The organism is Staphylococcus sp. AtDRG32 (genome assembly GCF_004365845.1).
Lineage (GTDB): Bacteria > Bacillota > Bacilli > Staphylococcales > Staphylococcaceae > Staphylococcus > Staphylococcus hominis.
This window is the reverse complement of record NZ_SODE01000002.1, coordinates 57,672-115,342: the sequence shown is the minus strand read 5'-3', so window position 1 is coordinate 115,342 and position 57,671 is coordinate 57,672. Positions and strand designations below refer to the sequence as shown.

Annotated in this window: 53 protein-coding genes, 1 pseudogene and 1 riboswitch (2 of these 55 cut by a window edge); of the genes and pseudogenes, 16 read left to right on the top strand and 38 right to left on the bottom strand. The window is 31.4% G+C overall.

Annotation, left to right across the window (positions count from 1 at the left end; all coding sequences use genetic code 11):
• The 4 genes from BDW25_RS04635 to BDW25_RS10880 form a co-directional block, all read right to left on the bottom strand.
• On the bottom strand, window positions 1-788 hold the 5' portion of the coding sequence (locus BDW25_RS04635; protein ID WP_002488276.1) for a sensor histidine kinase. Its footprint begins 109 nt before the window's first position; 788 of the gene's 897 nt are visible here — the first part of the coding sequence; its start codon is at window positions 786-788; the stop codon falls past the left edge of the window.
• 5 nt (window positions 789-793) lie between these two features.
• The gene (locus BDW25_RS04630) at window positions 794-1,459 is read right to left on the bottom strand and encodes a response regulator transcription factor (protein WP_002488207.1); all 666 of its coding nucleotides are present in this window, start codon (window positions 1,457-1,459) and stop codon (window positions 794-796) included.
• 12 nt (window positions 1,460-1,471) lie between these two features.
• Window positions 1,472-1,639 (bottom strand): hypothetical protein, encoded by a 168-nt coding sequence (locus tag BDW25_RS10885; RefSeq protein ID WP_002488268.1) that lies wholly within the window; start codon window positions 1,637-1,639, stop codon window positions 1,472-1,474.
• A gap of 167 nt (window positions 1,640-1,806) precedes the next feature.
• Complete coding sequence (locus BDW25_RS10880; RefSeq protein ID WP_002449232.1) at window positions 1,807-1,980, bottom strand: hypothetical protein; 174 nt, start codon at window positions 1,978-1,980, stop codon at window positions 1,807-1,809.
• Window positions 1,981-2,051: 71 nt separating this feature from the next.
• A riboswitch (SAM riboswitch) is annotated at window positions 2,052-2,153 on the bottom strand.
• 208 nt (window positions 2,154-2,361) lie between these two features.
• Here BDW25_RS10880 and BDW25_RS04625 point away from each other — a divergent pair.
• On the top strand, window positions 2,362-3,837 hold the full coding sequence (locus tag BDW25_RS04625; protein WP_133944954.1) for an alkaline phosphatase: 1,476 nt from the start codon (window positions 2,362-2,364) through the stop codon (window positions 3,835-3,837).
• A gap of 108 nt (window positions 3,838-3,945) precedes the next feature.
• Here BDW25_RS04625 and BDW25_RS04620 read toward each other — a convergent pair whose 3' ends face one another.
• The 18 genes from BDW25_RS04620 to BDW25_RS04530 form a co-directional block, all read right to left on the bottom strand.
• Window positions 3,946-4,890 (bottom strand): LCP family protein, encoded by a 945-nt coding sequence (locus tag BDW25_RS04620; protein WP_133944952.1) that lies wholly within the window; start codon window positions 4,888-4,890, stop codon window positions 3,946-3,948.
• Window positions 4,891-4,905: 15 nt separating this feature from the next.
• Window positions 4,906-6,036, bottom strand: coding sequence for a DegT/DnrJ/EryC1/StrS family aminotransferase (locus tag BDW25_RS04615; RefSeq protein ID WP_279587327.1), 1,131 nt, complete (start codon window positions 6,034-6,036; stop codon window positions 4,906-4,908).
• A gap of 6 nt (window positions 6,037-6,042) precedes the next feature.
• Window positions 6,043-6,663: an acetyltransferase gene (locus BDW25_RS04610; protein ID WP_133944950.1), complete on the bottom strand. Its 621-nt coding sequence runs from the start codon at window positions 6,661-6,663 to the stop codon at window positions 6,043-6,045.
• Complete coding sequence (locus tag BDW25_RS04605; RefSeq protein WP_133944948.1) at window positions 6,660-7,256, bottom strand: sugar transferase; 597 nt, start codon at window positions 7,254-7,256, stop codon at window positions 6,660-6,662. Before BDW25_RS04605 ends, BDW25_RS04610 begins: the two co-directional genes overlap by 4 nt.
• 22 nt (window positions 7,257-7,278) lie before the next feature.
• Window positions 7,279-8,415 (bottom strand): glycosyltransferase family 4 protein, encoded by a 1,137-nt coding sequence (locus BDW25_RS04600; RefSeq protein WP_133944945.1) that lies wholly within the window; start codon window positions 8,413-8,415, stop codon window positions 7,279-7,281.
• Between the two features lie 29 nt (window positions 8,416-8,444).
• Window positions 8,445-9,716 carry a nucleotide sugar dehydrogenase gene (locus BDW25_RS04595; RefSeq protein ID WP_133944943.1) on the bottom strand — a complete coding sequence of 424 codons (1,272 nt, stop codon included), beginning with the start codon at window positions 9,714-9,716 and terminating at the stop codon, window positions 8,445-8,447.
• A gap of 14 nt (window positions 9,717-9,730) precedes the next feature.
• The gene (locus BDW25_RS04590; RefSeq protein WP_133944940.1) at window positions 9,731-11,071 is read right to left on the bottom strand and encodes a phenylacetate--CoA ligase family protein; all 1,341 of its coding nucleotides are present in this window, start codon (window positions 11,069-11,071) and stop codon (window positions 9,731-9,733) included.
• Window positions 11,072-11,074: 3 nt separating this feature from the next.
• Window positions 11,075-12,088 carry an NAD-dependent epimerase gene (locus BDW25_RS04585; protein WP_133944938.1) on the bottom strand — a complete coding sequence of 338 codons (1,014 nt, stop codon included), beginning with the start codon at window positions 12,086-12,088 and terminating at the stop codon, window positions 11,075-11,077.
• A complete protein-coding gene (locus BDW25_RS04580) occupies window positions 12,085-13,260 on the bottom strand; it encodes a glycosyltransferase (RefSeq protein ID WP_133944936.1) in 1,176 nt (391 codons plus the stop codon). The genes BDW25_RS04585 and BDW25_RS04580 overlap by 4 nt, the downstream gene beginning before the upstream one ends.
• 4 nt (window positions 13,261-13,264) lie before the next feature.
• Window positions 13,265-14,476, bottom strand: a complete 1,212-nt coding sequence (locus BDW25_RS04575; protein WP_133944934.1) for a lipopolysaccharide biosynthesis protein — start codon at window positions 14,474-14,476, stop codon at window positions 13,265-13,267.
• Window positions 14,473-15,873 carry a hypothetical protein gene (locus BDW25_RS04570; protein WP_133944932.1) on the bottom strand — a complete coding sequence of 467 codons (1,401 nt, stop codon included), beginning with the start codon at window positions 15,871-15,873 and terminating at the stop codon, window positions 14,473-14,475. The genes BDW25_RS04575 and BDW25_RS04570 overlap by 4 nt, the downstream gene beginning before the upstream one ends.
• Window positions 15,874-15,935: 62 nt before the next feature.
• Window positions 15,936-17,750 carry a polysaccharide biosynthesis protein gene (locus tag BDW25_RS04565; protein WP_133944930.1) on the bottom strand — a complete coding sequence of 605 codons (1,815 nt, stop codon included), beginning with the start codon at window positions 17,748-17,750 and terminating at the stop codon, window positions 15,936-15,938.
• A gap of 33 nt (window positions 17,751-17,783) precedes the next feature.
• Window positions 17,784-18,551, bottom strand: coding sequence for a tyrosine-protein phosphatase (locus tag BDW25_RS04560; protein WP_054105672.1), 768 nt, complete (start codon window positions 18,549-18,551; stop codon window positions 17,784-17,786).
• Window positions 18,548-19,255 carry a polysaccharide biosynthesis tyrosine autokinase gene (locus BDW25_RS04555; RefSeq protein WP_133944928.1) on the bottom strand — a complete coding sequence of 236 codons (708 nt, stop codon included), beginning with the start codon at window positions 19,253-19,255 and terminating at the stop codon, window positions 18,548-18,550. Before BDW25_RS04555 ends, BDW25_RS04560 begins: the two co-directional genes overlap by 4 nt.
• 16 nt (window positions 19,256-19,271) lie before the next feature.
• Complete coding sequence (locus BDW25_RS04550; RefSeq protein ID WP_002488247.1) at window positions 19,272-19,943, bottom strand: Wzz/FepE/Etk N-terminal domain-containing protein; 672 nt, start codon at window positions 19,941-19,943, stop codon at window positions 19,272-19,274.
• Window positions 19,944-20,318: 375 nt separating this feature from the next.
• On the bottom strand, window positions 20,319-20,420 hold the full coding sequence (locus tag BDW25_RS04545; RefSeq protein WP_017175470.1) for an SE2200 family small protein: 102 nt from the start codon (window positions 20,418-20,420) through the stop codon (window positions 20,319-20,321).
• 436 nt (window positions 20,421-20,856) lie between these two features.
• The gene (locus tag BDW25_RS04535) at window positions 20,857-21,474 is read right to left on the bottom strand and encodes a DUF1361 domain-containing protein (RefSeq protein WP_002449400.1); all 618 of its coding nucleotides are present in this window, start codon (window positions 21,472-21,474) and stop codon (window positions 20,857-20,859) included.
• A 464-nt stretch (window positions 21,475-21,938) separates the two neighbouring features.
• Complete coding sequence (locus BDW25_RS04530) at window positions 21,939-22,394, bottom strand: MarR family winged helix-turn-helix transcriptional regulator (RefSeq protein ID WP_002454748.1); 456 nt, start codon at window positions 22,392-22,394, stop codon at window positions 21,939-21,941.
• 147 nt (window positions 22,395-22,541) lie between these two features.
• Here BDW25_RS04530 and BDW25_RS04525 point away from each other — a divergent pair, with 147 nt between their 5' ends.
• Window positions 22,542-24,182 (top strand): alpha-keto acid decarboxylase family protein, encoded by a 1,641-nt coding sequence (locus tag BDW25_RS04525; protein ID WP_133944926.1) that lies wholly within the window; start codon window positions 22,542-22,544, stop codon window positions 24,180-24,182.
• 221 nt (window positions 24,183-24,403) lie between these two features.
• Window positions 24,404-24,811, top strand: a complete 408-nt coding sequence (locus BDW25_RS04520) for a serine O-acetyltransferase (protein ID WP_049334853.1) — start codon at window positions 24,404-24,406, stop codon at window positions 24,809-24,811.
• Between the two features lie 48 nt (window positions 24,812-24,859).
• On the opposite strand, the gene BDW25_RS04515 is transcribed toward BDW25_RS04520, so the two are convergent.
• On the bottom strand, window positions 24,860-26,002 hold the full coding sequence (locus BDW25_RS04515; protein ID WP_049437053.1) for a CapA family protein: 1,143 nt from the start codon (window positions 26,000-26,002) through the stop codon (window positions 24,860-24,862).
• A gap of 248 nt (window positions 26,003-26,250) precedes the next feature.
• Between BDW25_RS04515 and BDW25_RS04510 the strand changes: the two genes are divergently transcribed.
• Window positions 26,251-26,379, top strand: coding sequence for a magnetosome magnetite crystal formation protein family (locus BDW25_RS04510; protein WP_002488300.1), 129 nt, complete (start codon window positions 26,251-26,253; stop codon window positions 26,377-26,379).
• Between the two features lie 45 nt (window positions 26,380-26,424).
• Here BDW25_RS04510 and BDW25_RS04505 read toward each other — a convergent pair whose 3' ends face one another.
• The 3 genes from BDW25_RS04505 to isaB (BDW25_RS04495) form a co-directional block, all read right to left on the bottom strand.
• A complete protein-coding gene (locus BDW25_RS04505) occupies window positions 26,425-27,186 on the bottom strand; it encodes an alpha/beta hydrolase (protein ID WP_133944924.1) in 762 nt (253 codons plus the stop codon).
• A gap of 136 nt (window positions 27,187-27,322) precedes the next feature.
• Entirely contained in the window at window positions 27,323-28,558 is a 1,236-nt protein-coding gene (arcA, locus tag BDW25_RS04500; protein WP_133944922.1) for an arginine deiminase, read from the bottom strand.
• Window positions 28,559-28,830: 272 nt separating this feature from the next.
• Complete coding sequence (gene isaB, locus BDW25_RS04495) at window positions 28,831-29,355, bottom strand: immunodominant staphylococcal antigen IsaB family protein (protein ID WP_002449354.1); 525 nt, start codon at window positions 29,353-29,355, stop codon at window positions 28,831-28,833.
• A 331-nt stretch (window positions 29,356-29,686) separates the two neighbouring features.
• Between isaB (BDW25_RS04495) and BDW25_RS04490 the strand changes: the two genes are divergently transcribed.
• Window positions 29,687-30,085, top strand: coding sequence for a YolD-like family protein (locus BDW25_RS04490; RefSeq protein ID WP_049418024.1), 399 nt, complete (start codon window positions 29,687-29,689; stop codon window positions 30,083-30,085).
• Window positions 30,086-30,130: 45 nt separating this feature from the next.
• On the opposite strand, the gene isaB (BDW25_RS04485) is transcribed toward BDW25_RS04490, so the two are convergent.
• On the bottom strand, window positions 30,131-30,652 hold the full coding sequence (gene isaB, locus BDW25_RS04485) for an immunodominant staphylococcal antigen IsaB family protein (protein WP_133944920.1): 522 nt from the start codon (window positions 30,650-30,652) through the stop codon (window positions 30,131-30,133).
• Window positions 30,653-30,854: 202 nt separating this feature from the next.
• Here isaB (BDW25_RS04485) and BDW25_RS04480 point away from each other — a divergent pair, with 202 nt between their 5' ends.
• Window positions 30,855-31,361, top strand: coding sequence for a hypothetical protein (locus tag BDW25_RS04480; protein WP_133944918.1), 507 nt, complete (start codon window positions 30,855-30,857; stop codon window positions 31,359-31,361).
• A 55-nt stretch (window positions 31,362-31,416) separates the two neighbouring features.
• On the opposite strand, the gene BDW25_RS04475 is transcribed toward BDW25_RS04480, so the two are convergent.
• Window positions 31,417-34,245: a YhgE/Pip domain-containing protein gene (locus BDW25_RS04475; RefSeq protein WP_049437045.1), complete on the bottom strand. Its 2,829-nt coding sequence runs from the start codon at window positions 34,243-34,245 to the stop codon at window positions 31,417-31,419.
• A 264-nt stretch (window positions 34,246-34,509) separates the two neighbouring features.
• On the opposite strand from BDW25_RS04475, the gene BDW25_RS04470 reads away from it, so the two are divergent.
• The gene (locus BDW25_RS04470; protein ID WP_133944916.1) at window positions 34,510-36,711 is read left to right on the top strand and encodes an amidase domain-containing protein; all 2,202 of its coding nucleotides are present in this window, start codon (window positions 34,510-34,512) and stop codon (window positions 36,709-36,711) included.
• A 52-nt stretch (window positions 36,712-36,763) separates the two neighbouring features.
• Here BDW25_RS04470 and BDW25_RS04465 read toward each other — a convergent pair whose 3' ends face one another.
• From BDW25_RS04465 to BDW25_RS04455, 3 genes are all read right to left on the bottom strand, one after another.
• Window positions 36,764-38,341, bottom strand: coding sequence for a YfcC family protein (locus BDW25_RS04465; RefSeq protein WP_133944914.1), 1,578 nt, complete (start codon window positions 38,339-38,341; stop codon window positions 36,764-36,766).
• 271 nt (window positions 38,342-38,612) lie between these two features.
• Window positions 38,613-40,862 carry an LPXTG cell wall anchor domain-containing protein gene (locus tag BDW25_RS04460; protein WP_133944912.1) on the bottom strand — a complete coding sequence of 750 codons (2,250 nt, stop codon included), beginning with the start codon at window positions 40,860-40,862 and terminating at the stop codon, window positions 38,613-38,615.
• A gap of 118 nt (window positions 40,863-40,980) precedes the next feature.
• Window positions 40,981-41,592, bottom strand: a complete 612-nt coding sequence (locus BDW25_RS04455) for a metallophosphoesterase (protein ID WP_002449416.1) — start codon at window positions 41,590-41,592, stop codon at window positions 40,981-40,983.
• Between the two features lie 256 nt (window positions 41,593-41,848).
• Between BDW25_RS04455 and BDW25_RS04450 the strand changes: the two genes are divergently transcribed.
• The 5 genes and pseudogenes from BDW25_RS04450 to BDW25_RS04435 all read left to right on the top strand — a co-directional run bounded on the left by BDW25_RS04450 (window position 41,849) and on the right by BDW25_RS04435 (window position 47,624).
• On the top strand, window positions 41,849-42,733 hold the full coding sequence (locus tag BDW25_RS04450) for a LysR family transcriptional regulator (RefSeq protein WP_002449315.1): 885 nt from the start codon (window positions 41,849-41,851) through the stop codon (window positions 42,731-42,733).
• A gap of 253 nt (window positions 42,734-42,986) precedes the next feature.
• Entirely contained in the window at window positions 42,987-43,154 is a 168-nt protein-coding gene (locus BDW25_RS10875) for a hypothetical protein (protein WP_166667414.1), read from the top strand.
• Between the two features lie 241 nt (window positions 43,155-43,395).
• Window positions 43,396-45,541 (top strand): annotated as a pseudogene (locus tag BDW25_RS04445) (MMPL family transporter); the annotation flags it as partial.
• Between the two features lie 397 nt (window positions 45,542-45,938).
• The gene (locus BDW25_RS04440; RefSeq protein ID WP_133945098.1) at window positions 45,939-46,880 is read left to right on the top strand and encodes a glycine betaine ABC transporter substrate-binding protein; all 942 of its coding nucleotides are present in this window, start codon (window positions 45,939-45,941) and stop codon (window positions 46,878-46,880) included.
• A gap of 183 nt (window positions 46,881-47,063) precedes the next feature.
• Window positions 47,064-47,624 (top strand): TetR/AcrR family transcriptional regulator, encoded by a 561-nt coding sequence (locus BDW25_RS04435; protein WP_133944910.1) that lies wholly within the window; start codon window positions 47,064-47,066, stop codon window positions 47,622-47,624.
• Window positions 47,625-47,951: 327 nt separating this feature from the next.
• Here BDW25_RS04435 and BDW25_RS04430 read toward each other — a convergent pair whose 3' ends face one another.
• A complete protein-coding gene (locus BDW25_RS04430) occupies window positions 47,952-49,130 on the bottom strand; it encodes an MFS transporter (protein WP_133944907.1) in 1,179 nt (392 codons plus the stop codon).
• A gap of 212 nt (window positions 49,131-49,342) precedes the next feature.
• On the opposite strand from BDW25_RS04430, the gene BDW25_RS04425 reads away from it, so the two are divergent.
• On the top strand, window positions 49,343-49,696 hold the full coding sequence (locus BDW25_RS04425; protein WP_002449545.1) for a DoxX family protein: 354 nt from the start codon (window positions 49,343-49,345) through the stop codon (window positions 49,694-49,696).
• A 137-nt stretch (window positions 49,697-49,833) separates the two neighbouring features.
• Window positions 49,834-50,187 carry a hypothetical protein gene (locus BDW25_RS04420; protein WP_002449196.1) on the top strand — a complete coding sequence of 118 codons (354 nt, stop codon included), beginning with the start codon at window positions 49,834-49,836 and terminating at the stop codon, window positions 50,185-50,187.
• Between the two features lie 50 nt (window positions 50,188-50,237).
• Here BDW25_RS04420 and BDW25_RS04415 read toward each other — a convergent pair whose 3' ends face one another.
• Together BDW25_RS04415 and BDW25_RS04410 are read right to left on the bottom strand one after the other, a co-directional pair.
• Window positions 50,238-50,714 carry a peptide-methionine (S)-S-oxide reductase gene (locus tag BDW25_RS04415; protein ID WP_133944905.1) on the bottom strand — a complete coding sequence of 159 codons (477 nt, stop codon included), beginning with the start codon at window positions 50,712-50,714 and terminating at the stop codon, window positions 50,238-50,240.
• A gap of 16 nt (window positions 50,715-50,730) precedes the next feature.
• Complete coding sequence (locus tag BDW25_RS04410; RefSeq protein ID WP_002449467.1) at window positions 50,731-51,213, bottom strand: GNAT family N-acetyltransferase; 483 nt, start codon at window positions 51,211-51,213, stop codon at window positions 50,731-50,733.
• A gap of 643 nt (window positions 51,214-51,856) precedes the next feature.
• On the opposite strand from BDW25_RS04410, the gene BDW25_RS11115 reads away from it, so the two are divergent.
• Entirely contained in the window at window positions 51,857-51,982 is a 126-nt protein-coding gene (locus BDW25_RS11115) for a hypothetical protein (RefSeq protein ID WP_262618789.1), read from the top strand.
• Window positions 51,983-52,302: 320 nt separating this feature from the next.
• Here BDW25_RS11115 and phnE (BDW25_RS04405) read toward each other — a convergent pair whose 3' ends face one another.
• From phnE (BDW25_RS04405) to BDW25_RS04390, 4 genes are all read right to left on the bottom strand, one after another.
• Complete coding sequence (gene phnE / locus BDW25_RS04405; RefSeq protein ID WP_002449318.1) at window positions 52,303-53,130, bottom strand: phosphonate ABC transporter, permease protein PhnE; 828 nt, start codon at window positions 53,128-53,130, stop codon at window positions 52,303-52,305.
• The gene (phnE, locus tag BDW25_RS04400) at window positions 53,127-53,927 is read right to left on the bottom strand and encodes a phosphonate ABC transporter, permease protein PhnE (RefSeq protein WP_002449275.1); all 801 of its coding nucleotides are present in this window, start codon (window positions 53,925-53,927) and stop codon (window positions 53,127-53,129) included. Before phnE (BDW25_RS04400) ends, phnE (BDW25_RS04405) begins: the two co-directional genes overlap by 4 nt.
• Before the next feature lies 1 nt (window position 53,928).
• Window positions 53,929-54,702, bottom strand: coding sequence for a phosphonate ABC transporter ATP-binding protein (gene phnC / locus BDW25_RS04395; protein ID WP_002449541.1), 774 nt, complete (start codon window positions 54,700-54,702; stop codon window positions 53,929-53,931).
• A 138-nt stretch (window positions 54,703-54,840) separates the two neighbouring features.
• Entirely contained in the window at window positions 54,841-55,803 is a 963-nt protein-coding gene (locus tag BDW25_RS04390) for a phosphate/phosphite/phosphonate ABC transporter substrate-binding protein (RefSeq protein ID WP_054105640.1), read from the bottom strand.
• Between the two features lie 250 nt (window positions 55,804-56,053).
• Here BDW25_RS04390 and BDW25_RS04385 point away from each other — a divergent pair, with 250 nt between their 5' ends.
• Window positions 56,054-57,671, top strand: the 5' portion of a protein-coding gene (locus tag BDW25_RS04385) for a motility-associated ABC transporter substrate-binding family protein (protein WP_133944903.1). It continues 20 nt past the right edge of the window; only the first 1,618 of its 1,638 coding nucleotides appear in the window; its start codon is at window positions 56,054-56,056; its stop codon lies beyond the right edge, outside the window.

Here is a 57,671-nt window from a genome sequence, read left to right as displayed (position 1 = left end):
CCGATGCCACTTGAATGTTGATGAAGTCTTCCGTTATAGCCTGAGTACCCTTTATCGAAAATTTTGGGAAGATCGGCTTTACTAATTCCTACACCGTTATCTCGTATAGATAGCACATGATTTTCGTTGTTAAACGTAATCCAAATATCTTTACCTCTTGCATATTTCAAAGCATTATTAAGAATTTGTTCTATCATGATCGTACACCATTGAACATCAGTCAGTACTTCATCTTCACAACGTGTGTAATGAATAGTTGTTTTTTGATCGATGAATTGAATCGAATATTTCATAATAAGCGGTTTAACGAGATCGTTAATGGTCACTTTTGAAAAGGACATATCCGTTTCTTGATTCATCAATTTTAAATAGCTGAGTGCAAGACTCGTATAGTTATCAATTTGTATAATTTCTTGACGCACACGATTTACTACATTATCTTCATTTCTTTCTAGAAGGAGTTTTGAAGCGGTAATAGGTGTCTTCATTTGATGCACCCATGTTAAAAAATAGTTCTCAACGTTGACTTGGTATGCAGCTTGTTCATTTTTTACACGTTGTAATTCATCTTCTAAGTCAGCAACTTCTTCTTTTAAAGACACTGCTTCTTGAAATCCACTAAGTTGAATCAACCAAAAAATAATCATTATGAAAAGAATAATTGCCATACCTAGAAAGAAGGCATTGAAAGGCAAATTAAAAAGAAAAAAAATCACCAAGAAAAGTAATAAAAATAAAGCTACTATCATCATTTGATGACGTATCGATTTTATAAACGCTTTTAACATACTATTTACACCTTATATCCTACATTTTTCTTTGTCTCAATGAAATCAACAATACCGATAGATTGCAGCTTTTTACGTAGGCGTGTCATATTTACTGCTAACGTATTATCATCAATAAAATTCTCTGATTCCCAACATTTTTCAATAATTGCTGTACGATTGACATATTTCCCTTCATTTTGAAATAATTTATTCAAAATTTGTAGTTCAGTAAACGAAAGTTGTACAGAGTCATTGTTGTAGTATAGTGTGGCTTCATCAACAACGAGTTTACACCCTTTAACAGTCATCTCATTATTTGAAACCGTTAAATCATATGTTCTACGTAGCAATGCTTGAATTTTCGCTATAGTAAGTGACAAATTAAATGGCTTTTCAATAAAGTCATCTCCCCCCATTTGAATTGCCATAATTTGATCCATATTGTCAGTACGCGAACTAATGAAAATAATTGGGACATTAGATACTTTACGTATCTCTTGGCACCAATGATAACCATTAAATGTAGGTAAATTAATATCTAATAGCACAAGTTCAGGTTCTGCAGTTTTAAATTCTTCAAGAATATTACCAAACTGCTTAGCAATACTCACTTCATAGTTCCAATGTGAGAGTTCATTCCCTAGACTTTCTGCAATGACGACATCATCTTCGACAATTAATACTTTCATTTTTTTCATCCTTTATTTTGCGTCATGATCATTATTGTCATTAGGATTAGACATTTTATTTTTTTCTTGTTCAAATTTATTTTCTTTATGTTTCGTTTTTTTCTTACGTTTTCTTTCTTCCATAATAGATAATGCGATAAATACAACTATCAGTAAAGGAGATAACATTACGAATATCATTATTGATTCACCTCTATATATTTATTCATGACATGATTTCTCTAACTTTATTTTAACGCTTTTTCTTTAAATTGAATATGTTCGAGATAACTGTTTCATAAAAAAGTAAGGAGCGAGATTCGAATTCATTTTGAATACGCCGTCTCACTCCCATGCTTCTTTTACTTTTAATCTTCTTTATTTAAAATATACTTTCTAATATCTTCTATGGTGATCGCTTCTTTAATTTGTCTTTGGATATCATTGATTTTTGCTGTTCTTCCCATACTTCCTGCCCAACTTTTAGGACTATGCTGTTCCCAATCATCTAATTCTTTAAATAGTTCTTGTAATGTTGTCATATGTTTACCACCTTTTTTTAATTTGGGTAAATAAAATAGCCCTCCTTAAATAAGAAGCGCTTGTCGACATCTTCTTATCTTTCAGGAAAATCCTGTTGGATGTAGCACCTCACGCAAAGCGCAGTTGCTGAAGTTTCATAGGGCCAATTCCCTCCACTTACTCTTAATAAGATCAAACTATTTTATTTAATACTATTATAACATATATTTTCAATTCTTTATATTAAATTAATTTATCAAATCATAGAATATGATAAGTTAATAATTTTTTACAATACCTTAAACTAAAGTTTACTAAATACTTACTTCAAATCAAATAAAGTTTCTTAATATAAAGATGTAAGTAATCTATATTTTACATATTAGGGGGCTTTTTTAATAATGAGTTTCATCAATAAATTTGGAAAAACCACAGTAGCAACTTCAATTCTAGCTGCTTCAGTATTAGGTACAACACATGTGTCATTCGCATCTGGTGCTGGACAAGGTGCTCAAGATCAACAAGGTCAAAATGGCGATTACATGGCCATCGGTAACACTAAAAATCCTAAAAATGTGATTTTCATGGTTGGAGATGGTATGGGTCCTTCTTATAATTCAGCTTACCGTTATTATGCAGATAATCCTAATACCAAAGAATTAGATCAAACTGCTTTTGATAAATATTTAAAAGGAACTAACCGTACTAATCCTAACGATCCTAAAGAAAATGTCACTGACTCAGCTGCAGGTGGCACAGCTTTCGCTACAGGTCATAAAACATATAATGGTTCAATCTCTGTAGATAATGATAAAAAACCTTTAAAGTCAGTATTAGAATATGCTAAAGAACAAGGTAAATCAACTGGTTTAGTGACAACAGCAGAAGTCACTGATGCAACCCCAGCTGTGTATGCGGCACATGTAGATGATCGTGATAAAAAAGATGAGATTGCACAACAATTTTATAACGATAAAATTAATGGCCAACATAAAGTAGATGTTCTCTTAGGTGGAGGCTCTAAATACTTCGGTAAAGAAAATGGTCATTTAACTGAGAAATTTCAAAAAGATGGTTACGACTATGTAACCAATAAAACTGACTTAGCTAACTCAAAAAGTGACCAAGTATTAGGTTTATTTGCTGAAAAAAATATGCCGTTACAAATTGATGCACCACAACAAAATCCATTATTAGCAGATATGGAAGAGAGTGCATTATCTAAATTAGAAAAAAATGATAAAGGATTCTTCTTAATGGTAGAAGGCGCGTCAATTGATAAATCTGGTCATCCTAATGATATCACTGGTGTCATGTCAGAAATGAGCGGTTTCGATAAAGCATTCCAAAACGCTATCGACTATGCAAAAAATCATAAAGATACATTAGTTGTCGCAACTGCTGACCACTCAACTGGCGGTTTATCCATCGCTAAAGGCAAAGATTATGTATGGAATCCAGACGCTATTCATAAAATGAAACATTCTGGCAGTTACATGACTGAACAAATTGCTAAAGGTAAAGACCCTGAAACAGTGATCAATGAAGGTTATGGTGTCGACTTCCCTAAAAAACAATTAGATAAAGTTAAAGATGCAGCGAAAGAATTAAAAGACGTTAAAGATAAAGCTAAAAATGACGATGATCCAAAAATTGCAGAAGCAACAACTCAATTACAAGATGCAATTCAAAAACCAATTAACGATGCATCTCATACTGGTTGGACAACATATGGTCACACTGGTGAAGATGTAAATACTTATGCATATGGTCCAGGTGCTGATAAATTCCGTGGTAACATTGATAACACAGATAGTGCAAAAAACATCTTCGACTTCTTTGGTCAAGATGTCACGTCTAACCAAAATCAACAATAATATTTAGCTCATAAATAAGACGCTCTCTATAATTGAAACGTGTCTTGTTTTATGGTCAAAAAAGCACTTTAGCAAGTAACCACCTGCTAAAGTGCTTTTTTTACATCATTATTTCATTTCTAAATTATCTTTAATTTTTTGTTTTACTTCATTTAAGCTATCTTTATTGGGATAGAAATAGTACAATCCGTCGTCACCTTTGTCATCTTGACCATCAATGATTAAACGTTCTACATTATTGTCAGCTTTACTATAATCAGATCTAAATTTATTTAATTCGATAAAACTTAAATCTGTTCTTAAATTATCTTGTGCTGCTTTAAATATACTGTTTAATTTTGTTACTGAATTCATTGAGAACGCTTCTTTAGCAACAGTTGTGATGACTTGTTGTTGACGTAACTGACGTCCACCATCGCCACCAGCACCTTCTTCTTTACGCGCACGCATATATGCTAAAGCTTGTTTGCCATTCATGTGGTATTGCTTACCTTTTTCGAAATGAAACGGTGTAGTTGATTTTGTCGTAAACGTTGCATCACTTGTGATATCCACGCCACCGATTTCATCTACCACAGTTTTAACACCATCCATATTTATTGCAATATAGTGATCAACAGGTACATCCATTAATTTTTCAAGCGAATTCACTGCCATTTTAGGGCCACCATACGCATAAGCATGATTGATTTTCTCCGTTGAATTATGACCCACAATTTCAGTTCTCGTATCACGTGGTACACTTACCATGACTGTCTTGTTATCTTTTGGATTAATCGACATTAACACAATAGAATCACTACGTTGTCCTAAATTTTCTTGGTGTCGTTGTGCATCATCGTCAATACCATATAACACAACAGTCATTGGATCGCCATCTTTTAAATTTTTTTGTCTTAGTTGTGAGTGATCTCTATCTAATGGTTCTTTAATTGAATTATTCAGCGAATGGAATTTAGCAAATGCAAAGATAACGAGCCCAATAATCAATACTAACAATAAAATTAAAATTGTTATGATAATTTTAAATGTCGTTGATTTTTTCTTTTTCATTTATCATCACTCATTCTATAAACTTTTAATAATTTCAATAACACGTGTTTGTTGTTCATCAGTCATGTCTGAGCCAGAAGGTAAGCAAACACCATGTTCAAATAAATAAGCACTATTATCTTCATTTTCTTTAAAATAATCATATGATTCAAAGAAAGGTTGTAAATGCATCGGTTTCCAAACTGGACGTGCTTCAATATTGTTTTTTTGTAGTGCATCAATTAAATCTAGTGCTGTAAAACCAGTTTTATTTTCATCAATTGTTAGAGCAGTCAACCAACGATTTGATTTAGAATTTGGTAGCTCTGGTTGGAAATCAAATCCATCCACATTACCAAATTCTCGATTATATCGATTAAAAATGTCTCTGCGACGTTCAATACGTTGATCTAATACTTCCATTTGTCCTCTACCAATACCAGCAGAGATATTACTCAAACGATAATTATATCCTAATTGACTATGTTGATAATGTAACGCTTTATCTCGAGCTTGTGTTGCTAAGAAAAGGGCATGTTCGATATGTTCTTTATCATTAGAAATAAGCATACCGCCACCACTGGTAGTGATAATTTTATTGCCATTAAATGAAAAGATACCAAATTTACCGAATGTTCCACTTTTTTGGCCATGATATTCAGCACCTAAAGATTCTGCAGCATCTTCAACTAAAGTCACACCATATTGATCACAAATGTCTTTAATTTCATCCATTCTAGCTGATTGACCATATAAATTAACAGCCACGACTGCTTTAGGTGTAATACCTTTTTCAGAATATGTTTCGAACGCTTTACGTAATGCATCTGGAGACATATTCCAAGAGCTCATTTCTGAGTCTATAAAGACGGGAGTTGCTCCTTGATAAATGATTGGATTGGCTGAAGCACTGAATGTTAATGAACTACAAAAAACAACATCATCTTTTTGAACGCCACTTTCAATTAAAGCTAAATGTATTGCTGATGTCCCACTACCGACAGCAACTGCTGCATCTACGCCGACATAATCTTTCATACTATTCTCAAACTCTGTTACATTTTCACCTAATGGTGCAATCCAGTTCTTATCGAATGCATCATTAATATAATTCAATTCTGTTCCGCCCATATGTGGTCTAGATAAAAAAATTCTTTCCTCTTCCACGTTTATTCACTCCTTAGTTTTAGCTGGTGTTCCAACAACTGTTGATTCTGATTTTACATGATTGATTACTGTAGCGCCTGCCCCTACTATGCAATGACTACCTATTTCGACTAATGGTAATACACTAGCATTAATTGCAATATGAGAAGCTTCTCCAACAGTGATGCCACCCGCTAAAGTGGCATTGGGTGATACATGAACATAATCCGCAATGTTATTATCATGTTCAATAATTGCGCCTGTGTTAATAATGACATGTTTACCTATTGTAGTATCAGCATTAATCACTGCATGTGGCATAACAACTGTACCACATTCAATTTTAGCGCTAGAACTTACAATAGCTGATGGATGAACCAATGTCGCATATTGATTAACTGGAATATCTAGTGAGTTAAATAATTTTTGGCGCACATAATTATTACCGATAGCAATGACAAAGAAACATTCATCTTTATACTTCTCTATATTATCTAAATTATCATAAAATTTGTCTTCATCCATGTAATATTCATTAATTGCATGATCAAGATATCCAGCTACATAGTACTGTTTATCCGCTTCTATAATATCTTTAATCACTTTTGAATGTCCGCCTTTTCCGATTAGAACAATGGGGTGGCTCATACTTTATTCCCCTTGAATTTTTCAGCTGTGACATGGTTAGGTGCATTAATATCTTTACGTTGTAAGATATTAATAATTGTTTTATAGATAATATACATATCTAATTTAAATGATTGATTCTCTGCATACCAAACATCTAATTTAAATTTTTCATCCCAACTAATCGCATTACGTCCATTCACTTGAGCCCATCCAGTTATACCTGGTTTAACGTTATGTCTTTTTTTCTGTTCATCATTATACAAAGGTAAATACTCCATTAATAATGGTCTAGGCCCTACTAAACTGATATCACCTTTTAATACATTGATTAATTGCGGTAATTCATCAATGCTAGACTTTCTAATAAATGTTCCTACTGGTGTCATACGTTGATCATCTGGCAATAACTCTCCATTCTCATCTCTTTTATCAGACATTGTCCGAAATTTATAGATTTCAAATGGTTTACCATCTTGACCAGGTCGTACTTGGCTAAAAAGTACAGGTTTGCCTAATTTTTTAGCAATAACAGCGGCTGCAGTTAAAGTAATCGGCGCTGAAATAATTAATCCTGTCGCGCTCACTGCAATATCAAATAAGCGTTTCAACATTATACACCCCTCCTTTTTATTTTTAAATAGGAAGATTATTTTTATATATTGTTTCTAGATGTTTCCAAACAATTTCATTTCTAAATTTCTCTTCCACTCTACGTCTTCCATTTTTACCCATTTCTTCTTTTAAACTTGGATGATTAATTAAATATTCAACTTTATCTGCTAATCCTACACTTTCTCCCACATTTACTAAGAAACCTGTATGATTATCTTCTATTGTATCAATTGCTCCTGTAGCACGTGTCGTTATTACAGGAACTTCTACAGATTGAGCTTCTAAACTCACATTTGCAAAACCTTCTCTATATGTTGGAGATACTAATACATCCATGTGATTAAAATAGTGAACTGGTTCTGGAACTTGTCCAACTAAGACAATATCTTCATGATTTAGTAGATATTGATAATCATCATTACTAATTGAATCATCTTTTTCAGGATTACCTAAAATTAGTAATTTAACTTTAAGATTCCGATGTTGTAATATTTTAAACATTTCTACTACTTCTTTAATTCCCTTATCTTTAACAATCCTTCCCACAAATCCAATAACAAAATATCCTGAAATCTCTTCTTTTACATCAAAAGGAATAGAATTAAATTGTTTATTAAACTTTTCTATATCTACACCATTTGAACTACCGTAGCCCAAAACTTTTATTTTACCAGATTTAGCTAATTTAAGTTCTACGATTTTAGATTTAAGACTTTCAGATACAGCTATAATGTCTGTGGCACAAAGCATTGCTAGTTTTTCCATAGCATATAGAATTTTGTATTTGAGACCAGTAACGGTCTCTAATCTGAGACCTCTCACTGTATAAATACGTACCGGCCTTCTTGTAATAAAGGCTGCTAATGTACCTATTAATCCAGCTTTAGGAGTTCCAGAGTTAACAATGTGAGGTTTTTCTTTTTTTAATAATCTAATCATATTAATTAATGATTTTAAATCATTCTTTAAAGAAATCTCTCTTTCCATGTTAACTACATGTGTAATATCAGAAGAATACGTATGTTGCTCTGGTCCTTCTGAGGATACGACCTGAACGTCAAGTCCCTTATCTCTTAAATATTCAACTTGGCCTTTCATTAATGGAATACTCTTTGAAACAGTTACTAATTGAAAGATTTTTTTATTTGACAATGTCATTCACCCTTAATTTATAGAGCATATTTAGTTTATAGTCTCCATAATCCTTTGTTTCCGATTTCATCATCTTCAATAATACCTTTAATATCAAGTACTACACCATTCTCTTTTACAAGATTTAAGTATTCTTGTTTATGTTCTACATAATCTTTATGTGCTACAGCAAATATAATTGCATCAGCCTTAGGTAAATTTTGTTTATCTTCTAAGTCGATATTATAGAATTTTTTCGCTTCTTCTTTATCTGCTTCTACATCATTGACATGTACATCTAAACCATAGTCTTTTAGTTCTTCAATAATATGAATCACTTTTGTGTTTCTTAAGTCAGGACAATTTTCTTTAAATGTTAGACCTAACACATTTACCGTTGCGCCTTGAACTTCTAAACCTTGTTTTAGTAAGCCTTTAATGACATTAGAGGCAATAAATTTAGACATATTATCATTAATACGACGACCTGCTAAAATCACTTCTGGATGATGACCAACTTCTTGTGCTTTATGTGTTAAGTAATATGGATCTACACCAATGCAGTGTCCACCAACTAAACCTGGTTTGAAATTCAAGAAATTCCATTTCGTGCCTGAGGCACGTAATACTTCATTTGTATCGATATCTAATTTATCAAAAATTAATGCCAATTCATTCATTAAAGCGATATTTACATCACGTTGTGTATTTTCAATCACTTTAGCGGCTTCGGCTACTTTAATTGATGAAGCTTTATGAACTCCAGCAGTTACAACTGAACCATATACATCAGCAACGATGTCTAACACTTCTGGTGTTTGACCTGAAACAACTTTAGTAATCGTCTCGAATGTATGAACTTTATCACCTGGGTTAATTCTTTCAGGTGAATAACCAACAAAGAAATCTTTGCCACAAGTTAAGCCAGACTCTCTTTCTAATACTGGAACACAGTCTTCTTCTGTTGCACCAGGGTAAACAGTTGATTCATATACAACGATGGTATTAGGCGTTAACACTTGACCAACCGTTTCACTCGCTTTAAGTAGTGGTGTTAAGTCTGGCTTATTATTTTTATCAATCGGTGTTGGAACTGCTACAATAATAAAGTCAGCCTTTTTCAAATCTTCTGAATTAGAAGTAAAATAAATATTTGTAGCTTTTAAGTCTTCTGATGACACTTCATTTGTTCTATCACGATTTTCTTTTAACTCTTTAATTCTATTTTCATTAATATCAAAGCCAATCACTTCATGTTTTTTACCAAAAGTCACTGCTACAGGTAAACCTACATACCCTAAACCTACAACTGCTATATTTCTATCCATTGTAAATTACTCCTTTATTTTAAATTATTAATCATGAATCGTTTTTTTCCACCATTAGTAAGGGGAATATTATCTACAAAATTATATTTAAATTGAGTCCTATCACCGAATCTTGATCTTAATTGTGTTTCTAATTTATTAATAAGTTTTTTAGTATTGGTCTCCTCAGCAACTACTAAATTTACTTCTACTAAGTCAATCTCATTTTGAACAAATTGCGAATCAACAACTGTGTTTCCTAGTTCTCTAATAGCGGTAGATAAATATACATTGGTAATTATTCCTCTTTCGCTAGACTTTAAAAAGTCATTATTTCTTCCAATTATTTTTTTAATTTTAATATCTTTTTGTGTGTAATTTTCAGGTAATTCTTCATATAGTTCTACTGAATCACCAATTTTGTATCTAAATAGAGGGGTAGTAGTCGTATAAAAACCTGTTACGATTAATTCATAAATTTTATCTTCAACTTTTTCAAGTTCAAAATAACCACTCATCGCTCCAATTTCATATTCACCTTTTGTATTTTCTATTATAAATGGTGATCCTTCAGAGGATGCATATTGATTTCTTACTGGACAATTAAAAGCTTTTTCAATATCGTTTCGCATTTCATCTGTTAAAGTTTCTGCCGTTGGAAAAATTGCAATTGGAGTAAAAGTCAATTTAATATTATTTTCTAATATATATTTAGAAATTCTATGTAATACGGTGGGGAAACCATCTAATGTCTCAGGCTTGAAATCATTTAATTTTTGAACATAATATTTAAGGTTTTCTCCTTCAGCATGATAAGCCGAAATCATTAATTGATTCAATGGTTCATTGTATCTCCAAAAAATTTTTTTCTTTTGTTTTTGAGGCACAATTTTTCTTCCGCCTACACTTACCCTTCTCATACCTTTATACACACCATGTTGTTCTTTAAAAAAGTCAAGATATGCTATTCGTCTTGACATATCATATGCACTTGAATATACCTTTAAGCTTTTTCCAGTAGAACCACCAGTCCCTAATATGATTAAATCTTCAGAACTTTTAGTAACCATTTTTTCAACATTAGTTCTAACTTGTTCTTTAGTTAAGACTGGATATTTATGTAAGTTATTTAAATCAATTTTATTTTGAAAGTCTACTAATTTCTCATGATAAAATTCACTATCACTTTTAATTAATTTATAGAATTCTTGCATCCTTTCCTTTTGTAATTCAAAAGGATGTTTACAGCTACGTAATTTTTCTAACTCATCATAGTAATAAGACGTATAACGTTGCTTTTCAAATAATTTACCTTGCACTGAGACCATTAAATTTTGAAAAGCAATTGGTGAATGATCGTATATAAATTGAAGCATGTCCTATTCTCCCTTCACTTTATAATAATCCAAATACCAATCAATAAATTTATTCACACCCTCTTGTATAGATGTTTGTGGTTTGAAATCAATATTTTTGAATAAATCATCTACGTTCGCATATGTTTCTGGTACATCTCCAGGTTGTAAATCCATATAATTTTTCTTCGCTGTTTTACCAAGTTTATTTTCAATTGCTTCAACGAATTCCATTAGACGAACTGGACTGTTATTACCAATATTATAGATTTTATAAGGTGCATATGAAGAACTTGGATCTGGATTAGCACCAGACCATTCAGGATTTGGTTGCGCTGGTTTTTGAATTAAACGACTAATTGCTTCTACAATATCATCAACATAAGTAAAATCACGCATCATGTTCCCGTGATTATATACATCAATGGTTTCATCATTTACTACTGCTTTAGTGAATTTAAATAATGCCATGTCAGGTCTGCCCCACGGGCCATAAACTGTGAAGAAGCGTAACCCTGTTGTTGGCAAGTTATAAAGGTGGCTATAAGTATGCGCCATAAGTTCGTTTGATTTTTTAGTAGCAGCATATAAGCTTAATGGGTGATCAATATTATCTGAAGTTTTAAATGGCTTATTTGTATTTGCACCATAGACTGAACTTGAAGAAGCATAAATTAAATGTTTTACTTCATGGTGACGGCAACCTTCTAAGATGTTCATAAATCCAACAATATTTGAGTCAATGTATGCTCTTGGATTTTCTAAACTATATCTTACGCCCGCTTGTGCAGCTAAATTAACTACTACTTCTGGTTTTTCATCTTCAAAAATTTTATTTACCTTCTCATAATTTTCTAAGTCAGTTTTATAAAAAGTAAAATGATCTTTACCAATTGATTTTAGTCTGTCTTCTTTCAATTCTACAGAGTAATAGTCATTAATATTATCGATTCCTATTACCTCATAACCTTGATTAATTAATTTCTTTGCTAATGTTGAACCAATAAATCCTGCAGCACCTGTGATTAAAACTTTCATTTTGAATTCCCTCCTAATAAATTCTTAAAAGTCGTTAATGCTTCTGTTCTTTTACTTTCAACAATCTTACTTTTATATTTATTTACTTTTTCAATATTACTATCAATATTTTTTCTTCTAAATGTTTTATTATCTATGCACTTAGAAATTAAATTGGCTAACTTTTGCGGATCTTTAGGTGGAAATAGATATTCTTTTTGAATACTATCTGGAAGTCCACCTACATCTGAAGCGATTACTGTAACTCCATTGCTAATAGCTTCTACAGCTGCACGTCCGTGTCCCTCAGTTCTACTTGGTTGTAAATATATATCTAAACTCTTATACCAGTCATTCATTTGTTGTCTTTTATTTATTATGCCTTTATAGTAAACATAATTGTTCATGTTAAACTTATTTATTAGGTTTTTAATCTTTTCACTTAGTCCCTGTCCTACTAAATCTAAAATTACATTGTAACCTCGTTTTCTTAATATAGAGAGTGCTTCTATAGCAATATCATGACCTTTATAATTGACAAAGGTTGACCCCACTAGTCCAAGTTTTGTAGGATTCATTTTTATATCGTACTTAGGTGAAATTTTATTTTCAAAAGAATTTTCTAATACAACATTTGATACACTGCTAAAAGCTATTCCTTCAGTAGGATATTTATGTTGTAAATAACTATTAGTTATATAAATGGCTACTGAAGAATATCTGATTGATTTTTTTTGAATAAATTCTCCTGGAAATGCTAAAAGTTTGCTTAATATTCCACCATAATTCCAATATGCATCAAACATTGATCCAACTACTTCTACAGCATACGGTTTTTTAGCTTTTTGACATATTAAAGCAGTTATAAATCCTAAGACACTGGGTAACCTTATAATTACTCCATCAGACTTAAGTATTTCAGAAGTTAGTTGTTGATTTATTGTTCTTATATTAATAATTAAAGATTTAATACTTTTGTATTCTTTAATTGGCGCAAATGTAACAGCTTCACCACTTGATTGATTATAATCATGGTTTTCTTCTATTATTTCTTTATATCTAGAAATAATTTTTAAATCATCAAATACTTTTAAATATCTTTCCCAAATGGAATAGGGAAAACCAGTTGAATAATATATATTTTTTCTTTTATCGTGATATGCGTGAAAGTCATGAACAAATAGTATTGTCATATCATTACCTCTTTTTTTCATTTTTTATATTTAAAGTTACTAAAATATATTTAAATAATGCTTGGCTTAAAGTTATAACTACTATTGCAAAGCTAGCACCTATTATTCCAAAATATTTAATTAATACTAATGAAGATATAATCGATATGACTAAAGTTGAAATAGAAACTATAAGTTGACTTTTATAAGCTTTAAAAGCCATTAAAACAGTATCAAACATCCAACTTTGAAAATTAAAAATAATTGAGAATGATATAATTAAAAGTACATTACTATAGTGTTTATAAAAATCCCCATATATCATTCCTATTAAAAGATCTTTCAAGAATATGACTGGTAGTATAACGATGAAACCTAAAATTATTGAATATAAGAATATATCTTTATTTATATATTTTGACAACTTTATAAACTCTTTCTTATTAACATAAGATTTAATTCTAACTATTATATTTTGTGAAATAGCATTCATAAATAAATCTATAATAGTTAACAAATAACTAATAGATGCAAAAACACCAACAAGTTTTAAACTCAAGAAATTTTCTATAATATATCTAGGAATCATTATATTATATGAATTAATCATTTGAACAAATCCTAGAGGCAAACCTGACAAGAAAATGTTAAATAATAGTTTTTTATTAGTTTCATTACTTTCAATATCTTTATATTTTATAGATTTTCTTTCAACAAAAACTAACCATAAAAACTGAGAGATTACTTGGACTAATAAACCATAATTTACATTTTTAGTTATAACCACTATTATTGCAAACGGCACTATTATAATTATAGATTTCCCTATTTGCATCAAACTTATTAGTTTAAAGTTTTGTTTTTTATGAAGAATGGCATAATATAGCTCTGATTGTAAATCTAGTACTTTTGTAAATGCTACTAACACAAAATAATTTAAATAAGTTGGAAAAATAACTAATCCAATAAATAAAATTGTTAATAAACTAATAATATTTAAAATATTTCTTAAAACCCTTATATTTTTAAAAGTTAAATTATCTTCAACTACATACCGCAATCTTATACGCATATTTGTAAAAAGAGTTATAGGTGCAGTAATAGCCATTGCAAAAGTATAACCACCTACATCTTCAGGATTAGTTAAACGAACAATTAATATTAAGGTGAGCCACTTAACCAATGAAAAAGCTACATTACCTATAAATGTATAACCAATATTTTTTAATCTCTTCATTTATTAAGCACCACCTTATTATTAAGGTAATAAACAATTAAAAATAATGGAAGAAAGAAAGTTAAATCATTTAATAAAATATTTCCATTTTGAGCCATAACAAATCCTAGTCTACCACTAAATAAGGTTAATATATATATAAGTTCTAATCTATTGACTCTAACGATTTCTCTAACTAAAAAGATTGCTATAAATATAAAACTTATACCTAAAATTGGTGCAAAGACATATCCAAGATATAAATGACTTTGTCCAATCATTGGAATTATTTGTGCTACATGATCACTTAAGTAAATTCGATTATTATATAAATTAACACTTGGGACAATATTAATATGTTTCAAAATCAAATTTGGGCCAAAAGCAGATCTAAATATATCTATTAATAATATTAATGGTTTACTATTAGGAGAACTCATATCTAAACTTAATGCTACATTGTAAACGCCTCCTAGATAGACTTGTAAATTATCAGTAAAGTCTACTAGTTTATTTGCTCCTTTAGTGATTGTGGTAGATTGTCTATAACTTGACATGCTTTCTACCACTATAGGGATAAGAGTAATTAAAATGACGCTAACTGTTATGCCGAGTTTTTTATATAAATACATTAATATAACTAGATTAACTATAAAATTAAAGATGAAATCTGATCTATTTGTTCCAAAGAAAATTAACGAATTAATTATTGTCACTAATAAAATAATACTAAAAGAAAGATATGGACTCTTAGGGTGTACGTTAATCATCAGCCATCTAATAACTATTAAATATATTAATATTCTAGAAATATTTAAAAATATAGTAGTTATAGCTGTTAATGTGTCAGCTTTATCGAGTCCACTAAAATTTTCATTTACTGATAAAAAAGAAAAGAATGAAAGAGCCGATGGTCTAATTGCTACTAATAATACTGTTAGAATAATAAAAACTATATATACAGTATTGTTTTTACTATAACTAACATTTACGGTAGCTTCATTGTTAATATTTTTCTTTTTCTTAAAAAAGAGTTTATGGAATAAAATGATAGCTAAGTTATAAGCAAATAGTTCATAAATCATTAGCCAAATAGCTTTTTTATAAAATATAGGTTCTGGTGGAACTATTGCTCTACCATAAAACCAATGAGCAATAACTACTAAGCCACTTATCAATACATATCTAAAAAAGCTAACGGTTATATAAATCCCTAAAAACATACTTATTCCGTAGTTTTTCATTACTTTTCTTATAAAAAGAATATGAAAAATCAAATAAGCTAAAGGTAATAAATATATATTTTCATAACCAGCGTCTAATTGTGGACGTTGATTAAATAAGTAAATGGCTGTAATCAGTGAAATAATGATAATTAAACTATTAATAATTAAATTCAATGTTTTCGATTTATACATATATTTCACCTACCAATATTTTATTTATTACATTTTGTTTAAAAATCATTATCTCTCCTCTTTCACGCTTTAGTAACTTTATCATTAGCTATATCAATAATCTTTTGTTGCGAGAAATGATGATTTAAATCTTCAACTATTTCATCTACTTGTTCTTTATTGTGATGTTTTACACGCCCTCGATATATTTTTTCATATACTTGTTCCGGATGTATTTCATCTTCATTTAACAGTTCCTCATACAGTTTTTCACCTGGACGAATTCCTGAAAATTTAATTCCAATTTCATCTTCAGTTTTTCCACTTAACTTAATTAGATTACGTGCTAAATCAACAATTTTAACAGGTTCTCCCATATCAAGCACGAAGACTTCTCCACCTTGTGCTAAAGCACCCGCTTGTAATACTAATCGTGATGCCTCAGGAATCGTCATAAAGTAACGGGTCATATCTGGATGAGTCACTGTGACAGGTCCTCCAGCTGCAATTTGTTTTTTAAATAATGGAATGACAGATCCTCTTGAGCCTAAAACATTTCCAAATCGAACAGCTACAAAATCAGTCTTACTATTTTCATCGTTGAGACTTTGTACGACCATTTCAGCCATACGTTTAGATGCACCCATGACATTAGGTGGGTTAACCGCTTTATCTGTTGAAATCATGACAAATTTTCTCACACCAGCTTTTTTAGCTGCTGTTGCCACATTTCTTGTTCCAAGTACATTGTTTTTGAATGCTTCGGTAGGATTATATTCCATAAGTGGTACATGTTTATGCGCAGCTGCATGATAAATCGCATATGGATAATACTTATCAACAATATCTTGAATCCGTTCTCCATCTTGTACATCTGCAATGACTGGAATAATTTCAATTTTATCTTTATACAATTTCGTTAATTCTTGATGAATTAAATAAATACTATTTTCGCCGTGTCCAAGTAATATCATTCTTTCTGGTTCAAATTTACATACTTGTCGACAAATTTCAGAACCAATAGATCCTCCGGCTCCAGTGACTAATATTGTTTTATGCGTTAGTTCTTTTGAAATCATGGCCATATCTAACTCTACTGGTTCTCTTCCTAGTAAATCTTCAACTTCTACACGTTTTAATTGGTTAACCTCTAATTCTCCAGATAATACAGACTCTATACTTGGCATTTTGAAGATATCAATCCCAGTACTGTTACATAGATCAGTAATTTCTTTCAATCTAGCTGGTGAAAGCGTAGGTATAGCAATGATAATTCTTTTAATTCGATACTTTTCTACTAGATTAGGAATATCTTTAATTGTGCCCTGGACTTTAACTCCTCCAGTAATAGCTAAATTACGCTTTTGTGGATCATCATCTACTGCTAAAACAGGTTCTAATCCCATATCTGGGCTTCGTAACATTTGTCTTATTAATAGTGATCCTCCGCGACCTGCGCCTACAATCAGTGTTGGTTTTTTCTTTTTCCGTTTTCCTACTAAAAAACCACGCCCAATTCTCCATGAAATTCTTGATCCTCCTATAAGAATCAGATGCATCATCCATGTAATTAAATACAATCTAAAAAATGGTGGATGTCCTGTAAAAAGAGGTACAATAATTATTGTTGAAATAATAGAACACGTTACCGCTTCAACAATAATCAATAATTCATTCACGCTCGCATATTCCCAAGCACGATGATAAAGGTTAAATATGTATGCAAATACATGATGTGAAATCAGTAATATAATTGAAGTGAATATTAAAATTTTCTTTGAATAGCCTTCAAAATATGGCTCTAATATGCTGTAACAAATAAATACAGACAGGGTTACAATAATTGAATCTATAATAATTAAAATTAAAAGCCGTCCTCTTGCACTTAATTTATCCAACTTAACTCTCCTCACTTAGAATGTGAAATTTGATTAAAATAAATTAAAAAGTTTTTTCTGTGTATATTCTTGAGTTGGCTGTTTTTTTGGTACATCTTCATTATCTATAATAAATTTCGCATTATTCATTAAATTATGAATTTCTTCATGATATTTTTTTAACTTTCTTTCTTCAAATAGACGATTCATAATGAAAGGTCTTTTTTCCACATGGTGTGCATCTGAGGCAACAAAATGTGTTAAGTTATTTTCAATCATATCTATACATTTTTTTTGCGTCTTCTTCCCATGATGTCCCATTAGTGAAGCCGTTGTTAACTGACTTAACGCGCCTGCATTGATTAATTCATAAAGGACATCTAAATTGGTACTAATTTCTTTATTTCGTTCTGGATGTGCAATGATTGGCACATAGCCTTTCGATTGTAATTCAAAGAATAAACGACCTGTATAATGTGGGACATGTCCGGATGGTAATTCGATTAATAAGTACTTAGAATGATTAAGACCAATAATTTGCTTGTTCTCTAATTGATGTAAAATTTGGTCACTAATTCTTATCTCTTGTCCAGGATAGATATTAATTCCTATATCTTTAAATTCATCGATACTCAATACTTCATCCATTTTAGGTACGATGTCTTCATAATAATTATCAAATTGTGGACTTAAATGATGAGGAGTAGCAATAATATCTGTAATCCCCTCACCTTTAGCTTGTTTCAACAATGAAATCGTCTCTTCTTTACTCTTTGATCCATCATCTAAACCAATAAGAATATGATTATGTATATCTATCATGATTTAGAATCCTCTCCATAATAATAATAATAATTAGAAGATTTTTCTTGAGCGGTTTTATTTAAAATTGCACCAATAACGTGTCCGTCTGCCTGTTCAACGAGTTGTTTAGCCTTTTTAACTTCATTTCGATTGTTTTTCTGAGCATCAATAATTAACACACAATTTGGCACATATTGTAAAAATACTTGTGCATCTGTAACAGAAATGATTGGTGGCGTATCAATTAAAATAAAATCGTATTCCTTTTGTAAATGTTCAAAAATCTTTTTAAACCTTTCAGAAGCTATTAACTCCGAAGGATTTGGTGGAATAGGGCCAGATGTCAATAAATCTAAATTCTTCACCCTTGTTGATCGAATTGATTTATCATAATCTGAGTTGCCAATAATTAAATTTGATAACCCATCATAATTTGACTCTTGAAAGTGATAATGTTGCGTAGGTTTACGCATATCTCCATCGATAATTAATGTTTTATATCCCGCTTGCGCATAAGTAATCGCAATATTTGCAGACACAATACTTTTCCCAGCTGCTGGTTTTTCAGAAGTAATCAGCACACTTTTTATTTCTTCAGCATTTGAGAACATAATATTGGAACGTACTCCTCTTAATTTTTCACTGACAATCGACCTTGGTTTATCTTCAACGTATAGTGGAGTCTCTAAAGGTTTTCTTTTTTCTGCTTTTCGCTTGGCCATAAAATTTTCTGTCTCCTTACTTTAATTTTGGAATAGAACCTAATACAGGAACATTTAATTCTCTTTCTACATCTTCTTCTGACTTAATACGTTTATCCAACATTTCTTTCAAAGCAATTATGAATATTGCCAATACTAATCCAACAAATAATCCAATAATTAAATTTACAGATGTTTTAGGTGAAACTTTTTCAGCAGTACCATTTGCTGTTGATAAAATTGAAACATTATCCACATTCATAATGTGTGGCATATCATCTTTAAAGACATTTGCAACCTTATTTGCTATATCCTCAGATTCTTTTTTATTATGATCAGTAACATTAATGTTTAATATTTGAGAATTCGCTTGTGTTTTGACATTGACCATCTTATTTAATTCTTCACTAGAATATTTATTATAATCTTTTGAAACTTTATCTAAGATACGTGGACTTTTTAAAATTTCTGCATATGTATTAACTAATTGAATGTTACCTTGGACTTCTTGTACTCCAACGTTTTTCGCTTCCTTTTTTTGATTCACTAATACTTGCGTTGAAGCTTGGTATTGAGGCTTAAGTACAAAAAATGTTAATACTACGCTTAATAATAGAAAAATAATAGGTAATAAAATAAGTAACCATAAATTTTTCTTTATTATTTGTAATATTCTTGTAAATTCAATTGTGTTTTCTGTGTTTTCCATATTACCCTCCATTTTTTTATTTCAGTAATCATTTTATATTTTTAAAAAACATTTTACAATATTATACAAAAATATATTTCATTTTTTTACAATATTTTATAAAATAAATCATTACATTCCATATTATAACTTTTAATATAAATAAATATTTAAAGTAATGTAAATATCATGTAAACTATTGTATTTTATTTGACAATTAAATTTATTATATAATAATGTGTAGACATTATTTGTCTTTAAGAATTATTTAATTATATCTGCGTTGGATAAATTGTATTCAGCTATATTAATTTAAATTTAATAATTTTCATGTGTATTTAAGACATATAAAAAGCCAAGAGATTTTCATTTAAGAAAACCTCTTGGCTTCATTTATTAATATTCAATATTTGGCATTTCGTTTACTTTATTTTGATATTTTTTGAAAGCAATATAGCCTACAAAACCAATAATAGTTGTAACTAAAAGTTTTTTCATTATTGTCACTCCTTTTAATTTTTAGCGTACATTAGATTTGTTTTGTCAAAAAACAAGTCTATACTAAATCTATTATACACTCATTTGGTATTATTTTTAAAGTCAATCGAACGAATTGCGTTATATTTATGTCATTTTAGAGAATGTATTGACAATAATATTTAATTTTTCATCACAAATAAACAAATATATATCGCAACAAACTCTAAGAAAGTAAAAAGATAAATATATTTTAAATTCAGCTTTTCTTTAAGTGGTACCTCCCAATGTGGATACTTACGTTCATAATATACATTTTGAACAAAAAACAATCCTAAACCTAATGGTACATAAGTAATCATATTTTTATACTTTGAATCTAACTCTATGTCACTAAGAAAATGCTTAATTATTACTTGTAATATAATCACAATGACTAAGAGGAGTAGTATGCGAATCATTTTATTAATCGTACTCCTTTCACAAATAATATAAGAATGGCTTGTAATAATACCATAAGCATAATAAAAATAACACTTTTTAAATCGATGGCATCAAACACTTGATGCGTAATCGTTAATGGTCGTGTAATCAGATAAACTGTATGGAATCTTAAAAAACGTCCAACATATATGCCTATCCCATTTAGAAACATTAAACTCAGTACTAAGCATCGATTAAGCCATATATTAGAAGTAAAATGTTCTAAGCTGATAAATATAAAGATCATACAATAGATTGCAAAAAAGACACCTGCCAGTAAATACGCAAACGCAAACCATTCAATTAAATTTAAACTGACTAAGAAATTGAATTTAAAATTATTAAGATGGATTAAGTCTGTAACCATATAGAACGTATTGGGAACTAATAGTATAAAAATAAGTGCAAATACAATAAATAAAGGCCACTCTTTAGTTTCCTTTGGCTTAAATAACTTTAAAAGCAAGCAAAGCTCTAGAGGAATATAGGCTAAGAATAGATTTAATGTCATAAAGTTAAGTATTCGCGGTACAAACAATGAAATAATAAAAAGCACTATAAAATAAATTCTTGCGATATAACGTGGTGCCACATTCTACACTACTTTCTTTCTATAAATGAAATAAGGTTAGAAAATTAAAACGCTAACATGTGATATCTTAATATTCTACTTTACTCTAACCTCTTCTATATTAAAACATATACGTTCGAATTGCATTATTTATGGCTATCGCAGAATAATCCATTGTTGATGTCCAATTTTTTCATTTTTTACGTGCTTTTAATAAATAACCGTTATGAGTGAAAAATATTTATTAACAGTCTAGTGTTAATTCTAATTGAACACCTTAACATTTTATATTGTAATCTACAATATTATTTGATTTCATTACTGTTGAATATCCTATCGTACGTTGTACATTAAATGTAAATATCTTTAATACTTTTGAAATAAGTTAAATTAACTTTTCATTGTTATTGATCATAGACAGTATATTTTCTCCTTAAAATTGTATAGAAACAGCTGAACTGTCGATCTACGTCAGTTCAGCTGTTTTAAGATTCTTTTTCATCCTTTAAATGTTTAATATCTTGAAACCCTTCTCGATAATTCGATAATTCTTCCATAATCGCATACCAATCTTTTCCAACTTTTTGGAACGTTTGTTGCATTAATTTATCTTGTGCTTTATTTAATTTCTCTACTAATTTACTTCCTTTAGGTGTTGGAAATAATTGTTTTACTCTGCGATCTTCTTCAGATTGTTGTTCGATAATTAATGCCTCTTCTTTTAACTTTTTCAACGTTGCGTGAGACCCTTGCTTTGATATTTCTAACGTGTTTAGTAACTGCTTAATCGTAATACCAGGCAATTTATTAATAAAAAATAAAAAGCGATGATGTTGTCGACTCATACCATATTTTTCAATAATTTCATCTGCAGTCGTCACAAACGTTTTATAAGCGAAATAAAATAGCATGTGCTCATAATCATTTTTATTTCGATCCATATTCATTCGTTCCTTTTCAAAGTCATTATTAATCATTATAGTAAATTTTCTAACGATTTTCACCAAAAGGTCAATAATGTTGACTTTATTTATAACCAGGCTTATCCTATATATGTAAACAAAAGCAATATAAAGGTGGATTTGAATATGAAACAACGTGTAGGACAATATTTAATGGATGCAGTACATGAAGCAGGAGTCAATAAAATATTTGGTGTGCCAGGAGATTTTAACCTAGCATTTTTAGATGACATCGTAAGTCACGAAGGCGTTGAATGGGTTGGAACAACGAATGAACTAAATGGCGCTTATACCGCTGATGGTTACGCACGTATGAACGGACTAGGCGTACTCGTAACAACATTTGGTGTTGGAGAATTAAGTGCCGTCAATGGTATTGCAGGCTCATATGCAGAACGTGTTCCAGTCATTGCTATCACAGGCGCACCAACAAGAGCTGTTGAAAAGGCAGGCAAATATGTGCATCACTCTTTAGGTGAAGGACGCTTTGATAGCTATCGACACATGTTTGAACCGATTACAACAGCACAAGCCTATATCACGCCTGAAAATGCAACAACTGAAATCCCTAGAGTAATCAATGCAGCGCTTCAAGAACGTCGTCCAGTACACATTCACTTACCTATTGATGTGGCTATGTCAGACATTGAGGTTGAACAACCATTCAAAGTTGAAAACGCACCTCAACAAGATGTAACTCAATATATAGATATGGTGGCTGATAAATTACGTTCAGCTCAACAACCATTAATTATTGCAGGTCATGAAATCAATAGTTTTCATCTACATGATAAATTAGAACAATTTGTCAATAAAACGAATATTCCAGTTGTTCAATTATCGTTAGGTAAAGGAGCATTTAATGAAGAAAACCCACACTATATGGGTATTTATGATGGGGAAATTGCTAAAGATGACATTAAAGACTATGTCGATCATAGCGATGCTATTTTAAATATTGGTGCCAAATTAACTGACTCAGCTACTGCAGGCTTTTCATATCAATTTGATATTAACGAAGTGGTCATGATTAACCATCGCCTATTCAAATTAAACGATACGATTGATACAGAAATTGCATTGCCTGAATTCTTAGAAGCGTTAAATACGATAGATTATACAAATAAATCTTCATTTCCTTCTTACCAACAACCAGAATCAAATGACTATGAATTAACTGATGATATGTTAACTCAAGATATTTACTTTAAAATGATGCAAGACTTTATTGGTGGCGATGATATATTAATCGCAGAACAGGGAACATCCTTCTTTGGGGCTTACAGTTTAAATTTACCTAAAAATATGTCATTTATTGGTCAACCTTTATGGGGTTCAATTGGTTACACATTACCAGCTACATTAGGTTCCCAATTAGCTAACCCATACCGTCGTAATATCTTATTAATTGGTGATGGGTCATTCCAATTAACTGTTCAAGAATTATCAACAATGATTCGCCAAGATATTAAACCTGTGATGTTCTTAATTAATAATGATGGTTATACTGTTGAACGTCTCATTCATGGTATGGAAGAGCCCTATAATGATATCAACATGTGGGATTACAAAGCATTACCAAACGTATTTGGTGGAGATAGCGTGAAAGTCCATGATGTTAAGACTTCAAAAGATTTAAAGGCTGTCTTCGATGAAATAAACGAAGATCAAGAACACATGCACTTCACTGAAGTCACAATGAAATGGGATGACGCACCTCAAACACTACGTGATATCTCTAAATCATTCGCTAATCAAAACAAATAATGGATATTGGGAGAACAATTAAATAAATTGAAAGCTACTATGCATGTCAATAGTTAAACACATAGTAGCTTTATTTAATAAGTTCTATTATAAATATTTTAAATAAAAATTAAATTTCACGTGTTTAATTTTTATTCAAACTCTTTTTTTAATTATTGATTATTTTGGAAAATTTATTTATTATTTACATAAAGTAGAGGAGGTCGTAGACTGTGTCTTTAATGAATAAATCTATTTTTCTAATGACTAAGCTTCAAAAACATAATATTCCAGTTATTCCTAGACTTATGCAACAAATGAATCGTTTAATTTTTGCTACTGATGTTCCTAGAACAGTTAAAATTGGTAAAGGAACAAAATTTGCACATAGTGGTTTAGGATGTGTAATACATGAGAGGGCTATAATTGGGGATAATTGTAAAATTCTTCAAAACGTTACAATTGGTGGACGTAGTAAACATGGTACTCCTGTAATTGGTAATAACGTACTTATAGGAGCTGGAGCCACAATATTAGGTGGCATAACAATAGGTAATAACGTTAAAATTGGTGCTCAAGCTTTAGTAATGGAAGATGTTCAAGATAATCAAACAATTGTCGCACAAAAAGGGACAATTTTGAATAAATGAGTTAAAGGCGACTATATATGTCATTAATACATATTTAGTCGCTCTTTTTTATAAACTTTTTTCATTTAAAAATTTATTATCGATAACATCTTTTGTAATATCCTGTAAATGTTTGACATTCCATTCACTGTCTGAATCATACTGTAGTCCATGTTTCTGTGCTAATTGTGATGTGTAATCATCAAGATTATAAATTTTAAAATGTTGTCGTGTTTGTTTATTGGTAGGACGTGCTTGTTCGTAATGATTGACCATGCTTGTCCATTTAACATTCCCTATATGTACACCTTTAGGTTCTTTTACTACATCGAAGTTTATCCTTCCTAACAATTGATTATTTTCATCTCCACTATACTGTCCATTTAAAAAATTACCTAAAGAATACGCTACCAACGTTTTATGATGATGATTTTTTGCTTTAACCCACTTTACTGGTTGAATCACATGTGGATGCGTACCAATGACGACGTCTACACCTTCATTTGCAAACAATTGAGCATATTTCTTCTGTGTCTTATTTGGTTTATGATGATTTTCATTTCCCCAGTGTGCCGACACCATGACTACGTCGCTTTGTTGTTTTGCTTTTCGTATATCCTGTTTAATAGTAGCTTCGTCAAACGTTTTTACTGTATATGGATCGTTTGAGACCATATCATTTGTTCCATACGTGTAACTTAATACACTAATTTTTACACCATTTTTAGAAATAGTATGTATACGATTCGCCTCTTTTTTCGAATTGTATATTCCTGTAAACAATACTTCATTATCAAATTTTTTCCAAGTCTGTATATGATTTGTAATTCCTTGATTTCCTTGATCTAAGGAGTGATTATTTGCACCATTAATCACATCGAAACCAGTTACAACAATGTCACCTGCTACTTGACTAGGCGTGTTGAATCGTTTAAATCCTGAAAATGGAATATCATCTCCACCAAGCGGAGACTCTTGATTTACAAAAGCTAGATCAGGTGTAGTTATATCGTTCTTTATATTAGAATACATTGGTTTAAAATTAAATGAGCCATCAGAACGTTGTGCATCATTATAGACAACAGGATGAATTAAATTATCTCCCACTGCCACAACTGATAATTTCTCACTGTTATCTTCAGCAAGAGCCATACCACATATCAGTGAAAATACTAGAAAAATAACGACTGAAGTGATGTAATATCTGTACACTAAACTTACGCTCCTTATTAATTTAGAGTAGCTTCTTTTATATTCACGAAAAACCTAAAATAATTAATACTTGTCATTATTTTAAGATACTCAAAATAATAACTCAAATTAGTTTATGAATTAATAAATAAGAAATAGAAAAAGTATCTATTTCTTATTTTTGGTTATCTATTATTACCAGATGTATCAACATGTTTGATGGGTTGATCGATGGCATTCGCTAATTTGAAAGTTTAGTTTTAACTGTAGTGTTAATTGGTTACTTAACTTTATTCGTTGTAGGTATTGCTGGTTTTGTCTATACTATTTTAGCTATTCTTGCAATGAATAAAGACGAAGATTATGTCGTACCTTTAACTATTGAAATTATTAAATAAATAAAAAAATATCCCTCTGTGAATATCTCACAAAGGGATATTTTTTTATTTCTCTACTAACCATTCAATGGTACGTTCAATTGCTTTGTCCCAAAAAGCATAATCATGTTCCCCAGGTCCTTCTTCATATTTATAATTGATAGCTTTTTCATCTAAATATTTCATAAATCGTTGATTATCATCATATAAGAAGTCTTCTGTGCCACATTGAATAAAGAGTTCTGGAAGTGTTGCGCCTTTATCAACCGCTTCATCCACTAAATGATAAGTATCTAACTCTGTACCTTTAACTTTTAAAGCTTCACCGGCAATGGCTTTGGGATCAAAGTCATTCCACTCAATATCGAGTAATGATTTTACATCAAATACTGCTGATAATGGCGCTGCTTTAGAAAATAAATGGCTTTGAGTTAAAGCAAATTTCATGGTTCCGTACCCCCCCATTGAATGACCTGCAATAAAATTATCTTCTCTTTTTTTAGATACTGGTAACACTTGATGTGCATAATTGTAAATTTCTAATATATAGTCATAGTAGCTATGACCAAAAGCCATATTTGCATAACCACTGTGATCTGCATTCGGCATAATCACTGCCAACTGATGTGCTTCTGCATAACGTTCGATACTTGTGAAACGCATATACGATGTCGCATCACTTGATAAACCATGTAATAGTAATAACATTTTCAAAGGTTTTACAGGTTCATGTTGTTTAAAAAAGCTATCGTCTTCTGGAACGATGGCTGTAAACGATTGATTCATCCCAATCGTAGGTGATTTATAATTAATAGTCATAAATGCCATATTGTTTCGTCCTTCCAATTTATAAGTATGATATCTATTTTACACTTTTTGTAGACTAATGGAATATTTTTTAATATAAAAAAACGCTAGCCAAATAACTAGCGTTTTTGACTATAAATTGTTTCACGTGAAAACATTATATATCTTCTCTAAATAAAGGTTGACTCATACATCTTGGACCTCCACGACCACGTACTAATTCACTACCTTTAATTTCAATCACTTTAATACCTTTATCACGTAATAATTGATTAGAGACATAGTTTCTATCGTATGTCACCACAACGCCTGGACGAATACATAATGTATTAGACCCATCGTTCCACTGTTCTCTAGCACCGTCTATGACATCTCCATTGCCAGTAGGTATAAATTCTACGTTATCTACACCTAATACATTGGCTAACGTTTCTCGTAGCTGTCTAGAGTGTGTAATTTTAATATCATCTTTCATTTCATCTTGCTCAATTGTAAAGATATTCATGTGATTCTCTTCTTTAAAAATAGCTGCATGCACTGTAAATTTGTCATAATCAATCATTGTAAATACAGTATCTAGATGCATAAATGTACGACTATTGGGTATTTCAATCGCAAGTACTTTTTTAAATGTAGTATAGCCGTCTTTAAATATATTTCTTGCTAGTCGCTCAATGGCTTCAGCTGATGTACGTTCTGAAATACCGATAGCTAATACATCTTTAGAAAGCACAAGCTCGTCTCCTCCTTCGATGTTAAACGGTGATGTACGATCAAGCCATACCGGTATATCTGCATCTTTAAAACGTGGATGATATTTTAGAATATATGTCATAAAAATAGATTCACGACGTCTTGCACGCCAGTACATGCGATTAATTGACATCCCTCTACCTATTGAGGATTGTGGATCACGTGTAAAATATAGATTGGGCATTGGATCTAAATAAAAGGGATAACGATCATCTAAATATTCAACGAGATGTGTTGTTTCAAGTTGAATTTCTTCTTTTCTTATACCTGCCATTACTTTTTCAATCAGTGCTTGATTGGATAGCTTTGAAAAATAATCTTTAATTTCTTTCTCATGACCTAAAATTGTTTTTTGAGATTCTGATAAAATATCATCAATAAATTGCTGTCTTATATCTTCATTTTCAATCGCTTCAGCAGCAAGTTGTTCTAGATAAACGACTTCTACCCCTTCACTTCTAAGTGTTTCTGCAAATTGATCATGCTCTTCTTGTGCCACTTTTAAATACGGAATATCATCGAATAATAGTCCACTTAAATGGTCAGGCACTAAATTTTCTAATTCTTTACCTGGACGTTTTAAGAGTACTGTTTTTAATGTACCGATTTCATTATTAACTTGAATTGGCCCCTTTGTCATTTGTATTCCTCCTTCAAGTAAATGGTATATTGATATGTCATTATCATGGAGTAGCGGTTCAAAATATACATTTCATGTATATAATTCTATCGTAGCATTAAATGTTAATTTCCAATAATAAAATCTTTTAATTATTGATTAAAAGAGGATTTTAAAATTTCAAGAGGATTTTAAAATTTCAACTTGAAATAGCTTTATATAATCATTTAATATTTATTCGCCTATGTGTATAAAAAATGATTGAAGCGAATACGTTCACTTCAATCACCCATTTAATTCATTGCTTGTTGTACTGTACTATAGCCTAATACGACTCTATCTACTTTACCTTTATTAACATCAAACCAAACTGTCATACCATTTTGTTTAGGTTGATAGTAATAAATACCTGTTGTGTTGTTGTTATCATTATCAATTTTTTGTAGCTCTTTACTATATACTTTTTTAAGTTGTGTTAATGAAAGTTGACCTTTGACTTCCATATCTAATAACGAGGCAGTTTTACCATCTTTAGATACATTTCTGAAGTATTGATCATATTTCAATACCGATTTATTAGATGTTGTCGATTTAATTTTAATGCCATTAAATTTAACATTTTCAGCTTTAATCGCATTTTTAAAATGTTTATCTAATACGAATGAAGCATTTTGACCAGCATAACCATCATAGTTGTAATATGATGACGTTGCTGCGTGGGCAGTCGGTTGTTGAACAAGTGCACCTGTGACGCTAGCACCTAATAGTGTACTAAACGCTATTGTCGTAGCTACACATACTTTTGTTATCTTTTTCATATGCGTCTTCCTCTTTCTCTTTAAACTACTCATATCATACTTCATTACTCTTATCTATACAATCTTTATAGTAATTAGCTATCTATTTAAATATTTTTTTATAAAATTGTGGTATACTATAATTAGGAGTAATAGTCCTATTCACTCCTTCACAAAATGTTATATTACATAACAATACTAGGCCACGAGTTTACTTCCCCTTTGTTAAACTTGTGGTCTTATGATATATAAATTCATTATTTTAATTTTTAAATATAAGATTTATTTATATTATAGGAAACCACTTCAATAATACGAACATATGTTCTATAATATTATCGAGGTGATTTTAATGATTCCTGATCAATACAAACATGAAACAGATTATCGTAACATTCCTAGAGAATATTTAGACGCTAATATACCACAAGGACGTGGCATGATTAAGTGGGCACCTTTTGCAGTGATGCCTGAACAGTATGAACGCATAAACGCTTTTATCAAAAATCAAAATAAAATAACAATGCCCTCTTTGTCGGATGATCAATTCAATATTCTGAATCGACGATTAATTGAAAAATATACAACGCATCAACTCGCTATGATTAGTTATTTTAGAAATGGTACGATTCATTCTATTGCAGCTTATATTAAACGTATTGATACTTTAAAGCGGTATATTACAATTAGTAATGAAAATGGCTCACAAACAATGCAACTCAAATTTGCAGTATTATGTCACATTGAATAATAAAAAAGAGCGGAAATTGAACTCAATTCCGCTCGTATTTATCATTTATTTACTTGTTGTGACACCTTCATACCCAATATCTACTTCTACTGTTCTTCCATGTGTGATAACAAAAGAAACAATTAATCCATCTTTCTTAGGTTGATATTCGAAAATACCACTTTTTTTATCACTTGGAGTACCCTTTACTTTTTTAAAGTCTGAGCCATACGCTTTTTTCAATTGATTATATGTCAGATCCCCTTTAACACTAAATTGAACTTTATTCGCCTTTTTGCCATCTTTACTTACACCAGTAAATGTTTGGTTATATTTTTCAAGTTTTTTATTACTATGCACTTTTTCAAATTTTATTCCATTCATTGTTACATTTCCATATTTAACTGCTTTAATAAAATGTTTATTGGTTACAAATTTTGCGTCTTTATCTACATACCCGTTATATACATAATATGGTTTTGTAGCTGCATGCGCTGTATCCTCGATTGGTAAAACAGCTGTACTTACGCCTAACATTGTCCCAAATGCTAAAGTAACTGATGCTATAGATTTAACTATTTTATTCATGATTGTCCTTCTTTCTCTAATGGATTTTTATTTCACTATTATTATCTCATACTCTTTATCTTAATTCACTGTACTTTAGATGTATCTATCATAGAATTATGTAAATAAAATGTAATATGATTTGGTTATATACATACTACCTATTTGTTGAACTTTGATTATAATAAACTAAAGAAATGAATTAAAAATGGAGGACTATCATTTGAAAAAAATATTAGCAACTATAGTCATTATATTACTTATTGTGGCATTAGGATGCTCAGTCTTTTTTGCAGCCACTCATTCTAATCAATCTAACCCAAATCAAACACAATCTACTAAAAAGAAAGATAAAAAAGAAACTACTTCTGAAAGTCATACAGTTCAATCTAATGAAACAAGTCAGTCTGACAATGGCACCACTGCGCAATCTGAGTCAACAAGTCAATCAATACAAGAACAACAACAAACGACGCAAGGTCCCTCTACTGTTCAGACTACACAGCCAAAAACAAGCGAATCATCAACTACGTCACAATCACAACATCGTTCAGAAAGTAACACATCAAAACAACCCACATCTCAAAGCACAGAAGACAAACCATCTTCAGAGCAAACATCAACTGAACAACCTTCAACAGAAGAAAAACCTTCATCGCAACAAAGTACGAAGTCTTCTACTGAAAGTCATACTAATCGTAGTAGTGAATCTAATAACAAATCTAATTAAAAATAATAGCCTGACTGATAATGATGTTTCATTATCAATCAGGCTATTTTATTTTCTATTCTGTTACTTTACTTTCTTCTACACGTTTTGCAATTTTAGTCATAATTGGATCTAAGAATGGTTTAGCAATAAATCCAATTAAGAAGAAACCAAGACCGAAGAGCCCAAATATAATTAATTTTGTAATTAAAATTTCTGGTACAATACCACCTACAACTTCACGTAAACAATCAATTAAGTACGTAAATGGTAAGTAAGGTGAAATGTTTTGGAAGAACTTAGGTAGTGTAACTACTGGGAAGGTACCGCCACCGCCTGCAATTTGTAATACTAAAAGAATGATGGCTACCGCTTTACCTGGGTTACCCAATATAGATACACACGTATAAACAATGGTATTAAACACAATTGCACCAAATAATGCAACGAGTACAAAGAGCAATGGTGATTCTACTTGCGCATGAAGTAAGAATAAGTCACCTGTTGTAACAATGAGGGTTTGTAATACACCCATCAAGATAAAGAACATTCCTTTACCAAGATATTCTTGCCGTTTCGTTAACTGATCTGCTAATTCTTCATGTTTGTTATGCACTGTTAATAAACTTACTAATAATAAGGCACCTACCCAAATGGATAATGCTGTATAGAATGGTGTCATCCCTGAACCATAATCTCTGACTGGGAAAACATCCACAGTTTTCTTATTAATTGGGTTTGCGATAACATCTGCTTGTTTTTTCAAATCATTTTTTAGACTATTAACAAGCTTATCTACTGCATCGTCATCGTCCAATTGATTGAATATATCATTAGCCTTATTTAAATCTCTTTCGATACCAGGTAATTTTGTTTGTGCAAAGTTCGCTAAATTCGCTAAAGCTTCTTTTGCTTTTGGCTGATTCTCATCTAATAAATCTACTGCATTATCATACTTATCAAATAATGTTGGTAAGTTAGCATTAACAGTAGCTGTTGCATTCGCAAGACGTTGTTCTAAATCAGGTAAATCATTACGTACAAAGTCTGCAGCTTTTGCTACATTTTTTCGTACTGTTGGGAAGTAATTTTTAGCAGTTTGAGTTGCTTCAATATATCCCGCTTCAAGTGATGGTAATTCACTTTGAAGTGTTGCAATACGAGTTTGACCATCACCTACAATGTGTTGACCTGCTTGAATCACTTGATTAATCGTATTTAATTTAGATTGCACATCTGATAATACGACTTGGCCTTCACTTAATTGTTTTGTAATATCATTAGAAACTACAAGTAAACGATTATTTAAATTATCTTTAATGTAATCTCTATAACTACCTAAACCAGAATTTAAAGCTGGCAAGCTTCTTAATACATTAATAGACTCCGCACTACCTTTACCACCACTTGATAATGCATCAATCAATTGGTTAGTAGAACGTAACGTATCATTAATACGGTTATTGGTACTTTCGATTCGTTTAATTTGTGGTGCTAAATTCACATGTTCACGTTGTTGTAATTCTTTTAATACATCAATCAATTGTTGATTGTATTTTGAAGTGTTTTCTAAACGTCCTTTAATATTTCGAAGCATGTCATTATATTCTGTTGGACGATTAGAGGCAATGACACCATACGTTATATCTCTTAATGCTTTTACATCAGATTGTGATGCCTTAGCTTGCTTATCAGCATTTGAAGATAATGCAAGTAATGCTTCAGCAAGTCCACTATTCATTGATTTAACATCTTCATTCGAAAGAATCTGACCATTAGGTAATTGATCATTATTCGAACTATTACTTAGTTTTTGAATCGTATATTGAGGCATACCGTTGTCATTAGTTGTCGCACTTTGTTGTCGTAAATTATTATTCACATTACCATTAACGGCTTGTGCTCGCCTAGTTGCCTCTTGATAATCCCCAACACGTTGTTTAGCCATACCTAAATAACCTTGTGCATCGTTAAGTTGTTGATTCGCTAAGTCTAATCCTTGACTCGCAATCTCTACCCCTCTATTAATTTTAGGGAATGTCTGAGGAATATCATCTGCTGCTACATTCACTAATTTCTGAATGTTAGGCATATATTCATTCAATGCGAGAATTAGTTTCGCTTTTTGATTTAAAGAAGGAATCGCTGCATTGACGTCATTTAATTTTTGTTGAGCATTTAAAATATCATCTTTATAGTTATCTAAATCACGGAATTGATTCGCATATTGATCAAGCTGATCTTGATGATCATTAAGATAAACAATTCTATCTGCAATTTTATTCAATTTAGGTAAAGATTGATGGGCAGCATAGACTGCATTTTTAATTTTATCGATAGTTGGTACTTCGTCTTCAATTTGAAGGCCTACTTTATTTGCTTCTTTCAATAATGCTTTCGTTACAGTAGTATTAAATTGTTTATTGGCTTCATCAACAATAATTGTCGAACCGGTATCAGTCATTTTAGGGGCGACAGCATTAATTTTTTGGTTCACTTTATATGTAATATCTGCTTTTTCCGGATGTTTACGAAGTGTTCCCGTAATTTGATGTGTAAATTTCTTAGGTATATAAATTCCTGCATAATATTTACCCATTCGTATTTCATGATCTGCTTTCTCCCGACTGACAAATTGCCAATCAAATTTATCATTGTTCTTCAATGTGTCTTCGAGCGTATTACCTACATTAATTTTCTTACCTCGAATTTTATCGCCTTGGTCTTCGTTTACAACTGCCACTTTAATATGACCTGTATTACTATATGGATCCCACATTGCCCATAAATTAAACCATGCGTAAAATGAAGGTAAAATTGCCAAACCGCCTAGAATTACCCAAGCAGCAGGTGTTTTAGCGACACGCTTTAAGTCTGTCAAAAATAGTTTAAACGCGTTCTTCATTTTCACTCTCCTAAAAATGAAATATTAAGAATTTATATCAATATGATTTAAAACATTGTTTTTTATATCGTAGAATTAGTATAATACTTTTATCACGAATGCCATAATTAGTTGACATACGTCAACAATTAAAATGGTACTCATGCATTATAGCAGAAAATAATTTTAGCGACAAAGCTAATGCTACGTTAAAATACGATAGAAATCGTCTGACTTAAGACGGATTTATAAAATATATTATACAAAAGTAAGGAGCGTTTATTGATGTCGAAGCAAAAATTCATGATATATTTGCTAACTACAACTCTGGTTTTACCAACATTTACGTCTAGTGTTGCTCAAGCTGAAGAGACTACAAAACAAACTAAAACATCTGAATCAAATAATGAGGATTCAACTTCTACATCAGAAACAACACGTACTGAAAGCAATGAAACTCCATCTTCAGAAGATTCAACTTCTGATAGCTCTGATAATAATAAAAAGCAAGACTCTCAGTCAAAAGAAAGTCAATCAGACACAGTTTCAAATGAAGATGCCGCTTCTCATTCTAAACCATCATCAACACATTCGAAAAATAATCGTTCATCTCATACTAAAGATGAAGACACGTATCATACACCATTATCTGTATTTAACATGAATGGTTCAAATCATTCATTCTCATCAAACTTTTTAGATCCTAGTCACTTTGAAAATGGCTTTAGTTTAACAAGTTTGATTTCATCTTTATTCCATTTTGATGATGATATTTCTAAATATGAACATGTTGAAAGTGATTCATCTTCATCTAATACTAATGATGACAAAAATGCAACGAATACAACTTCTTCAGATGAAGATCGTACTGAATCATCACATCAACACACAACAATTGATCCATCACCTCAAGACTCATCTGATAAGTCAAATAGTCATACCACACCATCAAATCAATCTGAGGTACTAACAGAAAATAATCAGTCAGATCAATCGTCTGAGTCATCATTTAAATATAGTAACAGTAATGACAATCATTCAACTGATGATTCTAGCGTAAGCAAAGCCTTAGATTCATTGAATCAATTAGCTTCAGATTTAAATGATTCTAATACTAATGAGTCCTCGACATCTGAAAATAGCAATCAATCAACATCACAGCAAACAACAAAAAATACAACATCTCAAACCTCTCAAGAAGAGCAAGCAACACCTAATAAAGATCGTCAACAATCAGAGGATGTACTAGATGCGCTTCTTGATAAATATAGTGATAAAGCAACACAAACACATAAAGACTATACCTCATCTAAAAAAGACAGCACATCTCAAGCATCACAAAATGAAGATTCAAAAAAAGATACATCAACAACTCAAGACCAACTAGACACAAATAAAGACAATCCGCAATTGCCAACGGAGAAACAACTAAAACATAAACAAGAAGCACCACAATCATTTGAAAATGATTTTAAACAAAGTAATACACGCGCTATAAGTTTATTCCAAAATGTACCACAATTAGATGGGAACAATGTTACTAATGGAAACATGGCAGTGGTAGAAAATAAAGCAACACGTGAATTTATTACATCTATTGCCAAAGATGCGCATAAAATTGGGCAAGATAATGATATTTATGCTTCTGTTATGATTGCGCAGGCTATTTTAGAATCAAGTTCAGGTAATAGCGCTCTTGCACAAGCACCAAACTACAATTTATTCGGTATGAAAGGTAGTTATAAAGGTGCTTCAGTTAACTTCAATACACTTGAAGCTAATAGTAATAATAATATTTTTAGTATTAATGCTAGTTTCCGTAAATATCCAAATCTTAAGGCTTCATTAAAAGATTATGCTGATTTAATCAAACATGGTATTGACGGTAATCCTACAATTTATAAATCATCTTGGAAAAATATTGCACCAAGTTATCGTTCAGCAACACGTCATTTAAGCCAAACTTATGCGACTGATCCAAACTATGCAACGAAATTAAATAGCTTAATTGAACATTACAATTTAACTGATTTTGATAAAAAACACATGCCTGATTTAGATAAATACTCAACATCAACAGGAAGTAGTGGCACAGATGTTTCAGGAAGTGCATTTAAGCCATTTTCAATTTCAGATGTTGCTTCACCGTATCCATATGGTCAATGTACTTGGTATGTGTACGAACGTGTTCAACAATTTGATAAACATGTAGGCGGTCATTGGGGCGATGCACATAACTGGGATAATAGCGCTGAAGACGCAGGGTATAATGTAAGTACAACCCCTAAAAATCATACAGCAGTTGTATTTGAAGCAGGCCAATCTGGAGCAAGTGCGTTATATGGCCACGTTGCTTTCGTTGAAAAAGTCAATGATGATGGCTCAATCATTATTTCAGAATCAAATGTAAAAGGATTGGGTATTGTATCCTATCGTCAAATTGATGCGGATACTGCCTCATCTTTACACTACATTCAACCTAAATAAATGCATAAAAAAGCCATTGAGTTTCAAAAATTTGAAACTCAATGGCTTTTTATTATGAATATACTAATACTTGGGCAACTAATAAGCCACCGCCAAAGATAAATACAAAAACGACAATTGGCCATACAAATTTAAACCAATGTGAATATTTCATATCCAACATTTGTAATGTAGCCATAATCAATCCTGTTGGTGCTAAAAATAACATCGCATATTGTCCAAATTGATACGCTGTAACAATCACAAATCGAGGAATACCTACTGTATCAGCAAGTGGTGCAAATATTGGCATGGCAAGTACAGCCAATCCTGATGATGAAGGAATAATAAATCCTAGGAAGAAAAAGATAATCAATAATACAAGAATAAACAGTGGGCCATTCGCATGTTTTACGAGTGATGATGAAAAATTTAACACTGTATCTGAAATCAGTCCATCATTCATAATCCTATTAATACCACGTGCAAGACCAATGATTAATGATACGCCTACTAAGCTTGATGCACCATTAACAAATGCATCGACCACTTTTTTCTCACCTAATCCATTCTTACCTAATGCGACAATAAGCATAATCACAATGGTAAAGGCTAAAAACATAGACGCCATAATCGGGAACCACCATCCCTGAGTCATGACGCCCCAAACCATAATTGGGAAGGGCAAGATAAAGAGTATTAAAATAATTTTTTCACGTAAGGTAAAGATACTGTCTTCACTATTATTCTTAATCACTGACCATTGTCGTTCAAACTTCACTTTATCATCATAAGTGTATGATCGTTTCGGATTTTTTTTAATGCGTTTTGCATACCAATATAAATATCCTATCGTAAAGATGGTTGCTACAATAAGTCCAGCAATACGCCAATATAATCCATCTACAAAGGTTGTTCCTGCAGCATTAGAGGCGATGACTACTGAAAAAGGGTTAACTGTTGAAAACGTACTCCCAATAGAACTCGCCAGGAAAATAGACCCTACACATATAATGGAATCATAGCCCATCGCTATAAAGATAGGTACCAACACTGGATAGAAAGCGACCGCTTCTTCTTCAATGCCACATAACGTTCCACCTAAAATCATTAAGATGGATACCATAAAGACCAGTAAAAATTCATGTCCTTTAGTTTTTTTAGTTAATGCTAATAATCCCGATTCAAAAGCACCACTCGTTTGTACGACGCCTATTAAACCACCAAGCACAAGAATAAATACCATGACATCGACAGCTTCAATCGTTCCATTTACCATACTTGTCGTAATTTGATCGGGACCCGCTGGCTTTTGTTTCAAGCGCTCGTAAGTTCCAGGAATCGATATCGGTTTATTGATAGCACCTGATTTAAATTGGTTCACATCAATCTTGACACCTAATTTGTCAAGTTGATCTTGTGTCCCTGGGACTGTCGTTGTTTTATTATGTGCATCGACAATCTTAAATTCATGCGTTCCTGCATGATAAGAAAGCTTAGAATACGCACCTGCTGGCACAATCCAAGTTGCTAACACTGCAATAATGGTTAAAATAAATAAAATTGTAAATGCACCAGGCATTTTTAATCGAAACCGTTTTTTCTCTTTGTTATCAGATACTGTATGAGATACACCTTCACTGTGTTCCATGCTCCCCACCCCTTTAATCTTAATCACTTCAACATGTACTACGTCATAATTACAATTGAGTCATTATCAAATTGTTTTTTCATACTTTAAGTTTATGTCTAATGCATATGACACTCAATGATGATGTAAAGTAAATAGATTATTATTCATACTTTGGATACATCTTTTACATATGTTGAGTTGTCCATTTAAGTGCAACAACTCAATATATAAAAATAGAGTAAATAATTAATGTTCAATGGCATTAATTATTTACTCCTATTTATTTGGTTTAGTTATTAGATTGGTGATGTTTACGACGACTGAACCATACAAGTGCCCCACCTGCAATAGCAATCACTGCTGCAATCGGAATCCAGTTTTTCTTAATGGCTTCACCTGTTGCAGGTAATGATAAATTTCCATCACTATTAAATAAACCGCTAAGTAAACCATCATCGCCTAAATGACCTAATGATAAGCCTTGTGTTGGATTAGGAATATCACTTATACCGTCAAGTAAGCTGTTTCCATTTGTTAATCCATCAAGCAAACTACTACCTGAAGGAAGATTGCCTAATAAATGACTTCCAGTTAAACCACCTAGTAAATCTAATCCATTACCTGATAGATTTGAACCGAGATTGGAACCACTTGTGTTACCTGTAATACGATCTAATAATGATGGTCGATTTACAATTGGATCAAGAATATAGTTTAATCTATTTTTGGCTTGATCTAAGCTATTTTGAAGTTGTAATAAGTCATTGGCTTTACCATTAATTGTACTTTTCACTAAATCCAAAGCATTCGCTTTATTAGATTGTACTCTTGAAATAATATCAGCTAAAGCGTTCGCTTTTGCTTGGTTTAATTTTGTTGCTAACATTGTTTCAATGGCTTGTTTACGATTAGACGTTTTATCTAAAATATCATTTAAAATATCATCACTAGACACAAGCCCATGTTGATTAAATGCTTGTTTTAAGCGATCAACAATTTGTGAATTTGTTAAATGGTCATTTACTAATCGTTTCGCAATAGTAGCCGCTTCATTTTGGCCTAAACGTGTAGATAAGATTGTTTTTAATAAATCCTCTTTATTAGTAGCTTGTTCTAACATAGATTTTAAGATGTCATCACTTGTTGTTGAAGTCAATCCATCAATCTGTTTCATAATCTGATCTGCAATTTGTTTATCAGACTGTCCCTTTGTTTTAATATTTTTCAATATGTGTTGCGCTTCATTTTTGCTAAACACACTGTTTAATACATCTTCAGCTGCACGTTGTTTGTCAGAGACTTGTTGCAAACGATTAAGAATAATATCACGGTTATTCTCTATATTTTTACGTACGGTTTCAATGTCATTATCAATAGCTTGTTTATCTTTTTTCGCTAAATCAGCTTGATGTTGAATGTTATCACGTAAATCAGATAATTGATCTAATTTACGATTGATATATAAATGACTGGCATCATCTTTACTATTTTCAATTTTAGCAATAGCTTGATTAATTTTTTCAGTTTCAGATAATTGGTGATTCACTTTATCGAATTGGTGATGTCGTGCATCTGTATCTAAGTCTTGATCTTTATGAGTATCGTTTAATTTAGCTAATCCATCTAATATATGATGGTTTGAATTAGAATGTGTTGTATTTTCTGTTGTTGGCGCATCTTGAATGCTAGATGATTCAGTTGTCTCCTCTTCTGTACTATTTTCATCACTTGGTAATTGATTTGAATCGTTTTCTTTTGAACTTTCGATGTCTTTTTTAGCACTATCAATATCATTTTTAATACTATCTAATTTATCAACAATAGACGTTTCTGATTTAGAAGAGGTTGTTTGGTTTGAAGGTTTCTCTGTTGTTGGCACTTCTTTTGGTGATTCTTCCGTAGTAGGTTCCTCTTTCGTTACTTCATCAGTTGTGTTTTCAGAAGTATTTGATTCAGAAGACGAGGATTCATTTGATGTTGTTGCATCTTTTTGTTGACCGCTATCAACTTTATTAGATAAAGTATCTAGATCTGATACGATGTTATCTAATTCATTTGATATATTAGATGTATTATCAGCAGAAGTGTCGTTACTTGTTGTAGCCTTTTCTTCTTCTTCTGTTGAAGCATCTTGAGTGCTAGATGATTCAGTGCTATTATCCTTGTTTGAAACGTCAGTTGTGTTTTCTTGTGCTGTTACTTTATTTTCTTTTTTCGCTTCTTTGATTATATCTTTAATTTCATTCTGATTTTTAGCACTTTCAATATCTTCTTTATAACTTTTTAACTCAACTGCACTTAAATGTTTTAGTTGCTTAATGTCTTTTTTCGCTTTATTCATTGCATCTTGTAAATCTTTTTGAACATGTGTTGTAGTTTCAGAAGTTGCTGTTTCTGCATCTTGTGTTGCTGCAAATGCATCTTTAGTAAACCCGTAACCTACAAGTGAACTACTTAATATTAAAGCTGAACATGACACTTTTAAATACGAACTTAGCTTCGACATTTTACGATTTTTGTTTTGTGTATTTTTATTCATTAATGCCACCCTTTTTTAGTGATATTCCATTTCATTATATAACATTTTACATAAAACTTGAATGTCTTATTATATTTTTATTTATTCGTTTTAATCAAAGATTAAACATCATTAACTATTATATTTTTAAGCGTTTTATATTCATTTTTCGAATATTCGTTACCTCTACTGAATACTGATATTGACCTGTTAAATCAATCAGCGATAAAAACTTATTGTGTCCTGCGCCTGTATCTATAGATAATTCATTTTTATTTTTATAAATCTCGTCTTTCTTTAATCCATAGCGATTATTCGGTACATGACCATGAACTAAATATTTATTTTTAGGAATCTGACGATTAAGCGAATGTGAATAATGTCCAGTAGTATATTCTTTAATCTGCTTATTCAAAGGTTTATTGGTATCTATTCCTGCATGTGCAAAAATATAATTACCAATCACTTCAACAGCAGATAATTCACGTAAGAACGGATGCCAACGCTTAATCTTTTTATCTTTACTATTTAACCAGCGCATTTCATGATTACCTGCTAAAGCAAGCGCACCACGTCGTTTTAACCTTTTAACTAATTTTAATGTTCCAAATGAATCCGGTCCATTATTGACATAATCCCCCATAAGTACGAGCTGATCTTTTTTTGGATTATATTTTGCTCGTTTTAAAAGTATGGAAAGGGCTTTTCGATGTCCATGAATATCAGAAATCACAAGTAGCCTTTCTGACATGTAAATCTCTCCTTAAATGTAAATGCTTTATGTTGTAAGATTTGTTAAGCAACATTGTTATTACCCTCAATTTTTAATTTAATACATGAGAGCGTAACAAAATGTTTATTCAATCCTCTACTGATAATACTGTATATTCCATTATAATGTATCAACATTAACTAACTTTAAACAATTTATTAACGTAACCTCAAAATTCTTTCTTTAATATAAACAATAGAATAGAAAAAATTTATATATTTTGGGGAATTAATTTATGAATACAAAACAAATGATGATTTTTAAAAATTTTGTTGAATTGCAGAATGAAAATGCTGTTGCTGAAAAACTGGGGATAACGCAACCAACTGTAACATTTCATCTAAAAAATTTAAATAACGAACTTGGAATACCCTTATATTTTAAAAAAGGGAAATGTTTCAATTTAACAGATGCTGGAGACTTACTTTATCGTAATTCTAATAAAATGCTAAATTTAATTGATGAAACAACACATATGATTGAAGAATTCAAACAATCTAAACGTGGGACTTTACGCGTTGGAGCAAGTCATGCACCTATTTATAGTATTCTTCCTACCACTTTAAAAAAATATATGCATGATTATCCAAATATTGATATGAATTTAATTGTAGATACTGCTCCTATGATACTAAAGAAAATAAAAGATAGAGAGATTGATATCGGCGTTATTTCAGAAAAAGGATTCAATGAAAAAGAATTGAAAGTGAAACGTCTTCAAGAAAATCCACTTGTTATCGCAATGGATAAAAGACATCCTTTGGCTTCAAAAACAGATATTTCATTAGAAGATTTAAATGCGTATCGTTTCATTATTCATAGTAGTGGTTCAACACGAGAAAGTATTGATGATTGGCGAAAAAACAATTTTATTGATTTAAATGTTCATATGGAATCAAATAGTATTAGTAGTATATTAACCATTATTAAAGATTCTAATTATCTGAGTCTTGTAAGTCAAAGCACCTTATTCCATCATCCTAATATTATTGGCAAGTCATTAAAAGAAGGCCCACCTTCAAGTTATATCTCTATCGTTTACCGGGCAGATCATCATCTCACTGCTCTTATTCAAAACTTTATGACATTAATCTATTCTTTAAAAAATGAAAGTATTTAGACGTCAATGAGATGAAAAGATCATTTATATAACCAAAGGAGTAGAAAACAATTCTTGTAGAATTCATTTTCTACTCCTTTTAATTATTTTATTAAATGTAAATTTATTATAAATTTTATTAATAAATAACTATAAAAATGATAACATTTTTACATTATATTAATAAATCGCTATAAAAATTTGTCTGTTCCTAATATAATAAAATTAAGAGAACACCGTTTTCATCAATTTTGATATGAAGGAGGCTGAGTTGATGCTTATACTTTCTATTATTTTACTAGTAGTTGGTATCATACTCATCTCTATTAGTAGCTTCGTCGCATATAGACAAGATATTGATCTTAGAGAAAAAATATATTTACTTGGCGTTTTATTTGTACTCATTGGTGCAATTTGTCTTATCGGATATTTCGTAGCTTAAATTTATACATATCATAAAGAGAAGGATAACGAATTTTAAATGAATGTTATCCTTCTCTTTTTTATGCTCCTCCTCACTTCTTCTATAAAAAAACAACAATTTTAATAAAATGTTGCATTTTCCAACGTCTTAAATTTTTTAATGGTACACATATAATCAAACTCTTGTTAAATTATAAAATACGTTCTATTAACGTACATTGTCTAATAACGCTATTTTAACAATAAAAGGAGGTATTATATTGGCAAATCTATTATATAAACTTGGTACATTTATCGCTAAGCATAAATGGCTAAGTATTATTATATGGTTAGTCGTACTTGGTGTAGTGATTGCGCCTCTATTAGTTACTTCACCAAAATTTGATAGTGATATCAAAATGAATGGATTAAAATCCATTGATACGAATGATAAAATCAGTAAAGAATTTCATCAAGACAGTGAAAAAGCGTCCATGAAGATTGTCTTTCATTCAAATAAAGAGGATGGATTGAAAGATAAAACAACGAAAAAAGACATAGAGGATGCCTTAGATAATATTAAACAAGATGATGATTATATACAAAACATTTCTAATCCATATGAGTCGGGACAGGTCAATAGTGAAGGCGATACAGCTATTGCTAATATCAGCTATGTTGTCCCTCAAACAAGTATGCAAGATTCATCTAAAAAGATAGTAAATAAAGCACTTCAAGATATTAAAGATAATCACAACATTCAAATTGAAAAAACAACTGGTATGTCAATGGGCTCTGAACCTGGTGGTGTTTCTGAAATAGTAGGTATCGTAGTTGCTTTCATTATTTTACTTATCACATTTGGCTCTCTTATTGCAGCAGGTATGCCAATTATTAGTGCGATTCTTGGTTTAGCAACAAGTGTCGGTATGATTTCATTACTTACATTTATGTTTGACATTCCAAACTTCACATTAACACTAGCTGTAATGATTGGCTTAGCGGTAGGTATTGACTATTCTTTATTTATTCTATTTAGATATAAAGAAATTAAAAAATCAGGTACTGCCACGGTAGAAGCAATTGGTAAAGCAGTAGGTACTGCAGGTAGTGCTGTTATCTTTGCTGGTATTACAGTAATGATGGCAGTGTGTGGTTTATCACTAGTAGGCATTGATTTCTTAGCAATTATGGGATTTGCTTCAGCTATTAGTGTGTTATTCGCTGTTTTAGCAGCCTTAACATTACTTCCTGCATTAATTAGTATTTTCCATAAAAGTATTAAAATTAAAAATAAGCCTACTAAAAATAAAGACCCTAAACATCATCCATGGGCTAAATTCGTTGTAGGTAAACCTGTGCTTGCAACGATTATTAGTTTAGTGATTCTTATTCTAGCTATCATTCCAATCACAGGCATGCGTCTTGGTATTCCTGATGACAGTCTTAAACCAAACGATTCTTCTGAGCATAAAGCGTATCAACTGATTTCAGATAATTTTGGTGAAGGCTATAACGGACAAATTGTAATGTTAGTGAATACTAAAGATGGTGGAAGTAAAACATCAATTGAAAATGATTTAAGTAATATGCGTAGAGATATAGAAGATTTAGATAATGTAGATACAGTATCTAAAGCACAATTGAATGGTAATAATCACTATGCTATCTTTACGATTATTCCAAATGAAGGTCCAAACGCTAAATCTACCACAGATCTTGTATATGAATTGAGAGATTATCACAAAGATGCCGAAGATAAATATCATTATGACACTGAGATTTCTGGTCAAAGCGTCATTAATATCGATATGTCAGAAAAACTGAATGATGCTATCCCAGTATTCGCTAGCGTTATCGTTATACTAGCATTTATTTTACTTATGATTGTATTTAGATCTATCCTTGTACCATTAAAAGCAGTACTTGGATTTGTCTTATCATTAATGGCAACCCTTGGATTTACAACCTTAGTCATGCAAGATGGTGTGATGAGTGGTCTATTTGGTGTAGACAATACAGGTCCATTACTTGCCTTTTTACCTGTTATTACAATCGGTTTATTATTCGGATTAGCCATTGACTATGAATTATTCTTAATGACACGTGTTCATGAAGAATACAGCAAAACTGGAGATAATGATCACTCTATTTGCGTAGGTATTAAAGAAAGTGGTCCAGTTATCGTTGCCGCTGCATTAATTATGTTCAGTGTGTTTATTGCCTTTATCTTCCAAGATGATACTGCAATTAAATCAATGGGTCTTTCTCTTGCATTTGGTGTATTATTTGATGCTTTTATTGTCAGAATGACATTAATCCCTGCTTTAACTAAATTATTCGGTAATGCATCTTGGTACTTACCGAAATGGTTAGGTGTTATATTACCTAAAATTGATGTTGAAGGTAAAGCATTAGAAGAACGTCATGAATCTTCTACTTCTAATTATAAGCACTCAAATGCACCTCGTTATAGAGAATTCGTTGATACACAAGATGTATCTTATCAACATCAAAATCGCAGCTATGCTACCCATTCTAATAATTATAATGCATATGATGATGTTGATTACGAAGCTTTATATACCGAAGAAGGTACACCTGAAACGGTTCATTCTAAGCGACAAGAACAGCATGACACTACAACTTATTTTGATAAAACCACACACCTATACAAAGATTTAACTGATAATAATACGGAGCAGGATGTATTATTTAAAGCATTGATGCTTTATGCCCGCGAACATAATCAACATGTTTACGATAAATATCAAACGAGTCATACAGACAATAGAAAAGATGATCAGGGAGGCGAAAGATATTGATGCTTAAATCACGCGTATCAAAATTTTTAGCACTATTAGCCACACTCACACTAGCCATAGTTTTAAGTGCCTGTGGGAATAGTCAATCCAACTCCTCTACACAAAGTAAAACCGTATTAGGAGACAAAACGATTGAAATCCCTTATATTGCAAGTGATAATTCAACTGCACGTTCACTTGTGATTGCGGAAGTATTAAAGAAAGCTGGTTATGATGTTACAACTACACCTGTGCCAGCAAGTGGACCATTATATGCAACAGTGTCTGCAAGTGATGATGCATTTCATGCTTCAGGTATTTTTCCAGAAACAGATAAAAGATATTATGATAAATTTAAAGATACACTTACTTTATATGATGACAAACATTTAATTAATCATGTTAATGTTGGATTAGCAGTACCTAAATATGTTCAGAACATTGATTCAATTAAAGATTTAAAAGATGATAAAGATTTTGGTAAATCTGTAGATTGGACAATTCAAGGTACTGATAACAGAAATGGTGTTATGCAACAAACGAATGATGAATTAGATAGAGACGATTTGAGTAAATATAGTCTAGATAAAAGTTCCGATCAGGAACAATTCAAAAAAATTCAAAAAGCATATCAACAACAACAACCTATTCTTTTCACATCAATGGAACCAAATTGGTTTTCGAAAGAATTAGATGTCAAAATGCTTAAAGATCCAGACAAAATTTATGGAAATAATAAGCAACATATTGATCTAGTATTCAATCATAATTTTAAAGAAAAACATCCAGCGGCATATGACATTGCAACACGTATGGCAAAAGATTGGGATCAAAAAGATGAGGAACGTTTAGCTAAAAACATCTTTGTTAAAAGTAAAAATCCTGAACAAGTAGCAAAAGATTATGTAGACAATCATGATCACAACGTCGATGATTGGTTAAAAGATATCGACACTAAATAAATATTAAATTGACACTTTATTTGACAATTAAGTGTGGCGAAGAACATTAAATATTCTATCGTCACACTTTTTTATTATCATATTAAAGATGTATATTTGGAATTATTCTAAAGTTTATGATACTTTACTTTTAATAAGTCAAACTTTCGAACTAGAAAAAATGAATAGGAGTATTTTCAGATTATGCCTACTGCCAATCAAAAGCGTATGATTAAACATATAAACGCAACTGTATTTAAATTATTAAATGATTATCATTTTGACAAAATAACAATTCAAAAAATTTGTGATAACGCAGAAATTAATCGTAGTACATTTTATCGTTATTTCCAAGATAAATACGACCTTCTATTCTCTTTACCCGACTATATCGCAACTGAATTTCATCATGATGATACTCGACCTTTTCTTTCTACAGAAGAATCTTTTCAACAATTCATCTATTTTATCGGAGAACATAAGAAAGTATTTAAACATTTACTGACCTCTTCTCGTCAAGCGGATGTCTTTCGTAATCTAACGCATGTAAGTCGTGAACTAATGTTAGATAGCGTAAAAAGTCAAAATGATCCACTTGCTTTAAAAATTAAACACAGTCATCACCCTGAAATTATTGCAGATTTTTATAGCAGTGGCATGATAGAGGTCTTAAGACGTTGGGTAGAAAATGATTACAATTATAGTGTAGATGAGATTTTTGCTACATTGCATGACATTTTAGATATATCTTTAAACTGTAAATAGTCTAATAATGCTTTGACTTCGCGTCCTACTTGATACTTGAGAAGCAGATTATGGGTTTTGTCCTGTCATCACATGTCCATCTACTTCTACATAAGTTATCAATGGAAGACATCTATCCAAGTAGGTTGCTCCATGTTGTTTAATTCATTTTGTAATGGAAAGGGATAGTGGTATCTCTATTGACTATTGACCTAGAAAGTGTCTTAATTGGAAGACACCCTATGAAATTTTAAATTCTAAGTTGTTGCACTTAATTTGACAACTCAACTTATAAAAAATAAGCATCCAAACTCATTTTGAATTTGAATGCTTTTGACACCCACAATGTCATCGTATTACATTTTTTCTACGTGGTAAAAGTAAAGCGACTATAAGAGCAATGATTCCAATGGCCGCAATTATTATAAATTGTAATGTAAAATCAGATAATGGTCGAATAAGAATCATCAATAATGGTGCAATGGCTGTTCCTAAAAACAGAATAAATGTATTAACGGATAAGAAGAAACCTTGATTTCGATTGACTACCATACCTACTTTTGAAATCGTCGATGGAATCGCAAACGCAATCCCTCCTACAAATAGCACACTCCAAATAATCAGTAGACTGATATTAGTTGTGAAAGCCATTAAAATAAGTGATACCACACTTACAACTAATGCACCTACGATAACATGTTTAACTCCTGTACGATCACTAATACGTCCTGCTAATAATGAAAGTAACATCCCAATAATACCAAAGAGTTTAGCATTAATGGCTGTTGCTTCCGAGCCACCCACAATATCAGAAGTAATATAATGATTAAAGATTGTATACATACTAATAAACATGGTAAGTAAAGATAAAGAAATAAGATAACATAATATGACTATTTTATTATCTTTAAAATCTTTAAAGTTTTTAAAGAAACCTACTAGTTTGAGTTGAGGATTTTTCACTGGACTTTCTGGAATATATTTATATATAAGTACTGCTATGAAGATGTAAAGTAACGTTAATATAAAATAAACCATATGCCAATTAGAATAACGTACTACAATTTCACTCAAGTTTTGGCCAATGACACCAGATAACATAAAACTTGTACTAATAAAACTAATCGCAGTCACACGTTTCACTGGTGAATACGTTTCAGTGACATAAGTAATAGATACAGGTGAAAAAGCTGCCGCGCATATACCTTGAATTGCACGAAGAATAATAAGTAGTGTGAACGAATGAATGAAGCCTATAAGTAAACATATGATGACGAGTCCAATAAGTCCAAATAAAATCGTACGAATACGTCCAAATTTTTCAGAAATTGTACCATAAAATAGACAACTTAGTGAATACGTAATTGAAAAGATCACACCATTTAGAGAGGCAACAGCATTTGAAATGCCAAAATCTTTTGCGAATACAGAAGTAAGGGGTAAAGCAGTATATAAACTTGCCATAACAATAATACCCGAAATAAAGAAAATTGTAGTCATTCGATTATAATTCATCGATGTTTCCATAATACAACTCCTTTCATAGATTTTGTCACAACAGTATTATTATGACACGTTCAATATAGTTTCTAAAGTGTACTGATTAACACTTTCTTATAAAAAGATAATTATCTAACGCTTTTTATTGACTTTACTTACCAATAATCATATAATTTCTAGTATAAAAATTATACTTATTTTATAATAAAATAATTTAACTAAAAAAGGAGTACTTATTAATGATCTTACGTTATGCTGCAAATTTAAAACTTGCAAAAGAATTATATGATTCATCAAAACCAAAATTACAAGGTAGCCAAGAAATGATTGATACATTTAAAAATGTATTTGGTTTACCAGAAAAATCAGTTAAATTAGCAGGTACAGTAGAAGCTACTGCTGCTGCATTATTTGCTGCAAGTTTCTTAAACAAAAATATTTCTCGTTTAGGTTCTATTGCAACATTTGGTGTATTAGGCGTTGCAGCTTACAAACACTTTGAAGCCGGTCACGGTAAAGAAGGCGCACAACACGCTTTAGATTTACTTGGCTTAGCTGCTTTAAGTTTTGCTGATACATTCGGTAAAAACTAATTCAATAACTATATAAATAAAAACGTTCAGCGTGAATGCATTACACATTTATGCTGAACGTTTTTATTTAACTTTTTTTAACGTGACTTTTATACTTAGTTTAACTAAAAAATATAATATAAAGGAGCGTTTAGATAATGATATTACGTTATGCTACCAATTTAAAACTCGCTAAAGATTTGTATGCCGCTTCAAAACGTAAACTTACTGGTAACCCTTATACTAAACAACTATTTACACAAGATTTTAAATTATCGGAACGTGCAATGAAATTAGCAGGTGTGATTGAGTTCATTGCATCGGGTTTGTTTGCCACAAGTGTCTTGCATAAAAATATCTCTCGCTTAGGATCACTTGTCACGTTTAGTGTATTAAGCGTTGCAGTATATAAACGCCTTGAGGCAGGTCATGGTAAGGTTGGCGCACAACATGCTTTAGATTTATTAGGTTTAGCTGCACTTAGTCTTATCGATACATTTTCTAAGAAATAATAAAGCGCACATGGGACAACGAATACGATAAGAATGCTGTCCCATTCCTTTTAGTTGTATTTATTTAAAATACTTTTAGAGATGTGACATAATGATATATCTTCAGGATGTTTATCTAATCTATCTTGATGTTCGTCTGCACTTTTAACATAATTTTCTAAAGGACGTACTTCCACAACGATTTTATCTCTATCTGAACGTTGTTGAATGAATTGTTGTGCTTCTTTAAGATGGCTCTCATTTTCACTATAAACACCTGTACGATATTTAGGTCCTTTATCTACGCCTTGCTTATTCAGACTGTATGGGTCTATGATTTCAAATAAATAATGCATTAAATCATGAATTGAAGTGATGTCAGGATTAAAAACTGTTTTAACGCATTCTACATAGCCATCATATTCATCATCAAGTCGCTGCGTCGTTCCATTCGCACGTCCTGCTTCAGTAGCTATAACGCCTGGCAATGTTTTAATAAATGCTTGTACACCCCACAAACACCCTCCAGCTAGATATACTGTTTCCAATGTATCACTCCTATTTTTATAATTCTTTTACTAAATTATACCAAGCTACATTTGCATGATTAGAATCTGATAATCCTTTATTAATATATCCATGTGATTCATAAAAATTTACTAAAGTATCGCGACAAGTGAGAGTGACTCCGAAACGTACATGTTGCCTTGCTATATTCTCAAAATCATTTAACAGTTGTCCTGCAATGCCTTGATGTTGAAAATCTTTCGCTACAACTAAACCGAGTACACTTAAATAACCACCCATATTGGGGTTAGGTCTAATCGATGCAAATAAATCATCTGTAATAAACTTATTCGAAATAGCTGGACCATTAATATAGCCAACGATTTGATTGTTTTCTTCTGCAACAATAAACGTATCCGGAATGATTTCAATACGCTGTTTTAAAGCTTGAGTTGTTGCTGCTTCTTCTTTAGTAAACCCTTCATTTTCTAATTGAATTAAACTTTCTAAATCACCTGCCACTACATTTCGAAAAATCATGTTCTACACCCTTTCAATATCATCGTATAGTTTTATTTAATAGCGATTTATCCTATCAACTTTTAAGTGTATGACAAAACTGTCATATAGATGATAGGGAATATTAAGGTTGTTTTTTTATGAATATGTTAGTTTATAAATGTACATAGTTATGATTATTTTTGAAAAAATAAAATCATTATCTTTATGTATATAGAATGATCATTACTAAGAACTAACTATCTTTGAGTATACATCATTTTAAATAGATATTTGGTACAACACTTATAGCATCTTCATTTATTTTTTCTCGAGGTCATGCATTTACATCCTAGCAGAATATTGATTAACAATATAATGATCACATACCTCATCAGCCTATTGCTTCAGAGAACGATACTAATTAATCATGACCAAAACGATTGACTCATTACACCTAGAAATGATTACAACATAAATCAGGGTATTAACTATAACATGAATCACATTCCCGTCATCCGTTAGAATCAACACACATGTTTTTATCATGTTTCAGCCCAACAGTGAAATCTATCTGAAAACAAGTATCGGTTTCAATAGTCTTGTAGAGGAAAATGGATGAAGTAAAGACACCCTAGAAAATAATGACAACGATTTTAATAGTTATGTTGAAAAACAGAACTTAATGAAACAGCGAACAACGACGATTCAACTCCATGATACTAAATTAAATGCTATTCAAACAACACGTTACTCTGACAACACGACTTATGTATCGAATCACACATCAATGAACCACCGCATTATTTAAAAACAGAACCTACACTTAGTTATCATCATTCACAATCCTTAAATAACGTTACATATTCTTTAGTAACACCCCTTACTAAAAAATATGACACTAATACTTCAAAATATAATGATTTTAGCATATTCACTCTTATACTAGCCTTAGAAGTATTAGCTTTAGACGCGTTATTCCTAAAAAACATTAACTGTATTTTTCTAAGTATCTGTTACTAATACTGTAACAACATTTCTTTCATGCATTATAAAAGAGCTATTGTCCAGTTTTCTAAGTTCTGGCAATAGCTCTATTTGTTTATAAAAACGTTCAAATTATGTCTTCTATTACACAATACGTTTACGAATAGCTCCCGAGATAAAGTCAACAATGGCTACCATAATCACTAAGCCGATTAAGATAATCCCTACTCGATCCCATGAACGTGTTTGAAGTGCAAAGATAAGTGGTGTACCAATACCACCAGCACCGATTAAACCTAAAATAGATGCTGAACGTAAGTTTAATTCAAAACGATATAAAATAAGGGATAAGAATGAAGGTAAAATTTGAGGAATAACCGCAAAGACAAGTGTTTTAGTTTTATTCGCACCACTTGCTTTTAAAGCCTCTGCTGATGAGAAGTCTAAACTTTCAATATCCTCTATAAATAATTTACCTAACATCCCTACTGAGTGAATCCCTAACGCAAGTACCCCTGAAAATGAACCAGGACCTACTGCTTTTATGAAAATTAACGCCATAACAATTTCAGGGAATACACGAATCACACTAAGAATGAATTTAGTAATCCCTGTGACTGGTCGAACTTTTACTAAGTTACGTGCACCTAAAAATGCGAATGGTATGCAAATCACTGCTGCGATAAATGTACCAATAACAGCAATGGCAAACGTTTCAAGTAAACCACGAAGTAAGTCTTCTCCAGCTGGAATATAAACGTAACCCCAATCGGGGTGGAATAATCCATTAAAAATAGATTTAAGAATTTCAATTGATTTAGATTTTAATTCTAAAGCAGGCATACCTGCAAAACCCCAAACAATGATAGCTAAAACAACAATGGCAATAAGCCAATGTTTAATCATTCTTTGTTTGTGTTCCTTTGATCTCACTGGATATTTCTTTTCTAACTGATGCTGTTCTTGTGTCATGCGAGTTTTTCCCTCACTTTCGAGCTGACATAGTCAATAATGACAACAATGACTAAAGTGAACAGAATAATCATCGCTGTTTTTGGATATTGGAATAATCCTAAAGTTGAGTCGTAGAATAAACCGATACCACCAGCACCTACTAATCCAAGAACTGCTGAGGCACGAATATTAATCTCAAATGCAAATAATACATAGGATAAAAATGTAGACATTGTTTGTGGAACTACTCCAAACATAATCCATTTTGTTTTATTTGCACCTACTGCCGTCATCGCTTCCATTGGACCTGGATCAATTGTTTCAAGCGATTCATAGAACAATTTCGCAATAACACATATTGTTAAAATAAATAATGCCAATACCCCTGGAATTTGTCCGATACCAAAAACTGCAACAAAGACAGCAGCTAATAATAAATCAGGAATGGTACGTACAATATTTAAAATAAAACGTGATGGAATCGTAATCCACTTTGTTTTTACAATATTACTTGCACAGAGCAATGCAACCGGAATTGATACGATGGATCCTAAGAATGTCCCTACAATCGCCATGCGAATTGTGTCTAACATAGGTTTTGTAATGGTATTTAAGTAACTCCAATCTGGTGGGACCATTTGCCCAAAGAAAGAACCGATTTGTGGAATCCCTACCATTAAGTCACTAAAGCTAAAGCCCGTATATAAAAAACTCCACACTACGAGCGCAATCACTAAAAATAGAGTTAAACTAGTTTTGAAAGAGAATTTTTTATTTAAATATTGATCATATTTACTTGTAGTAGGTGTTGCCATATTACTCCACCCCTAGCTTCTCATCGTCATTAAGTTTACGGCCATAAATTTCGTTAAATACATCTTCATTCGCTTCACTTGCCGGCCCATCATAAACCAGTTCTCCTGCACGTAAACCAATAATCCGTGTTCCATATTCTAATGCTAAATCAACAAAGTGTAGGTTAATTAAAATGGTAATACCTAATTCTTCATTGATTTTTTTCAAGTCATCCATAACTTGTTTAGTAGTGAGCGGGTCTAAAGATGCAACAGGCTCATCTGCTAAAATAATCGCTGGCTCTTGCGCTAAGGCACGTGCAATTGAAATACGTTGCTGTTGACCTCCAGACAGTTCATCTGAACGTTGGTCATATTTATCCAAAATATTCACACGTTCTAACGCATCCATTGCTTTAATTTTGTCTTCTTTTGGAAATAATCCTAATATCATTTTCCAAGTTGGATGATAACCGACACGACCACTTAATACATTTCTCAACACAGTAGATCGTTTGACTAAATTAAAATGTTGGAAAATCATTCCTATATTACGACGCATCATTAATAATTCTTTACCTTTCGCTTTCGTAATCGATTTACCTTCAATTGTAATATCTCCCGAAGTAATATCATGTAGACGATTAACAGATCGTAATAATGTAGATTTCCCCGCACCTGATAAACCTACGATAACAGCAAAGTCACCTTTTTCAATGTTTAAATTGATATCTTTTAACCCCACATGACCATTAGGATAAATCTTGCTCACATTTTTAAACTCTATCTGACTCATGTATGTTTACACCCTTCTTTTTAATACAGAGAAAGAGGTCGGGACAAAATCATAAGAAATGATATATGCATTTCTTATATGACTCAATTGCCCTAGCCTCTTCTCTTTATCACTTATTTAGTTCTATCTATGTGAAAATTATTTCATATCTTGAACTTCTTTTTCATATTTTCTTACGATATCGAAGTCTGAGTCTTTAGCATCTGTATAGCCTTCGTGAGAGTATACTTCACTAATAATTTTATGTCCTTCTTTTGTTTTAGAGATATCTTTAAATGCTTTTTTAAGTTTATCTTGGAAGTCTTTGTTCATATCAGGACGAACTGAAATCGTATCGTTAGGAATTGGTTTTGTTAGTTTAAGAATTTTAGTATCTTTAAATACGTTGGGTTGATCTTTTTTAACAATGTTACGTGCATCTTGGAATACAGCTGCAGCGTCAACATCGCCATTTAATAATGAAATCACAGCTTGGTCATGACCTTTCATGTTTACGATTTTCATATCTTTAGTAGCGTCAATACCAGTATCTTTTTTAATTGTTGCAATTGGGAATGTGTAACCTGCTGTTGAAGTTACATCTTGTAATGCGATTTTTTTACCTTTTAAATCTTTTAAGCTATTAATACCTGAATTTTTTTTAACTAAGATTTCTGATTTATAATCTTTTACAAGTTTTTTATTACTAGAACCATCTTCATTCACACCATAACGTTGTGCTTGTAATAATAAATCAGCTGCTTTTTGATCATGTGCTAACGTGTAAGCAGTTGGTGGTAAGAAACCAACATCTACTTTTTTAGATTTCATTGCTTCAACAATTGTATTGTAATTTGTTGATACAGACACTTTTACTGGAATACCTAATTTCTTAGATAATAATTTTTCAAGCGGTTTTGCTTTTGCTTCAAGTGTATCTGCATTTTGTGATGGTACGAATTGTACAGTTAATTCTTTAGGTGTGTAGCCATCTTTACTTGAACTTGATCCACCATCCGAATTACTACTTTTATTATTGTCTAACGAGCTATTATTTCCACATGCTGCTGCAAAAATAATAACTGATAGCGCTAATACTAAAAGGTACTTCAATTGCTTCATAACATATTGCCCCCGTTCGCTATGTATACATTCATGTAATTTGTCAACGCATTTCATTTGACAATACTAAGAGTAGCACAATATTAACCAAAATAATATTTATTATGTGTGAATTTTTTATAGAATTGTTTTACACTGTTAAAGAATTGTAAAATTTATTTAAACATTCTCTAAATAATCTATTATCAACTTATTTTTTTATTATACTTTTTCTATAAATCATTTAAAAATATATTTGGGAGATAAAAATATGAAATGGATAAAAGTATTAAGTAGTACTATTTTAGCTTCAGCAATTACATTATCTGCAACGCCAATCAGTCATGCTACACCAAATCAAACTACCACTCAAACTGTCGCTTTTGACGCTTCACACGGCCAAACGGCAGGAGCTGCTGATTGGGTCATTGATGGTGGCTTTTCCGATTATGCTGATTCAATGCGTCAACAAGGATATACTGTGAAACAAATCGATGGAGAATCTAATATTACACCTAATACACTACGCGGCATCAATATTCTCGTTCTTCCAGAAGCCAATATTCCTTTTAAAAAGAGAGAACAACAAGCTATGCTTAATTTTGTTGAAAAAGGTGGCAATATCATCTTTATCTCTGATCATTATAATGCAGACAGAAACTTAAATCGTTTCGATTCTTCAGAAGTGATGAATGGTTATCGTCGTGGTGCATATCAAGATATCACCAAAGATTTAACAAATGAGGAAAAACATTCTAAAGCTATGCGAAATGTTAAAAGTTCAGATTGGCTTTCTGAACACTTCGGTGTACGTTTCCGTTACAACGCTTTAGGTGATTTAAACACTCAAAATATTGTGTCATCTAGTGACAGCTTTGGTATTACTGAAGGTGTACATTCTGTATCAATGCATGCTGGTTCAACTCTTGCCATTACAGATCCTACAAAAGCAAAAGGTATTATCTTCTTACCAGACCATTTGTCTCAAAAACAACGTTGGTCTCATGCAGTCGATCAAGGTATTTACAATGGCGGTGGTATAGCAGAGGGTCCTTATGTTGCTATCTCAAAAGTAGGCAAAGGAAAAGCAGCCTTCATTGGAGATTCATCATTAGTCGAAGATAGTACACCTAAATATGTACGTGAAGATAATGGAAGAACTAAGAAAACGTATGATGGGTTTAAAGAACAAGATAATAGTAAATTACTTAAAAATATTACAACTTGGTTTGGAAAACAAGATCATACACCGAATTTAAAAGAAACAGGTATTAAGTTAGATCAACCAACACCATTACTTAACTTTGAACAACCACAACATTCAACTGAACCTGAAAAAGAACCATGGTCACAACCTCCAACTGGTTATAAATGGTATGACCGTTCAACATTTAAACTAGGTAGTTATGGCAGTACATTATCACAACTAAATAGTAAACATAGAAATCATGGCAGCCATAATGATAATAACAAAGCGAATAGTACAGAAGACAATACAACTGAAAACAATCATTCACAAGAGGATACGAATACATCACAGTCTTCCCAAGATACAACTACTTCTAATTCAATGATTTCTAGCAATAATGTTCAATTCCATTTACCAGATAATGTATCAGTGAATCAACCATTTAATATTCAAGTTGAATTAACAAACATGGCTAAAAATACAACTATTGATTATTTAAAATTAGGTATTTATCAAGATGGTGGTAGACAACTTGCACGTTTTTCTCAAGATGGGCAAACTTATGATACGGTAGGCTATAGTCAAGAACAAAGTGTAACCACTGATGATCAAGGTAACGCAACGTTAACTTTTACAGCTAAAACATCTGAACCTATTTCGGGTGCGAATATTCGTTTAAAACAAGGTAGTAAAACGCTTG

Excerpts from the sequence above, each read along its gene's own strand:
- BDW25_RS04490 (WP_049418024.1), top strand. The coding sequence starts at position 29,687 with ATGATTCCTGATCAATACAAACATGAAACAGATTATCGTAACATTCCT.
- BDW25_RS04460 (WP_133944912.1), bottom strand. The coding sequence starts at position 40,862 with ATGAATAAAAATACACAAAACAAAAATCGTAAAATGTCGAAGCTAAGT.
- BDW25_RS04430 (WP_133944907.1), bottom strand. The coding sequence starts at position 49,130 with ATGGAAACATCGATGAATTATAATCGAATGACTACAATTTTCTTTATT.
- BDW25_RS04425 (WP_002449545.1), top strand. The coding sequence starts at position 49,343 with ATGATCTTACGTTATGCTGCAAATTTAAAACTTGCAAAAGAATTATAT.
- BDW25_RS04410 (WP_002449467.1), bottom strand. The coding sequence starts at position 51,213 with ATGATTTTTCGAAATGTAGTGGCAGGTGATTTAGAAAGTTTAATTCAA.
- BDW25_RS04560 (WP_054105672.1), bottom strand. The coding sequence starts at position 18,551 with ATGATAGATATACATAATCATATTCTTATTGGTTTAGATGATGGATCA.
- BDW25_RS04550 (WP_002488247.1), bottom strand. The coding sequence starts at position 19,943 with ATGGAAAACACAGAAAACACAATTGAATTTACAAGAATATTACAAATA.
- BDW25_RS11115 (WP_262618789.1), top strand. The coding sequence starts at position 51,857 with ATGAAACAGCGAACAACGACGATTCAACTCCATGATACTAAATTAAAT.
- BDW25_RS04590 (WP_133944940.1), bottom strand. The coding sequence starts at position 11,071 with ATGCTTCAATTTATATACGATCATTCACCAATTGCTTTTCAAAATTTA.
- BDW25_RS04390 (WP_054105640.1), bottom strand. The coding sequence starts at position 55,803 with ATGAAGCAATTGAAGTACCTTTTAGTATTAGCGCTATCAGTTATTATT.
- BDW25_RS10880 (WP_002449232.1), bottom strand. The coding sequence starts at position 1,980 with ATGACAACATTACAAGAACTATTTAAAGAATTAGATGATTGGGAACAG.
- BDW25_RS04605 (WP_133944948.1), bottom strand. The coding sequence starts at position 7,256 with ATGTTGAAACGCTTATTTGATATTGCAGTGAGCGCGACAGGATTAATT.
- BDW25_RS04620 (WP_133944952.1), bottom strand. The coding sequence starts at position 4,890 with ATGAAAAAGAAAAAATCAACGACATTTAAAATTATCATAACAATTTTA.
- BDW25_RS10885 (WP_002488268.1), bottom strand. The coding sequence starts at position 1,639 with ATGATATTCGTAATGTTATCTCCTTTACTGATAGTTGTATTTATCGCA.
- BDW25_RS04585 (WP_133944938.1), bottom strand. The coding sequence starts at position 12,088 with ATGAAAGTTTTAATCACAGGTGCTGCAGGATTTATTGGTTCAACATTA.
- BDW25_RS04475 (WP_049437045.1), bottom strand. The coding sequence starts at position 34,245 with ATGAAGAACGCGTTTAAACTATTTTTGACAGACTTAAAGCGTGTCGCT.
- BDW25_RS04625 (WP_133944954.1), top strand. The coding sequence starts at position 2,362 with ATGAGTTTCATCAATAAATTTGGAAAAACCACAGTAGCAACTTCAATT.
- BDW25_RS04435 (WP_133944910.1), top strand. The coding sequence starts at position 47,064 with ATGCCTACTGCCAATCAAAAGCGTATGATTAAACATATAAACGCAACT.
- BDW25_RS04575 (WP_133944934.1), bottom strand. The coding sequence starts at position 14,476 with ATGAAGAGATTAAAAAATATTGGTTATACATTTATAGGTAATGTAGCT.
- BDW25_RS04440 (WP_133945098.1), top strand. The coding sequence starts at position 45,939 with ATGCTTAAATCACGCGTATCAAAATTTTTAGCACTATTAGCCACACTC.
- BDW25_RS04630 (WP_002488207.1), bottom strand. The coding sequence starts at position 1,459 with ATGAAAGTATTAATTGTCGAAGATGATGTCGTCATTGCAGAAAGTCTA.
- BDW25_RS04470 (WP_133944916.1), top strand. The coding sequence starts at position 34,510 with ATGTCGAAGCAAAAATTCATGATATATTTGCTAACTACAACTCTGGTT.
- isaB (WP_002449354.1), bottom strand. The coding sequence starts at position 29,355 with ATGAAAAAGATAACAAAAGTATGTGTAGCTACGACAATAGCGTTTAGT.
- BDW25_RS04525 (WP_133944926.1), top strand. The coding sequence starts at position 22,542 with ATGAAACAACGTGTAGGACAATATTTAATGGATGCAGTACATGAAGCA.
- BDW25_RS04555 (WP_133944928.1), bottom strand. The coding sequence starts at position 19,255 with ATGGCCAAGCGAAAAGCAGAAAAAAGAAAACCTTTAGAGACTCCACTA.
- BDW25_RS04595 (WP_133944943.1), bottom strand. The coding sequence starts at position 9,716 with ATGGATAGAAATATAGCAGTTGTAGGTTTAGGGTATGTAGGTTTACCT.
- BDW25_RS04580 (WP_133944936.1), bottom strand. The coding sequence starts at position 13,260 with ATGACAATACTATTTGTTCATGACTTTCACGCATATCACGATAAAAGA.
- phnC (WP_002449541.1), bottom strand. The coding sequence starts at position 54,702 with ATGAGTCAGATAGAGTTTAAAAATGTGAGCAAGATTTATCCTAATGGT.
- BDW25_RS04520 (WP_049334853.1), top strand. The coding sequence starts at position 24,404 with ATGAATAAATCTATTTTTCTAATGACTAAGCTTCAAAAACATAATATT.
- BDW25_RS04600 (WP_133944945.1), bottom strand. The coding sequence starts at position 8,415 with ATGACATTGTCAAATAAAAAAATCTTTCAATTAGTAACTGTTTCAAAG.
- phnE (WP_002449275.1), bottom strand. The coding sequence starts at position 53,927 with ATGGCAACACCTACTACAAGTAAATATGATCAATATTTAAATAAAAAA.
- phnE (WP_002449318.1), bottom strand. The coding sequence starts at position 53,130 with ATGACACAAGAACAGCATCAGTTAGAAAAGAAATATCCAGTGAGATCA.
- BDW25_RS04570 (WP_133944932.1), bottom strand. The coding sequence starts at position 15,873 with ATGTATAAATCGAAAACATTGAATTTAATTATTAATAGTTTAATTATC.
- BDW25_RS04465 (WP_133944914.1), bottom strand. The coding sequence starts at position 38,341 with ATGGAACACAGTGAAGGTGTATCTCATACAGTATCTGATAACAAAGAG.
- BDW25_RS04505 (WP_133944924.1), bottom strand. The coding sequence starts at position 27,186 with ATGGCATTTATGACTATTAATTATAAATCACCTACGATTGGGATGAAT.
- BDW25_RS04545 (WP_017175470.1), bottom strand. The coding sequence starts at position 20,420 with ATGAAAAAACTTTTAGTTACAACTATTATTGGTTTTGTAGGCTATATT.
- arcA (WP_133944922.1), bottom strand. The coding sequence starts at position 28,558 with ATGACAAAGGGGCCAATTCAAGTTAATAATGAAATCGGTACATTAAAA.
- BDW25_RS10875 (WP_166667414.1), top strand. The coding sequence starts at position 42,987 with ATGCTTATACTTTCTATTATTTTACTAGTAGTTGGTATCATACTCATC.
- BDW25_RS04450 (WP_002449315.1), top strand. The coding sequence starts at position 41,849 with ATGAATACAAAACAAATGATGATTTTTAAAAATTTTGTTGAATTGCAG.
- BDW25_RS04455 (WP_002449416.1), bottom strand. The coding sequence starts at position 41,592 with ATGTCAGAAAGGCTACTTGTGATTTCTGATATTCATGGACATCGAAAA.
- BDW25_RS04610 (WP_133944950.1), bottom strand. The coding sequence starts at position 6,663 with ATGAGCCACCCCATTGTTCTAATCGGAAAAGGCGGACATTCAAAAGTG.
- BDW25_RS04530 (WP_002454748.1), bottom strand. The coding sequence starts at position 22,394 with ATGGATCGAAATAAAAATGATTATGAGCACATGCTATTTTATTTCGCT.
- isaB (WP_133944920.1), bottom strand. The coding sequence starts at position 30,652 with ATGAATAAAATAGTTAAATCTATAGCATCAGTTACTTTAGCATTTGGG.
- BDW25_RS04420 (WP_002449196.1), top strand. The coding sequence starts at position 49,834 with ATGATATTACGTTATGCTACCAATTTAAAACTCGCTAAAGATTTGTAT.